This window comes from Mycolicibacterium wolinskyi (assembly GCF_002101965.1).
Taxonomy (GTDB): Bacteria; Actinomycetota; Actinomycetes; order Mycobacteriales; family Mycobacteriaceae; genus Mycobacterium; species Mycobacterium wolinskyi.
In genome coordinates this window covers 1-56,494 of the sequence record NZ_LQQA01000032.1, presented here as the reverse complement: position 1 = coordinate 56,494, position 56,494 = coordinate 1, and the positions used below count along the sequence as shown (strand labels likewise).

At 66.5% G+C, this 56,494-nt stretch carries 58 protein-coding genes (1 of these 58 cut by a window edge); 16 read left to right on the top strand and 42 right to left on the bottom strand.

Annotated elements, in window-relative coordinates:
- The 7 genes in view from AWC31_RS29390 to AWC31_RS29360 are tightly spaced (at most 7 nt apart) and all read right to left on the bottom strand, a layout consistent with a single transcriptional unit that may run on beyond the window.
- Positions 1-881 carry the 5' portion of an alpha/beta hydrolase gene (locus tag AWC31_RS29390; protein ID WP_085147962.1) on the bottom strand. It extends 55 nt beyond the left edge of the window, so 881 of the gene's 936 nt are visible here — the first part of the coding sequence; it begins with the start codon at positions 879-881; the stop codon falls past the left edge of the window.
- A complete protein-coding gene (locus AWC31_RS29385; RefSeq protein ID WP_085147959.1) occupies positions 871-2,403 on the bottom strand; it encodes a flavin-containing monooxygenase in 1,533 nt (510 codons plus the stop codon). Before AWC31_RS29385 ends, AWC31_RS29390 begins: the two co-directional genes overlap by 11 nt.
- Positions 2,385-3,116, bottom strand: a complete 732-nt coding sequence (locus AWC31_RS29380; RefSeq protein WP_085147956.1) for an SDR family NAD(P)-dependent oxidoreductase — start codon at positions 3,114-3,116, stop codon at positions 2,385-2,387. The genes AWC31_RS29385 and AWC31_RS29380 overlap by 19 nt, the downstream gene beginning before the upstream one ends.
- Positions 3,113-3,898 carry an HpcH/HpaI aldolase family protein gene (locus tag AWC31_RS29375; protein WP_085148318.1) on the bottom strand — a complete coding sequence of 262 codons (786 nt, stop codon included), beginning with the start codon at positions 3,896-3,898 and terminating at the stop codon, positions 3,113-3,115. Before AWC31_RS29375 ends, AWC31_RS29380 begins: the two co-directional genes overlap by 4 nt.
- Positions 3,895-4,863, bottom strand: coding sequence for a zinc-binding dehydrogenase (locus tag AWC31_RS29370; RefSeq protein WP_085147953.1), 969 nt, complete (start codon positions 4,861-4,863; stop codon positions 3,895-3,897). The genes AWC31_RS29375 and AWC31_RS29370 overlap by 4 nt, the downstream gene beginning before the upstream one ends.
- 1 nt (position 4,864) lies before the next feature.
- Entirely contained in the window at positions 4,865-6,094 is a 1,230-nt protein-coding gene (locus tag AWC31_RS29365; protein WP_085147949.1) for a cytochrome P450, read from the bottom strand.
- A 7-nt stretch (positions 6,095-6,101) separates the two neighbouring features.
- Positions 6,102-6,806, bottom strand: coding sequence for an NIPSNAP family protein (locus AWC31_RS29360; RefSeq protein WP_067852349.1), 705 nt, complete (start codon positions 6,804-6,806; stop codon positions 6,102-6,104).
- A 75-nt stretch (positions 6,807-6,881) separates the two neighbouring features.
- On the opposite strand from AWC31_RS29360, the gene AWC31_RS29355 reads away from it, so the two are divergent.
- Together AWC31_RS29355 and AWC31_RS29350 are read left to right on the top strand one after the other, a co-directional pair.
- Positions 6,882-7,745, top strand: coding sequence for an SMP-30/gluconolactonase/LRE family protein (locus AWC31_RS29355; protein ID WP_085147946.1), 864 nt, complete (start codon positions 6,882-6,884; stop codon positions 7,743-7,745).
- Between the two features lies 1 nt (position 7,746).
- Positions 7,747-8,553: a thioesterase family protein gene (locus tag AWC31_RS29350; RefSeq protein WP_085147943.1), complete on the top strand. Its 807-nt coding sequence runs from the start codon at positions 7,747-7,749 to the stop codon at positions 8,551-8,553.
- Between the two features lie 84 nt (positions 8,554-8,637).
- Here the strand turns inward: AWC31_RS29350 and AWC31_RS29345 are convergent, their stop codons facing one another.
- Positions 8,638-9,894 (bottom strand): cytochrome P450, encoded by a 1,257-nt coding sequence (locus AWC31_RS29345; RefSeq protein ID WP_085147940.1) that lies wholly within the window; start codon positions 9,892-9,894, stop codon positions 8,638-8,640.
- 86 nt (positions 9,895-9,980) lie between these two features.
- Between AWC31_RS29345 and AWC31_RS29340 the strand changes: the two genes are divergently transcribed.
- Positions 9,981-10,532, top strand: coding sequence for a TetR/AcrR family transcriptional regulator (locus AWC31_RS29340; RefSeq protein ID WP_067852341.1), 552 nt, complete (start codon positions 9,981-9,983; stop codon positions 10,530-10,532).
- Positions 10,529-12,727 carry a glycoside hydrolase family 3 C-terminal domain-containing protein gene (locus tag AWC31_RS29335; protein WP_234817036.1) on the top strand — a complete coding sequence of 733 codons (2,199 nt, stop codon included), beginning with the start codon at positions 10,529-10,531 and terminating at the stop codon, positions 12,725-12,727. Before AWC31_RS29340 ends, AWC31_RS29335 begins: the two co-directional genes overlap by 4 nt.
- Here AWC31_RS29335 and AWC31_RS29330 read toward each other — a convergent pair.
- On the bottom strand, positions 12,708-13,883 hold the full coding sequence (locus AWC31_RS29330; protein ID WP_085147937.1) for a CaiB/BaiF CoA transferase family protein: 1,176 nt from the start codon (positions 13,881-13,883) through the stop codon (positions 12,708-12,710). The genes AWC31_RS29335 and AWC31_RS29330 overlap by 20 nt on opposite strands.
- Before the next feature lie 55 nt (positions 13,884-13,938).
- Here AWC31_RS29330 and AWC31_RS29325 point away from each other — a divergent pair, with 55 nt between their 5' ends.
- The 4 genes from AWC31_RS29325 to AWC31_RS29310 all read left to right on the top strand — a co-directional run bounded on the left by AWC31_RS29325 (position 13,939) and on the right by AWC31_RS29310 (position 17,761).
- Positions 13,939-15,078, top strand: a complete 1,140-nt coding sequence (locus AWC31_RS29325) for a phosphotransferase (RefSeq protein ID WP_085147932.1) — start codon at positions 13,939-13,941, stop codon at positions 15,076-15,078.
- Positions 15,079-15,122: 44 nt separating this feature from the next.
- On the top strand, positions 15,123-15,674 hold the full coding sequence (locus AWC31_RS29320; protein ID WP_067852588.1) for a TetR/AcrR family transcriptional regulator: 552 nt from the start codon (positions 15,123-15,125) through the stop codon (positions 15,672-15,674).
- A 177-nt stretch (positions 15,675-15,851) separates the two neighbouring features.
- On the top strand, positions 15,852-17,336 hold the full coding sequence (locus AWC31_RS29315; RefSeq protein WP_085147929.1) for an aldehyde dehydrogenase family protein: 1,485 nt from the start codon (positions 15,852-15,854) through the stop codon (positions 17,334-17,336).
- Positions 17,336-17,761 carry a nuclear transport factor 2 family protein gene (locus AWC31_RS29310; RefSeq protein WP_085147926.1) on the top strand — a complete coding sequence of 142 codons (426 nt, stop codon included), beginning with the start codon at positions 17,336-17,338 and terminating at the stop codon, positions 17,759-17,761. The genes AWC31_RS29315 and AWC31_RS29310 overlap by 1 nt, the downstream gene beginning before the upstream one ends.
- A 1-nt stretch (position 17,762) precedes the next feature.
- Here the strand turns inward: AWC31_RS29310 and AWC31_RS29305 are convergent, their stop codons facing one another.
- From AWC31_RS29305 to AWC31_RS29280, 6 genes are all read right to left on the bottom strand, one after another.
- Entirely contained in the window at positions 17,763-18,761 is a 999-nt protein-coding gene (locus AWC31_RS29305) for a DUF4365 domain-containing protein (RefSeq protein ID WP_085147923.1), read from the bottom strand.
- 62 nt (positions 18,762-18,823) lie between these two features.
- Positions 18,824-19,921 (bottom strand): dual-specificity RNA methyltransferase RlmN, encoded by a 1,098-nt coding sequence (gene rlmN / locus AWC31_RS29300; protein ID WP_085148302.1) that lies wholly within the window; start codon positions 19,919-19,921, stop codon positions 18,824-18,826.
- Between the two features lie 39 nt (positions 19,922-19,960).
- A complete protein-coding gene (locus AWC31_RS29295) occupies positions 19,961-20,839 on the bottom strand; it encodes a phosphatidate cytidylyltransferase (RefSeq protein ID WP_085147920.1) in 879 nt (292 codons plus the stop codon).
- Positions 20,839-21,396 (bottom strand): ribosome recycling factor, encoded by a 558-nt coding sequence (gene frr / locus AWC31_RS29290; protein WP_085147917.1) that lies wholly within the window; start codon positions 21,394-21,396, stop codon positions 20,839-20,841. The genes AWC31_RS29295 and frr overlap by 1 nt, the downstream gene beginning before the upstream one ends.
- 14 nt (positions 21,397-21,410) lie before the next feature.
- Positions 21,411-22,157: a UMP kinase gene (pyrH, locus tag AWC31_RS29285; RefSeq protein WP_067852321.1), complete on the bottom strand. Its 747-nt coding sequence runs from the start codon at positions 22,155-22,157 to the stop codon at positions 21,411-21,413.
- Between the two features lie 127 nt (positions 22,158-22,284).
- The gene (locus AWC31_RS29280) at positions 22,285-22,965 is read right to left on the bottom strand and encodes a class I SAM-dependent methyltransferase (RefSeq protein ID WP_085147912.1); all 681 of its coding nucleotides are present in this window, start codon (positions 22,963-22,965) and stop codon (positions 22,285-22,287) included.
- Between the two features lie 36 nt (positions 22,966-23,001).
- Here AWC31_RS29280 and AWC31_RS29275 point away from each other — a divergent pair, with 36 nt between their 5' ends.
- The gene (locus AWC31_RS29275; RefSeq protein ID WP_085147908.1) at positions 23,002-23,430 is read left to right on the top strand and encodes a MarR family winged helix-turn-helix transcriptional regulator; all 429 of its coding nucleotides are present in this window, start codon (positions 23,002-23,004) and stop codon (positions 23,428-23,430) included.
- 63 nt (positions 23,431-23,493) lie between these two features.
- Here the strand turns inward: AWC31_RS29275 and AWC31_RS29270 are convergent, their stop codons facing one another.
- Entirely contained in the window at positions 23,494-24,828 is a 1,335-nt protein-coding gene (locus AWC31_RS29270) for an MFS transporter (protein WP_234817035.1), read from the bottom strand.
- Positions 24,829-25,094: 266 nt separating this feature from the next.
- Here AWC31_RS29270 and AWC31_RS29265 point away from each other — a divergent pair, with 266 nt between their 5' ends.
- The 6 genes from AWC31_RS29265 to AWC31_RS29240 are packed head-to-tail and all read left to right on the top strand — an operon-like array spanning position 25,095 to position 31,539.
- On the top strand, positions 25,095-25,988 hold the full coding sequence (locus tag AWC31_RS29265) for a DeoR/GlpR family DNA-binding transcription regulator (RefSeq protein ID WP_085147903.1): 894 nt from the start codon (positions 25,095-25,097) through the stop codon (positions 25,986-25,988).
- Positions 25,985-27,073, top strand: coding sequence for an alcohol dehydrogenase catalytic domain-containing protein (locus tag AWC31_RS29260; protein WP_234817034.1), 1,089 nt, complete (start codon positions 25,985-25,987; stop codon positions 27,071-27,073). Before AWC31_RS29265 ends, AWC31_RS29260 begins: the two co-directional genes overlap by 4 nt.
- Positions 27,074-27,114: 41 nt before the next feature.
- On the top strand, positions 27,115-27,957 hold the full coding sequence (locus tag AWC31_RS29255) for a class I fructose-bisphosphate aldolase (RefSeq protein ID WP_085147901.1): 843 nt from the start codon (positions 27,115-27,117) through the stop codon (positions 27,955-27,957).
- Between the two features lie 7 nt (positions 27,958-27,964).
- Entirely contained in the window at positions 27,965-29,458 is a 1,494-nt protein-coding gene (locus AWC31_RS29250; protein WP_085147899.1) for a xylulokinase, read from the top strand.
- Positions 29,455-30,408: a 2-hydroxyacid dehydrogenase gene (locus AWC31_RS29245; RefSeq protein WP_085147897.1), complete on the top strand. Its 954-nt coding sequence runs from the start codon at positions 29,455-29,457 to the stop codon at positions 30,406-30,408. Before AWC31_RS29250 ends, AWC31_RS29245 begins: the two co-directional genes overlap by 4 nt.
- 6 nt (positions 30,409-30,414) lie before the next feature.
- Positions 30,415-31,539, top strand: a complete 1,125-nt coding sequence (locus AWC31_RS29240; RefSeq protein ID WP_085147895.1) for a glycerate kinase — start codon at positions 30,415-30,417, stop codon at positions 31,537-31,539.
- A gap of 67 nt (positions 31,540-31,606) precedes the next feature.
- On the opposite strand, the gene AWC31_RS29235 is transcribed toward AWC31_RS29240, so the two are convergent.
- The 23 genes from AWC31_RS29235 to AWC31_RS29125 all read right to left on the bottom strand — a co-directional run bounded on the left by AWC31_RS29235 (position 31,607) and on the right by AWC31_RS29125 (position 55,099).
- On the bottom strand, positions 31,607-32,062 hold the full coding sequence (locus tag AWC31_RS29235; RefSeq protein WP_067852307.1) for a DUF350 domain-containing protein: 456 nt from the start codon (positions 32,060-32,062) through the stop codon (positions 31,607-31,609).
- Between the two features lie 44 nt (positions 32,063-32,106).
- On the bottom strand, positions 32,107-33,270 hold the full coding sequence (locus AWC31_RS29230) for a glutathionylspermidine synthase family protein (protein WP_085147893.1): 1,164 nt from the start codon (positions 33,268-33,270) through the stop codon (positions 32,107-32,109).
- Positions 33,271-33,819 (bottom strand): hypothetical protein, encoded by a 549-nt coding sequence (locus AWC31_RS29225; protein ID WP_110775330.1) that lies wholly within the window; start codon positions 33,817-33,819, stop codon positions 33,271-33,273.
- Between the two features lie 116 nt (positions 33,820-33,935).
- The gene (locus AWC31_RS29220) at positions 33,936-35,906 is read right to left on the bottom strand and encodes a primary-amine oxidase (protein WP_085147891.1); all 1,971 of its coding nucleotides are present in this window, start codon (positions 35,904-35,906) and stop codon (positions 33,936-33,938) included.
- Positions 35,903-37,450 carry an APC family permease gene (locus AWC31_RS29215; RefSeq protein ID WP_165766079.1) on the bottom strand — a complete coding sequence of 516 codons (1,548 nt, stop codon included), beginning with the start codon at positions 37,448-37,450 and terminating at the stop codon, positions 35,903-35,905. The genes AWC31_RS29220 and AWC31_RS29215 overlap by 4 nt, the downstream gene beginning before the upstream one ends.
- Before the next feature lie 24 nt (positions 37,451-37,474).
- A complete protein-coding gene (locus AWC31_RS29210) occupies positions 37,475-38,194 on the bottom strand; it encodes an ABC transporter ATP-binding protein (RefSeq protein ID WP_067852294.1) in 720 nt (239 codons plus the stop codon).
- 2 nt (positions 38,195-38,196) lie between these two features.
- Positions 38,197-38,763, bottom strand: coding sequence for an FtsX-like permease family protein (locus AWC31_RS29205; protein WP_085147889.1), 567 nt, complete (start codon positions 38,761-38,763; stop codon positions 38,197-38,199).
- A 2-nt stretch (positions 38,764-38,765) separates the two neighbouring features.
- Positions 38,766-39,950, bottom strand: coding sequence for an FtsX-like permease family protein (locus tag AWC31_RS29200; RefSeq protein WP_085147887.1), 1,185 nt, complete (start codon positions 39,948-39,950; stop codon positions 38,766-38,768).
- A 121-nt stretch (positions 39,951-40,071) separates the two neighbouring features.
- Complete coding sequence (locus tag AWC31_RS29195) at positions 40,072-41,523, bottom strand: amidase (RefSeq protein WP_085147885.1); 1,452 nt, start codon at positions 41,521-41,523, stop codon at positions 40,072-40,074.
- Entirely contained in the window at positions 41,520-42,395 is an 876-nt protein-coding gene (locus tag AWC31_RS29190; RefSeq protein WP_085147883.1) for an LLM class F420-dependent oxidoreductase, read from the bottom strand. The genes AWC31_RS29195 and AWC31_RS29190 overlap by 4 nt, the downstream gene beginning before the upstream one ends.
- 121 nt (positions 42,396-42,516) lie before the next feature.
- Positions 42,517-43,332, bottom strand: a complete 816-nt coding sequence (tsf, locus tag AWC31_RS29185) for a translation elongation factor Ts (protein WP_067852284.1) — start codon at positions 43,330-43,332, stop codon at positions 42,517-42,519.
- 20 nt (positions 43,333-43,352) lie between these two features.
- A complete protein-coding gene (gene rpsB, locus AWC31_RS29180) occupies positions 43,353-44,186 on the bottom strand; it encodes a 30S ribosomal protein S2 (RefSeq protein ID WP_067852282.1) in 834 nt (277 codons plus the stop codon).
- Positions 44,187-44,429: 243 nt separating this feature from the next.
- The gene (locus AWC31_RS29175; RefSeq protein ID WP_085147881.1) at positions 44,430-45,533 is read right to left on the bottom strand and encodes an alcohol dehydrogenase catalytic domain-containing protein; all 1,104 of its coding nucleotides are present in this window, start codon (positions 45,531-45,533) and stop codon (positions 44,430-44,432) included.
- Positions 45,534-45,540: 7 nt separating this feature from the next.
- Positions 45,541-46,395 (bottom strand): class I fructose-bisphosphate aldolase, encoded by an 855-nt coding sequence (locus AWC31_RS29170; RefSeq protein WP_085147879.1) that lies wholly within the window; start codon positions 46,393-46,395, stop codon positions 45,541-45,543.
- Entirely contained in the window at positions 46,392-46,925 is a 534-nt protein-coding gene (locus AWC31_RS29165; RefSeq protein ID WP_085147877.1) for a VOC family protein, read from the bottom strand. Before AWC31_RS29165 ends, AWC31_RS29170 begins: the two co-directional genes overlap by 4 nt.
- A gap of 11 nt (positions 46,926-46,936) precedes the next feature.
- On the bottom strand, positions 46,937-47,560 hold the full coding sequence (gene dhaL, locus AWC31_RS29160) for a dihydroxyacetone kinase subunit DhaL (protein ID WP_165766078.1): 624 nt from the start codon (positions 47,558-47,560) through the stop codon (positions 46,937-46,939).
- A gap of 35 nt (positions 47,561-47,595) precedes the next feature.
- Positions 47,596-48,591: a dihydroxyacetone kinase subunit DhaK gene (locus tag AWC31_RS29155; protein ID WP_165766077.1), complete on the bottom strand. Its 996-nt coding sequence runs from the start codon at positions 48,589-48,591 to the stop codon at positions 47,596-47,598.
- Between the two features lie 19 nt (positions 48,592-48,610).
- Positions 48,611-49,474 (bottom strand): substrate-binding domain-containing protein, encoded by an 864-nt coding sequence (locus AWC31_RS29150; RefSeq protein ID WP_165766076.1) that lies wholly within the window; start codon positions 49,472-49,474, stop codon positions 48,611-48,613.
- Between the two features lie 249 nt (positions 49,475-49,723).
- Positions 49,724-50,458, bottom strand: a complete 735-nt coding sequence (locus AWC31_RS29145) for an IclR family transcriptional regulator (RefSeq protein ID WP_085147868.1) — start codon at positions 50,456-50,458, stop codon at positions 49,724-49,726.
- On the bottom strand, positions 50,455-51,546 hold the full coding sequence (locus AWC31_RS29140) for a substrate-binding domain-containing protein (RefSeq protein ID WP_085147866.1): 1,092 nt from the start codon (positions 51,544-51,546) through the stop codon (positions 50,455-50,457). Before AWC31_RS29140 ends, AWC31_RS29145 begins: the two co-directional genes overlap by 4 nt.
- A gap of 41 nt (positions 51,547-51,587) precedes the next feature.
- On the bottom strand, positions 51,588-52,496 hold the full coding sequence (locus AWC31_RS29135) for an NAD-dependent epimerase/dehydratase family protein (protein WP_085147864.1): 909 nt from the start codon (positions 52,494-52,496) through the stop codon (positions 51,588-51,590).
- 6 nt (positions 52,497-52,502) lie between these two features.
- Positions 52,503-53,525, bottom strand: coding sequence for an ABC transporter permease (locus tag AWC31_RS29130; RefSeq protein WP_085147862.1), 1,023 nt, complete (start codon positions 53,523-53,525; stop codon positions 52,503-52,505).
- Entirely contained in the window at positions 53,522-55,099 is a 1,578-nt protein-coding gene (locus AWC31_RS29125) for a sugar ABC transporter ATP-binding protein (RefSeq protein WP_165766075.1), read from the bottom strand. The genes AWC31_RS29130 and AWC31_RS29125 overlap by 4 nt, the downstream gene beginning before the upstream one ends.
- Before the next feature lie 34 nt (positions 55,100-55,133).
- Here AWC31_RS29125 and AWC31_RS29120 point away from each other — a divergent pair, with 34 nt between their 5' ends.
- Complete coding sequence (locus AWC31_RS29120; protein WP_165766074.1) at positions 55,134-55,544, top strand: nuclear transport factor 2 family protein; 411 nt, start codon at positions 55,134-55,136, stop codon at positions 55,542-55,544.
- Positions 55,545-55,674: 130 nt separating this feature from the next.
- Here AWC31_RS29120 and AWC31_RS29115 read toward each other — a convergent pair whose 3' ends face one another.
- From AWC31_RS29115 to AWC31_RS38000, 3 genes are all read right to left on the bottom strand, one after another.
- Positions 55,675-55,962 (bottom strand): WXG100 family type VII secretion target, encoded by a 288-nt coding sequence (locus AWC31_RS29115; protein ID WP_067852580.1) that lies wholly within the window; start codon positions 55,960-55,962, stop codon positions 55,675-55,677.
- Between the two features lie 29 nt (positions 55,963-55,991).
- Positions 55,992-56,285, bottom strand: a complete 294-nt coding sequence (gene esxG / locus AWC31_RS29110; RefSeq protein ID WP_085147856.1) for a type VII secretion system protein EsxG — start codon at positions 56,283-56,285, stop codon at positions 55,992-55,994.
- A 55-nt stretch (positions 56,286-56,340) separates the two neighbouring features.
- On the bottom strand, positions 56,341-56,494 hold a 154-nt coding region (locus AWC31_RS38000), incomplete at its 5' end, for a PPW family C-terminal domain-containing PPE protein (protein WP_234817046.1).

Sequence of the window (56,494 nt, the reverse complement as noted above, 5' to 3'; positions counted from 1 at the left end):
AGTTCCCAATCCGGCAGCAGCGAATCGAATCCGTGGCAGGTCCCGGGAAAGACGTGCAGTTCGGTCGGCACGCCCGCCGCGAGCAGCCGTCGCGCGTAGTCGAGTGCCTCATCGCGCAGCGGATCCAGTTCGGCGCACGTGATGCAGGCCGGTGCGAGACCGGCGAGGTCCGCGGCGAGGGCGGGCACCGCCGCGGGCACGGGCTCCCGACGACCGAGATAGTGATCCCACATCAGGACGGTCGCCGGTCCGTCCATACCGGGTGTGTCGCCGAACTCGTGCTTCGAGGCGGTCGGCCGGTTGTCGAGGACGGGCTGATGCAGCAGCTGGTAGACGATCGGCGGAACGGACCCGGCAGCGGCCTGCTGTGAAAGCGCCGCGGCCAGCGCCCCGCCCGCGCTGCTGCCTGCCACGGCGATTCGGCCCGCGTCGATGTCGAGTTCGCCGGCGAGCGCAACCACCCAGTTGAGCACCATGGCCGCGTCGTCGAGCGCAGCGGGATACGGATGCTCCGGCGCCAACCGGTAGTCCATCGAGATCACCGTGCAGCGGGCGCGTCTGGCCAGCTCCACACATTGGATCTGGTCGATGTCGAGATTGCCGAGCACGAACGCACCGGAGTGGCAGTAGACGACGGCCGGCGATGGCGACGGGCCGCCCCGGTAGACGCGCACCGGGACACTGCGACGCCCCAGCGTCACGCGGCCGCCGGCGATGTCGACGCCGGGAGTGTCCAGAGCTTGTGCGCCGTCGCGGCGCCGCTGGTCGATCGACGTCCGCACGACACCAAGTGCGTTGGCCGACAGGTCGGTACGAGCGTCGGCGAAGCCACGCAGTGCCGGGTCGAGCCGATCCAGCCACGCCTTGCGCTCAGCCGTCATCGGCCGTGGCCACGGTAGGCGCGAGCCGCACCGGCTGCTGGGCCGCGGGCTCGAATTGGTAGTCGGCGGCGCGGAATCGGCGCGTCATCGTCCAGAACGCTCGGGCGCTGCGCGGCCACTGAGTGACCACTCGCCCGTTCGGCGCCCGGAAGTAGCTGCTGCACCTGGTGAGCCACACCGTGCCCTGCATCCATTCGTCAATGTCGGCCAGGTACCGCGCGGTCGTGTCGGCTCGCACCGCCACGTATCGCTTTCGCCTGCGCCGCAGGTACTTCAGCGCGCGAACGACGTATCGGGCCTGCGCTTCGAGGATGAAGATGACGCTGTTGGAGCCGACGTTCGTGTTCGGCCCGTAGAGCATGAAGAAGTTCGGGAAGCCTGGCACGGCCATGCCGAGGTAGGCGTACGCACCGTCGCGCCAGGTGTCGCGCAGCGTCACACCGGCCTCCCCCACCACTTCGATCTGGCCGAGGTAGTCGGCCGCGGCATAGCCGGTCGCGCACACCACGACGTCGACGTCGAGTTCCTGGCCGTCCTCGGTCACCAGGGTCCGGGCCCGCAGCGCGCTCGCCGGGCTGGACACCACCTCCACGTTCGGCCGGGTCAGGGTAGGGATGAAGTCCGACGAGAACACGAGCCGTTTGCAGCCCAGTGGATGGTCCGGCGTGAGTTTCTCCCGCAACGCCTCGTCGGCGACGGCTGATTCGAGCATTTTGAGGGCGATGCCGCGGAACTCGTGGGTCTTGTCGCTGCCGTTCTCGATCACCGAGATGTTGGCCTCGCTGCGCAGCCACAGCCGCGTGCGGTAGATCTTCTTCGCGAACGGCACGTGCGCGAACAGCCAGCGTTCCCGATCGGTGTACGGGCGATCGGGTTTCGGCAGGATCCAGGTCGGCGATCGCTGCACCGAGTAGACCTTCTCGGCGACCTTCGCCAGTTCGGGCACCACCTGCGACGCGGTCGAGCCGGTCCCGAGTACTGCGACCCGCCGCCCCTCGATCTCCACGGAGTGGTCCCAGCGTGCCGAGTGCATCACCGTGCCGGTGAAGGGTTCTTCCTCAACGAGATTCGGCAGGACGGGCCGGGTGAACAGCCCGACCGCCGACACCACGACATCGAACCGGTGCTCATCGCCCGACGCGGTGGTGAGCCGCCAGGTATTGTCGTCCGGTTCCCAGCGTGCGCTCACCACCTCGGTGCGCAGTGCGAGGTGCGGCGCCAACTCGTAGCGCTGTGCGCAACGCTCGAAGTACTCGAGGATCTCCGGCTGCCCCGACCACAGCCGTGACCACTCGGCGTTCAGATCGAACGAATACGAGTACAGATGCGATTTCACATCGCATGCCAGCCCGGGATAGGTGTTGATCCGCCAGGTTCCGCCAACCCCGTCCTCGCGGTCGAAAATCGTGAAGTCGCCAAAACCGGCCTTCTTCAAGAAGATTCCCAGTGCCAGTCCGCCCGGCCCGGCGCCGATGATCCCCACCGAGAGTGAATTGGCCATCCTCATCCGATCTGCAGACATTGGCCGCCGTCGACCACGAGCTCGGACCCGGTGATGAACGACGCGTGTTCGGACACCAGGAACGCGACGGCGTCGGCGATCTCGGCCGGTTTACCCAGCCGCCCGGCCACTGATCGCTCCGCCAGCCTGGTTTGCGTGGTCTCGTCGAGCATCGGCGTCTCGACGGGGCCCGGAAACACCGCGTTGACCCGGATGCCGTCCGGGCCGAGTTCTGCCGCGGCCACCTGGGTGAGCCCGCGCAGCGCCCACTTCGACGAGCCGTAGGCCACGTGACCGGGGAACGGCCGGATGGCTCCGGTGCTGCACGTGTTGACGACGGCAGCGTTCTCGGCGCGGCGGAGGTGTTCGAGCGCGGCGCGAATCCCGAGAAACGGGCCGAGACAGTTGATCCGCCAACTGCCCTCGAATCCTTGCGGTGTCTCGTCGGGTATCGACGCCCGGTGCAGCACGCCGGCATTGTTGACTAGCGTGCTCAGCGCACCGAACCGTTGCACTGTGGCCTCGACAGCTCGCTGCCACTGCTCGGCGGATGCGACGTCGAGACCGATCGCCGCGACCTTGTCGCCGAAACCCGCTGTTGCCGTGCTCAGCTCGTCGACGAGGACATCGGTGGCCGCCACCTGAAAGCCATCGGCGACCAGCCGGCTCACGATCGCGGCGCCTTGTCCGCGGGCCGCACCCGTGACCAGGGCCACGCGGTCGGTTTCGGTCACTGATATCCCCCTTGCGCTGATTCGTCGTGCGTGTGCCCGGCCGCCTCGTCGAGGTGCTCGGCCGCGCCGCGGCGCAGCGCCTGCGATTCCGAGGCCAGCGTGACCATCTGAAAACCCAGATCCGCCATGGCTCTTCCGAGCCTCCCGCTACCGGCATGGATTCCGCTCACGATTCCGGCGGCCGCGGCCGCGCTGCGGATCGTGACCATTGCAGCGCGGACGTCGGGATGGGTCCAGGCATCGGCGACCCGGTGGCCCAGCGAGATCGCCAGATCGGCCGGGCCGACGTAGACGCCGGACAGTCCGGGTACCGCGCAGATCCGGTCGACCTCCGAAACGCCTTGCGCGGTTTCGATCATCGCAAATACGCTCGCCCTGCTCTCCAGCGCCGCGGTGTCGTGCCCGAGGCTCGCGCGCAGGGGCCCGAAGCTGCGGACCCCGTCGGGTGCGTAGCGGGTCGCGGCGACGGCGGCGGCAGCCTGCTCGGGCGTTTCCACCATCGCGATGATCACCGCGTCCGCCCCCGCATCCAGTACCCGCCCGATGGGTGCCGGGTCCGGCGACGGGAGGCGCACCGCGGTGGCGATCGGAACGTGTTCGAGGCGCCGCAGCAGCAATGCGACGTCCGCATCGTCGAGATAGCCGTGCTGCACGTCGAATCCGACGTAGTGATAACCGGCCTTGGCGAACTCCTCGGGTCCGATGATCGTGGGGCCGACGACCCAGCCGCCCCAGATCGTCGCGTTCGCCGCGAGCGCATCCTGCAGTCTGCTGACGCTCATGCGGTGATCGCGATCTTGACGCGGCCCGGGACCGGGCGGCATGCCAGCTCGAACGCCGACTGCACCTCGTCGATGCCGAAGGTGTGGGTGACATAGTTCGGCAGCAGGTCGGGATGCTGCCTGGCGAATTCGTCGGCGCGCGCCAGCACCCGGCGCCGGTCCAGTGTCACACCGGATTTCAGGGTGAGGTTGTTGCGCAGCATGGTTCGCATACTGATCGGGTAGCTGTCGTCGTCGGGAACGCCGAAGTAGAACACCGTGCCGCCGAACGCCGCGGCGGTCAGGGCATGGTTGAGCGTCGCGACCTGGTGGCCGACGGCTTCGATCACGACGTTCGGCCGGTCGGCGCCATCGAGGTGGCCGACCCAACGATCGCTCGTCGCGCGGACCACGGTGTCGACCCCGAATCGCGCGGCGATCGCCGACCGGTCCACCGGATCCACCCCGGTGACGCGTCTCGCACCGAAAGCCTTTGCCGCATAACTGAACAGCAGGCCGATCGACCCCTGACCGATCACCGCGACATGACGGCCGGTGAGGTCGCCCAGCTGCTCCATCGCGTAGAGCACGCACGCCAGGGGTTGCAGCGCCACCGCCAGTTGTGGCGTGAGCGCCGGATCGTAGGACGCCAGGCCGCTTCCGTCGGCGACTACGTGTTCCATCAGGCCGTCGAAACCCGAGGCCCAGCCCACCACCCGGTCACCCTTGCGGTGGTCGGGGTGGCGGCTCGCGAGCACCTCGCCGACGATCTCGTGAATCGGGAATCCGTTCATCTCGGCAGCACTGCGACCGGTGTCCCCTGGCAATTTTCCTTGCGTACCACGGAAACCGGGCAGATCACTGCCGCACACCCCGGCCGCCAGGAACTGCAGGAGCACCTGTCCGTCGCTCAGCGATTCCGGCGCGGGCTTGTCGGCCTCGGTGCGCTCGAACGTGTACGGCGCGACGAGCCGATAGCACCACATCTCACACCTCCACGGGGATGTTGTTCCAGCCCCACTGGAAGCTCGACGGCGGACGCGATGCCGCCTGCTCGTCGATGTGGTAATCCCGCACGCGTTTCAGCCACTCCTGGATCATGATCGTGATCTCGAGCCGGGCCACGTGCACGCCGAGGCAGAAGTGCTGGCCACGGCCGAACGACAAGAGCCGCTCGATCGGCCGGTTCCAGATGAACGCGTCGGGGTTGTCGTACTCCCGCTCGTCGCGGGCCGCCGAAGCCAGCAGCGTGATGACACGTTGCCCCGGTTTGAGGGTCGTGTCGTGAATAGTGTAGGGCCGCCGCACCGTTCGAGCGAACCACTGCGCCGGGGCACTGTGCCGGATGATCTCCTCGCGGGCGATCGGCACGTTCCCGGCGAGGTCGGCGCGGACCGCCGCCAATTGGTCGGGGTGCCTGCGCAGCTGCCACAGTCCGGTCGCGGTGATCTTCGGCACCGTTTCGGTTCCGCCGATGAACACGCCGAGCATCTGGACGGCGGCCTCCATGTCGCCGAGGGCAGAGCCGTCGGGCAGCCGGAAGTCGATCAGGCTGTCAGCGATCGGCACGCTGCCGTCGGGCCCTTCGGCGCGCCGTCTTTCGACGATCGGCGTGAGGTAGGACAGGTATCCGGGCCTGGCGTTGCCGACCTCGACGCCCTCCCCTGGCTGGGCAAGACTCCCGGCGTTCACGGTGGCCAGCACCTCCGGAGCGAGTTCAGCTGGCAGACCGACGAATTCGCACACCATCGCGGCCGCCACGATTCCGGCGTAGTCCTGGGTGAGGTCGAAGCGCCCGCGTGGCAGCAGCTCGTCGAGGCGCTCGTTGGCCAGGGTGCGGATCCGGTCCGCGAGCTTCGGCACCGCCCGTGGCCGGAACTGCGCCGAGGTGCAGCGCCGGACGTTCTCGTAGATGGGCGAATCAAAGTTGGCGTGGAAAGGCATGGAGTGCAACGGCGGATCGGGCACCGGCCCGTCGTTGTGGTGGCTCAGAACGGTGGCGGCCGGCAACGTTCCCTCGGACGCGACGAAGGTCCCGTCGGTGATGCCGAGTACCTCCCAGATGTCGTCGAATCGCGACAGCGCATAGGTGTCCCACTTGTCGATGTAGTACACCGGGTGCTCGTCACGCAGGATCCGGTAGTACGGCAGCGGATCGGCCATCACGTCGGGGTCGAACGGATCATACGTGAAGCCCTGGAGCACAGGTCGATTCATCACGCGCCTACTTCAACGGAGACGGCGGCAGGGCCGCCAGGATCGAATCCTCCCAGCCGTCCCGCAGGGCCGGGGCGACACTCATCCATGTCACGATCTCGGCGGGCGGGCTGTCCTTCCAGGACGGGTAGTGGTTTTCGAAGCAATCCCAGTCGCCGTCCAGCGCCCAGTAGTGGATGACCTCGTTGAACCGGAACGTGGTGATGAACGAGCCGAGCCAACGCTTGCCGGTCCGTTCCGACCACGGCACGTACAGCCGTTCCAGTTCGCGGATGTAGTCGTCCTGCCTGCCGGGTTTGGTCTGCATGATCTCCTGGATCACCAGGCCCGCGCCGAACCCCTCCTGCCGCAGCTCGGCCAGTGTCCTGTTGTACTTGCCCGCGTACATGATCCGGCCCTCGCCACGGGCACCGATCTCCGACAGATACGTCGCCCATTGCGTCGCCGGCTTCTCGTGGCTGCCACCGGCGGCCTGCGCCTTGCCGATCCGGGCATAGTCGGCGAACGCGTCGATCTCCCAGATGATCGTCACCTGCGGCCAGTGTCCGTTGTAGGGCGTCGTCTCCCAGATCGCGAACAACCGGGCCCCGAGGTCTTCCATCATAGGCTGGTAGACGTCGCTGAAAGCCTGTGTGAACTGGTCCGCGCGGCCCACCCCCAGGTCGATCGTCTCGTGCAGATATAGCAGCGTGTGGCCGTAGAACTTCTTCATCACGCCGCTCCGGTGGTTGACAGTGACACCTCGTGAGCGTGACACTTGAGGCGTGTTTTGTAAAGGTGCGCTGTCATGACGGTCGGAGCCGAACTCGTGTCGACAACCGAACTCGCCAACGGGTTCTGTTTCGGCGAGGGCCCACGCTGGTTCGAGGGCCTGTTGTGGTTCTCCGACATGCTGGGTGAAGCCGTGCACACCGTGACGCTGTCCGGTTCCATGACGACTCTGCCGTTACCCGGACATTCGCCGTCCGGCTTGGGTTTTCGACCCGACGGCACGCTGCTGATCGTGTCGACGCAGCGTCGCCAGATCTTGCGCTACGACGGCGACACCGTCGAACTGCTCGCCGATCTCAGCGACCTGGTCCCAGCGGCGCTCGGCGACATGGTGATCGACGATCATGGCCGGGCGTACGTCGGTTCACAGGCCCGCAGCGGCGGGGTGATCGTGCGGATCGACCCGGATGACACCGTCCACGTCGTCGCCGAGCACCTCGACTTCCCCAACGGCATGGCGATCACGCCCGACGGCTCCACCCTGATCGTCGCGGAGTCGACCGCACGGCGGTTGACCGCGTTCGCCATCGACGCGGACGGCGGTTTGACCGAGCGCCGCGTGTTCGCCGATGGTCTCGACGGTCCGCCCGACGGCATCGCCGTCGACGCCGATGGCGGCGTCTGGACGGCGCTGACCTTGGCACACCGGTTCCAGCGCATCGTCGACGGTGGAACCGTCACCGATCGCGTCGACGCTCACGGCCGCACCGCGATCGCATGCGCGCTCGGTGGCCCGGAAGGCCGAATGCTGTTCATGGTCACGACCACCGACGCCTACCCGGAACGGCTGGTCGGCACGAAGTTGTCGCGGGTCGACGCCGCGATGGTCGACGTACCCGCACCGGGCGACCACTCGAGTTCCGGCGATCACCACCACTGACATGTCGGATTCCTATTACGAGCTGATCGACGACGCCGATCCGCGTGGCCAGCGATTCCGGGCCACGGACATGGTGCGCGGCACGTGGTCGGCGGCCATCCAACACGCCGCACCGGTGTCGGCGCTCCTCGTCCGCGCTCTGGAAACCTGCGCGCTACGCGCGGACACCCGACTGTCCCGCGTCGCGATCGATCTCCTGGGCGGTGTGCCGTCAGAGGGCGACCTGTGGGTTCGCGCCACGGTGGAACGTCCCGGAAAGCAGATCGAGTTGCTGACCGCCGAGATGCTGGCCCCGGGTCCCGACGGCACACCGCGGCCGGTCGCGCGGGCAAGCGGGTGGCGCATGCGCACACTCGACACCGCTGCGCTGCAGCACGCTGCCGCGCCGCCCCTACCCCCGCTGCACGAAGCCCGCAGCCGCGACATGGCCAAGAACTGGGAACCCAACTACGTGCACAGCCTGGACTGGCGGTGGCTGACCGTACCGCAGGCGCCCGGCCCGGGTGAGTCGTGGCTCAAGCCGACCGTCGATCTGGTCAAGGGCGAGGCCATGACGCCGTTGCAGCGGTTGTTCGCCGTCGCCGACGACGCGAACGGCATCGGCTCGAAGATCGACATCCGCAAGTGGACGTTCCTCAACACCGACCTGGTGGTGCACATCCACCGGATCCCCGACGGCGAGTGGATCGGCATCCGCGCCGACACCAACTACGGACCGGACGGTATCGGCACCACCGTGGGAACACTGTTCGATCAGGCGGGTGCGGTGGGCGCCATCCAGCAGTCGGTCCTGGTGCGCCCCCGCTGATCTACTCCCGCGAGCAGACGCGAAGGTGCCCTCTTTCAAGGGTTTTCGGGTACCTACGTGTCTGTTCGCGCACGGAAGACGGGGCTACCGCACGTGGGCGGGCACGCGTTTGACGCCGTGGACGAAGCTGCTGTAGAGCATTTCCGGCTCGCCGAACTCGATGGTCTTCAGCCGGGTCAGCAACTCGCGGAACAGGTTTCGCAACTCGCTCTTGGCAAGTTGGTTGCCAAGGCAGAAATGTGGCCCGCCGCCGCCGAATCCGATCTGCGGATTGGGCGACCGGCTCAGATCGAAGCGCTGCGGATTCTCGAAGACCGTCTCGTCGCGATTGGCCGAGCAGTAGAACAGGCCGACCTTGTCCCCCGCGCTGATCTTCTGCCCGGCCAGTTCGACATCTTGCGTCGCGAACCGCGCGAACTGGATCACCGGCGTCGCCCACCGGACGAACTCCTCGGTCGCCAAGCCGATCCGGCCGTCGAAATCCGCCATGAGCCAATCCCGTTGGTCCGGATTGGCGGCGAGCGCCATCATCGCGTGCGTCGTGGTCTGCTTGGTGGTGTCGTTGCCCGCGGATGCGAGCAGGATGAGAAAGGCCCCGATCTCCTCGTCGGTGAGCCGGTGGCCGTCGACTTCGGCGTTGACGATGCTGGTCATCAGGTCGTCACCGGGATTGGCCCGGCGGAATTTGGCCAACTCCACACCGGTGTTGGCGATCAGCATGATCTCGTTGATCGTGTCCATGGCGCGTTCTTCGATGCTCGAGTACTCGTCGTCGCTCATGCTGAACAACTTCTCGGCGGCCTTCGCGAGCGCGGGCTGATCGGCGGCGGGAACCCCGAGCATCTCCGAGATGGTCAGCATCGGCAGCCGCGCCGAACAGGCTTCCACGAAGTCGATGTCGCCTGCACCGATCAGGTCGTCGACCACCGCGACGGCGTTGGCGTGGATCTGTTCCTCGATGCGGCGGACGTTGCGCGGGGTGAACGCCGAACTGATCAGGCGGCGGTACGTGGTGTGCTCGGGCGGATCCATCATCAAGAAGAACGTCGCGAACTTCTGCACCTCGGCGGGCATCGGGTCGAGTGCAACGCCCTGAGCCGACGTGAAGATCTCCGGATGCTGGCTGGCGAACTGGATGTCGGCACGGCGGGTGAGCGCCCAGAAACCCGGCTCCTCGACGTCGAACAGCGTCGACAGCGGCTGATGCCAGCTCAGACCTTCGCCGGCCCGCAACTGCGCGAACGTCTCGTCGCGCTTGGCGAACGGCTGGCTCCAGAAGTCGTGCGACGTGATGTCGAATGGGCTGTATTCGCGTGCCTGCGGCGAGCTGGCAACTGTCACGTGGATTCCCTCCTGCGGGGCGTGCGACTACGGCGGCACGCCAGATTTAGCGTGACAGTTCTCTATTCTTTTGTAAAGCTGTGAGGATGCCTGACGTGTCGTCCGCCGATGACGAGAACACCACGCGCGAGCGCATCCTGGTCGCGACCGCCGAGGTGCTCGGCAGCAACGGGATGACGAAACTCAGCCTGTCCGAGGTGGCTTCGCAGGCCGGGGTGTCGCGGCCGACCCTCTACCGTTGGTTCGCCTCCAAACAGGATCTGCTCGACGCGTTCGTCGTATGGGAACGCTCGTACTTCGAGCAGGCGGTGGCGAAAGCCTCGGCAGGCCTGCCCGCCGCCGAACGTCTCGACGCAGCGCTGCGCATCACCGCCGAGTATCAGCGGTCCTATCCCGGGCTGCGCATGGTCGACATCGAACCGGAGCAAGTGATCAGACGGCTGGCGCAGATCATCCCCCTCATGCGCGAGCGGCTGGAGCGGTTGTCGTCGGGACCGGATGCTTCGTTGGCCGCTGCCACCGCGGTACGCGTGGCGATATCGCACTACCTGGTCCGCGGCGATGACGACGAGGACTTCCTGGCCCAGCTGCGACATGCCGCCCGGGTGAGGAACCGAAGCTACCCTCGGGAAGGGTGAACGAACCCCGAACCGACATCACCGAGCTCAGCCTGGAGCAACGGGCCGCCCTGGGCAGCGGTGCGAGCTTCTGGACCACCAAGGCGATCGGCGAGATCCCCGCGATTGTGCTCACCGACGGACCGCACGGCGTACGTCGGCAATCCGGCAATGCGACAGATCATTTGGGTATCGGCGGCAGCAAGCCGGCCACGTGTTTTCCGCCCGCGGCCGGGCTCGGCCAGACCTGGGACCCCGAACTGGTGGAACGCATCGGCACGGCGCTCGGCGACGAGTGCCTGTCGCTGGACGTGCATGTGTTGCTCGGCCCGGGCGTCAACATCAAACGTGACCCGCGGTGTGGCCGGAACTTCGAGTACTACTCGGAGGATCCGCTGCTGTCCGGTGTGCTCGGGGCGGCCTGGGTGCGCGGGGTGCAGAGCCGAGGCGTCGGCGCCTCGGTGAAACATTTCGCGGCCAACAACGCCGAGCACGACCGGATGCGGGCGAGCTCCGACGTCGATGACCGGACCTCGCGCGAGATCTATCTGCGGGCCTTCGAACACGTGGTGCGCGAGGCGCAGCCGTGGACGGTGATGTGCTCGTACAACCGCATCAACGGCGTCTATGCCGCCGAGAACGCGTGGCTGCTCACGAAAGTGCTGCGCGACGAGTGGGGGTTCGACGGCGTCGTCGTCAGCGACTGGGGCGCGGTGCGCGACCGGGTCGCGGCGGTCGCCGCGGGACTGGATCTGGAGATGCCGTCGACCGGCGGTGTCACCGACGCCGATGTGGTGGCCGCGGCGACCGCGGGCACGCTCGACGATGCCGCGGTGACGCGCGCCGCCGAGCGGGTCGCGCGCCTGGCCGTCCGCGCAAGCGAAAACGCGGTGACCACTGGATCATTCGACGGTGACGCGCACCATCACCTGGCCCGCGAGGCGGCCCGGCGGGCCGTCGTGTTACTAAAGAACGACGGCGATCTGCTCCCGTTGGCACCGTCGACGCTGGCTGTCATCGGCACCTTCGCGCAGCACCCCCGGTATCAGGGTGGGGGCAGTTCGCACGTGAACCCGACCCGGGTGGACGTCCCCCTGGACGAGATACGCGCGCTCGCAGGCGATTACGGTGTCACCTATACCGCCGACGCGTCTGCGGCCGCCGCGGCCGCGGCAGCCGCAGACACCGCGGTCGTGTTCCTCGGGTTGACCGCCGAGGAGGAATCCGAGGGATACGACCGCGAGCACATCGACCTGCCTGCCGATCAGATCGAGTTGCTCCGCGCCGTCGTCGAGGTGCAGCCGCGCACCGTCGTGGTGCTCGCGCACGGCGGCGTCGTACGTCTGGGCCCCGTCGCCGAGCTGGCTCCGGCGATCCTCGACGGCGCGCTGCTCGGCCAGGCCGGTGGCGGCGCGATCGCCGACGTGCTGTTCGGCGTGGTCAACCCGTCGGGGCGGCTTGCCGAGACGGTGCCGCTACGCCTGGAGGACACCCCGGCGTATCTGAACTTCCCGTCCGAGAACGGCCACACCGTGTACGGCGAGCGGATCTTCGTCGGTTACCGCTGGTTCGACGCCCGCGACCTGGAGGTGACCTATCCGTTCGGCCACGGCCTGTCCTACACCCGGTTCGACTACTCGGATCTGGAGGTGTCCGACGACCTGACGGTGCTGTTGCGCGTGACGAACACCGGCTCGCGGGCGGGCCGGGAAGTGGTTCAGGTCTATGCCTCGTTGCCGGGATCCCGGGTGAGCAGGCCACCCCGTTGGCTGGTCGGTTTCACCGGCGTCACGTTATCGCCCGGCGAACAGCGTTCCGTCGAAATCCCGGTCAGCAGAACAGCTCTCACGTATTGGGACGTCAACACCGAGGGCTGGGTTCTCGAAGGCGGTGACTACACCGTGTCGGTGGGCGCCTCGAGCCGGGATCTGCGCCTGCACGCCACCACGACACTGCCCGGCGACGAGATCCGCGTGCCGTTCACCCCCGAATCGACCCTCGGCGAGATCCTGGCCGACCCGGTCGCGGCGCCGATCGCCCTCGAAGCCTTGAGCGAAGCCGCCCCGGCGGGCACCGACACGACGGCCCTTGGCACCGATCTATTGCGAATGCTGGCCTCGATCCCGATCGAGCGGATGATCGGGTTCTCCGGCGGCCGGGTCACGCGCGATCGACTCGACGAGCTGCTGACCGCCATCAACTCCCGCCGCCCTTGACACCGCGCAGCTCGGCGAGGATCTCGTCGGTGTGCTCGCCGAGCGCCGGAGCGGCGCGGCGCGGCTCGGCGGGTGTCGCGGAGAAATCGGCCGGGGTCGCCACCATCGGCATGCTCGAATCCGCGTCGGGCACATACACGATGCCTCCGGCCGCGTGGAACTGTTCGTCTGCCACGACGTCGTCGAGGCTGTTGACGGGTGACCAGAAGAAGTCGGGCTCGGCATCGAACAGCTCGGCCCACTGCGCGAGTGAACGTGTGGCGAACAGCTCGTCCAGCTCGGCGATCAGTTCGCGGGAGTTGGCGAATCGGTCACGCGCCGTGGCGAATCGCGCATCGGTGAGCCACTCGGTGCGCCCGACCACCCGGCACAGCGCGGGCCAGTGCCGGTCGCCTTGCAGGCCGACGATCCAGAACCGCTTGCCGTCCCCGGCGGCGTAGTTGTTCATGCACGGGTTGGCCATCGTCTCGCGCCGGCCGATCGCGATCTGCTGACCGGTCATCAACAACGTGTTCAGATCGAAGCTCACGGTGTAGGCACCCTGACGGTAGAGCGATGTGCTCACCAATTGCCCGGTACCGGTGCGGGTTCGGGCCAGCAAGGCAGCGCAGACCGCGGCGGCCAACGTCATTCCGGCGGCGTGGTCCCCCATGCCGCCGCGTTGGAACGGCGGCGTGTCATCGGGCCGGGTCAGCAGGTCGGCCAGTCCGGCGCGGGCCCAGAATGCCGCGACGTCGTAGGCGGCGCGGTCGGCGTCGGGTCCGGACAGGCCGTATCCGGTGATCAACCCGTAGACCAGACGCGGGTTGCGCGCGGCGACCGTCGCGAAGTCCAGGCCGAGCCGGCTCAGCGCGGCGGGCCGCACGTTGGTCAGGAAAACGTCTGCACCACTGAGCAATTCGGCCATGGTGGCGCGGCCCTCGGCGGTGGTCAGGTCGACGACGATGCTGCGCTTGGCGCGGTTGTCCATCTCGAAGGGCGGATTGACGTCAGTGTCCAGGCCGAGCATGCGGCCGAAGGTCCGCGCAGGATCACCGGCCGGCGGTTCGACTTTGATGACGTCGGCGCCCCAGTCGGCGAGTATTCCGCCGGCCGCGGGGGCAGCCACCCAGACGCCGAGTTCGACGACCCGGAACCCCTCCATCGGACCTGCCATCGACGCCCTTTCCCATTCACATTTACAATTACTGCACAATTTGTAAACTTGGCGGATGTTCACGACAGCTCGTCGCGTCACCCCCGCCCTCGGCCTGGCCGCACACCTCGGCCACGGCGTGCAACGTATCGCAACAGACGCGACCGTCGGCCGCATGCGCGGCATTCCGTGCCGGGTTGCCGACCTGGACGCCGGCCACCTGTCGCGGCTCATCGGACGCACCGTGCGCTCGGTCGCGGTGATCGACGGCGACGCGGGTACCTCGTCGCGGGCCCGGCTCGCGCTCGTCGGCGACGACGTCCCGGAATCGGTGTTCGTCAAGATGCCCGCCGAGACGGCGGCGACGCGGCTCATGGGCGAACTCGGCCGCCTCGGGCAGACCGAGGTCAGGTTCTACGAGCAACTGGCCCCAGGCCTGCCCGGGGTGCCACGGTCCTACGGCTCGGCATTCGATCCGCTGACCGGCCGGTTCGTGCTCGTGCTCGAGGACCTCGCACTGCAAAAGTGCGAGTTCCCCGACACGCTGCACCCGCTCGACAAGGACCGGGCCGGCCTCACGGTCGAACTTCTCGCGCGGCTGCACGCGGCGTTCTGGGGCCGTCTGCCGGAACGCGCAGGCAGCGGTCGGCTCGGCTGGCTGTACTCGGCGTCGGGCGATCACACGTCGCTGTTGACCGGGTCGCTGCTCAAGATGTCGACGCGGCGCCTCGCCGAACGCACCGACATACCGGTGGCCGGCGGCCGGTTCATCGACGAGAACTATCGCGCCGCGGCGCAACTGCTGGATCGACCCCCGCACACCGTGATGCACGGCGATGCACACCCCGGCAACCTGTACTTCCGCGGCGGCGCGGTCGGCCTGCTGGACTGGCAGGCGGTGCGGCGCGGCCACCCCGGCCGAGAGCTCGCGTATACCCTGATCACCAGCATGACCACGACCGACCGACAGTCCGCCGAGCGAGATCTTCTCGACACCTACCGGAGCGCGCTTGCCGCGGCAGGCGGACCCGAGCTCAACCGCGACGAGCTCTGGGAGCGCTACCGCATGGGCGCGCTGTACGCCTACACCGCGCCGGTGATCACCGCGGGCATGGGCGGTATGCAGGCCGAGGGCATCGCCCTGGAAGGCGCTCGACGTGGGGTTGCGGCGTTGGAGGACCTCGAGACTGTGGCATTGCTCAAGAAGTTGCTGTGATGGCCCTACCATTTTGGGGGAACCACAACCATTGAGGCTTGGACGTGAATGAACCTTTGCCCGCGCAGCGGGATGTGCCCAACGAAGACACCTCGACGCGCCACCGGATCCTGGTGGCGACGGCCGAGGTACTCGCGCGCAGCGGTCAGACCAAGCTGAGCCTGTCCGAGGTCGCGCTGCAGGCCGGGGTGTCGCGGCCGACGCTGTACCGCTGGTTCGCCGACAAGCAGGAACTGCTCGACGCATTCGGACGCTATGAGCGCGAGATGTTCGACAACGGCATCGGCCGCGCGACCGTCGGTTTGCGGGGCACCGAAAAGCTCGACGCCGCACTGCGGTTCATCGTGCAGTACCAACAGTCCTATTCGGGCGTCCGATTGGTCGACATCGAACCCGAGGTCGTGATCGCCCAGTTGACCCACGTCATCCCCATCATGCGGGCCCGGCTGCTCAAACTGCTGTCGGGACCCAACGCCGCGGTCAAGGCCGCCACCGCCATCCGCGTCGCGGTATCGCACTACATCGTGCGCAGCGACGACGGCGACCAATTCCTGGCCCAATTGCGCCACGCCGTCGGTATCAAACAGCCCGACTGATCCACGCCACCGCTCCCGGCAGCCCGCCATTGTCACGCAGGAGTGGCAGTCGGCGCCGACAGTCACACTGGCGTGACATTGGCGGCCAAGGACCGCGCTTGGGCGGCATTGAGCGACTGCTCAACAAGTTCCGCCAAGGGGATGACACTGGCGCGCAATTTTGTAAAGCTAGTCGCCATGACCCAGGTGCAGAGCGACAGCGGCGTGCTGGCCGGCGACGAACGCATGCTCATCGACGGTGAACTCCAATACACCGGCAGCGGTGCGAAATTCGACGTGATCCACCCGGCCACCGAAGAGGTTGCCGGCCAGGCCACCGACGGTACGGTGGCCGATGTCGAGAAGGCCGTCGGCGCCGCGCGGCGGGCGTTCGACGAAACCGACTGGAGCCGTGACATCGACTTCCGCCACCACTGCCTGATGCAGCTGCACGAGGCCCTGGAAGCCGACAAGGAACGGCTGCGCCGGATCCTGGTGACCGAGGTCGGCTGTCCCGTCACGGTGACCGGCAGCCAGATCGAGGATCCGATCGGCGAGGTCAAGCACTGGGCCGAGCATGGCAAGAACTTCGAGTACGTCGTCGACACCGGAGTGCACCAGACTCAGCTGGGACCGGCACGGCGCAAGATCGCCTATGAGCCGGTCGGCGTGGTCGGTGCCATCACACCGTGGAACGTGCCGTTCTACCTCAACATCGCCGAGACCGTTCCCGCGTTGATGGCAGGCAACACCGTCGTGCTCAAGCCGGCCCAGCTGACGCCGTGGTCGGGTACCGAGCTGGGGCGCATCGTCGCCGAGCACACCGACATCCCGGCGGGTGTGTTCAACGTCGTGGTCTCGAACGCCAACGAGGTCGGTGCCGCGCTGTCCGCCGATCCGCGGGTCGACATGATCACGTTCACCGGGTCCACCGCGACCGGGCGCGCGATCCTGGCCGCCGGTGCGCCGACGGTCAAGAAGACGCTGCTGGAGCTCGGCGGCAAGTCCGCCCACATCGTGCTCGACGACGCCGATTTCACCTCCGCGCTGCCGATCGCGGCGATGATGGCCTGCGTGATGAGCGGGCAGTCCTGCATCCTGCCCAGCCGTATCCTGCTCCCCCGCAGCCGCTACGACGAAGGCATCGAGATTCTCAAGGGCGCCATGGAGAACTTCCCGGTCGGCGACCCGTGGACGCCCGGCATCATGCAGGGGCCGCAGATCAGCGCAACGCAGCGGGAGAAAGTGCTGGGGCTCATCGCATCCGGTATCGACTCGGGGGCCCGGCTCGTCACCGGCGGCGGGGTGCCCGAGAGCCTGCCCACCGGCTATTACGTCGCGCCCACCCTGTTGGCCGACGTCGATCCCGACGCTCGCGTCGCGCAGGAGGAGATTTTCGGTCCGGTGCTGACGGTGACTCCGTACGACACCGACGACGACGCCGTTGCCATCGCCAACAACTCGATCTACGGCCTGTCCGGCGAGGTCTCCTCCACCGACCTCGACCGGGCGTTCGCGATCGCGCGACGGATCCGCACCGGAAACGTCACGATCAACAGCCGCAGCCATTTCGGGATCAACAGCCCGTTCGGCGGCACCAAGCAGAGCGGCCTCGGCAGGCGCAACGGCGAGGAAGGGTTCAAGGAGTACTTCGAGTCCAAGACCATCGGGATGCCCGACTAGTGGACGCGCAGCGGCTTGCCGACGAGTTGGCGATCTCGGCCCTGCTGACCCGCTACGCCCGCGGGGTCGACTCAAAAGACTGGGACACCTACCGGTCCGTGTTCACCGAGGACGCCCACATCGACTACACCTCGGCGGGTGCCATCGCAGGCAGCCGCGACGAGGTGGCCGACTGGCTGGCCGCCGGTTTCGCGGCGATCCCGTGGACGATGCACTACATCACCAACATCGACACGCAGATCGACGGCGACACCGCGACCGTGCGGGCGATGTTCTACAACCCCATGCAGTTGCCGGGCATGTCAGAGATGAGTGCATGCGGCGGCTACTACCACCACGAACTGGTGCGCACCGCCGACGGCTGGCGCAGCCGCAGTCTCCGCGAAGAGAACCTGTGGTTCACCAACGCGCCGGCGCGGGCCTAGCTCATCGAGCGCCGCGGTGCTCAGCCGTCGGGGCACCATAGGCCGCGCGCATCCGGCGGCGCCGATCCAACTCTCGAATCACGAAGAACAGCGCCAAGATCAGCATGCCCTTGCCGGCGAGCTCGGCACCCAACGTCGAGATCACCCGGGCCGCCCTCGGCGACAACTCCACCTGGGACAGCACGCAGTAAACCATGAGCGGCACGCCGCCCAGACAACGCAGCAGCACGGCCGACCGCCCGGCGATCTGCTCGAAATATGCTGCCCCCAAAGCCAATGTCGCGAACGCGGCCACGACCGCAGTCCACGTCCAGGTGTTCGTGATCGACACATGCCGGACCGCGAAAAGGTGGACCAACGCGAGGGTGAGCGCACCGCTCATCACGATGGCTGCCAGTGCGGCGAATATGGCCGCCTTACCGACCGAACCGTGATTGCGCTCCACCCATTTCGCGATGAACGAGAACGCCTTGTTGGGCATTCCTCCGACAACCGACGGCTCACCGGGGCCGTGGCGTGCCCTCACCAACCGCGCGATCACCCGCCGGGTGGGGTCGACCGGATGGATGAAGCCACGGACTTCGGCGATCATCGCGGCGACGTTCTGCCGCGTCAGCACCTGATCCTCGCCCACCGGCACCGCCCGCGAGTCCGGCGTCTCCTGGAGGTGCCCGGTGACGTTGCACCAGTACAGCATCCGCATCTCGGGGTCGTAGACGACACCGATGACGGGAACGTTGGTGGTTCGCCAGATCTCGGCGTGCTTTCCGACCGGGATCGCGTACCCGAACGATCTGCGATACGTACTCCCCGACTTCACTTGAACGGCGATGTGGGCCCCGGTCGGACGGCCGTCCCCTACCAATTGGACGTACAGATCCAGGCCGTGGTCCTTTGTGCCGTCCACTTGATGAACAATGTGCCCTGCCGCCTCGAGCAGGGCGACAACGGCGTTCACCCCCGCACGCTCGACACCGAGATTGGCCCTTCGCCGAACCATCGCTCCCCCTCCGCACGTTGCGCACAACGATACGAACGAAGACCGACAAGCGGTGTGAAGCCTCAGCCCTCGGCTGCCAATTGACCGCAGGCCGCGGCGATCTCGCGGCCACGGGTATCGCGCACCGTGCACGACACGCCCCGCTCGCGTACCCGCTTGACGAACTCGCGCTCGACGGGCTTGGGGCTCGCATCCCATTCGCTGCCCGGTGTCGGGTTCAGCGGGATGAGGTTGACGTGTACGAGCGGCCCCAGTGCGGCGTGCAGCTTCTTGCCGAGAAGGTCTGCGCGCCAAGGCTGGTCGTTGACATCGCGGATCAACGCGTACTCGACGGACACGCGGCGACCGGTGACGTCGGCGTAATACCGGGCGGCATCGAGGACTTCGTGGACCGGCCATCTGTTGTTGACCGGGACGAGGGTGTCGCGCAGCTCGTCGTCGGGCGTGTGCAGTGACACCGCGAGGGTGACGCCGAGGCGCTCGTCGGCCAGCTTGCGGATGGCGGGCGCCAGACCGACGGTCGACACCGTCACCGACCGGGCGCTGATCCCGAAGCCGTTGGGCGACGGTGCGGTGATTCTGCGGACGGCGGCGAGCACGCGGTTGTAGTTGGCCAGCGGCTCGCCCATGCCCATGAAGACGATATTCGACAGGCGGCCGTCGTGTTCGTTGCGCATCGCGGCCGACGCGGCGCGGACCTGTTCGAGGATCTCGGCGGTCGACAGGTTGCGCTTGAGCCCGCCCTGGCCCGTCGCGCAGAACGGGCAGGCCATGCCGCAGCCGGCCTGGGACGAGATGCACACCGTGTTGCGCTGCGGGTACCGCATGAGCACGGATTCGAACGTCGTCCCGTCAACCGCACGCCACAGCGTCTTGCGCGTCTCACCGGCATCGCACTGGATTTCGCGGGCCGGCGAGATCAGCGACGGAAACAGCGCTTCGGCCACCTGGTCGCGCACCGCGGCGGGCAGGTCGGTCATCTGCTGTGGGTCGGCTATCAGCCTGCCGTAGTACTGATTGGCGAGCTGCTTGGCCCGAAACGCCGGTAGCCCGAGCTCAGTGACCGCTGCCGCGCGCCCGGCTTCGTCGAGGTCGGCAAGGTGCCGCGGCGGCATGGCGCGGCGCGGGGCATCGAAGATCAAAGGCAGGGATCCGGGCATGATGAAACACCAGTATCTCACCCGGCGCGCGGTGCTCGCTCATGCCAGCAGCGACAGCACGATCCACGTGGCGACGGCCGAGGGCAGCACCGAGTCGATGCGGTCCATGATGCCGCCGTGACCGGGTAGCAGCGTGCCCATGTCTTTGATCCCGAGATCGCGCTTGACCTGGGATTCGACCAGATCGCCGAGGGTTCCGGTGATCACCAGCATGATCCCGAGCGGGATGCCGACCCACGCCGGTTTGTCGAGCAGGAACTGCACGGCCAGAACCGACACGACGATGCCGAGCACGAGCGAGCCGCACAGCCCTTCCCACGATTTCTTGGGGCTGATCGCGGGCACCATCGGATGCTTGCCGAACAGCACCCCGGCCGTGTAGCCGCCGACGTCGGAGGCCACCACGCCGAGCATGAGACAGAACACGCGGCCGGCACCGTCGTCGGGGTAGATCAGCAGTGCGCCGAACGCGCCGAACAGCGGTATCCACGCCGCGAGGAACACCGTGACCGAGACATCGCGCAGGTAGTTCGCCGGGGCGGCCGACAATCCGCCGCTCAGCAGCCGCCAGATGAGACACAGCACCACGGTGCCGCCGAAGGCGCCCAACGCGCCTGCCGCCCCGAATGGCCAGGTCAGCCACACGATGGCTTGGCCGCCGAGCAGCAGCGGCACCACCGGGATGGAAAATCCGCCGTCGCGCAACCGGCGGACGACCTCGTGCGTGGCGACCGCCATGGCGACGGCGACCACCGCGACCCAGACGTGCGGTGCGAACAGCAGTATGGCGATGATGGAGCCGCCGAGCGCCACCCCGACGGCGATGGCCGCCGGCAGGTTGCGACCGGCGCGGGACTGCTTCTTCGGCGGTTCTCCGACCGGTGTGCTTGCCACGGATCCTGCTTGCTGATCGGTCACTAGACCTCCAGCAGCTCGCCTTCTTTGTGCTTGACCAGTTCGTCGATCTGATTGGTGTAGGTGTGGGTCGACTTGTCGAGTTCCTTCTCGGCCCGGCCCACCTCGTCCTCGCCGGCCTCGCCGTCCTTCTTGATGCGGCTGAGTTCTTCCATCGCCTTGCGGCGGATGTTGCGAACCGACACCTTGGCGTCCTCGCCCTTGGACTTGGCCTGCTTGACCAGGTCGCGACGACGTTCTTCGGTCAACTGCGGGATGGCCACTCGGATGATGTTGCCGTCGTTGGTCGGGTTGACGCCGAGGTCGGAGTTGCGGATCGCGTCCTCGATGTTCCGCAGCTGAGAAGCCTCGTACGGCTTGATGACGACCATGCGCGCCTCGGGCACGTTGATGCTCGCGAGCTGCGTGATCGGCGTCATTGCGCCGTAGTAGTCGATGTTGATGCGGGAGAACATGCCGGGGTTGGCCCGGCCGGTACGAATCGACGCCAAGTCGTCGCGGGCCACGGTCACGGCCTTTTCCATCTTCTCCTCGGCGTCGAAGAGAGTCTCGTCGATCACTGTTCTTTCTCCCGTCAGGTGGTGACCAGTGTTCCGATCTTCTCACCCGCCACCGCACGAGCGATATTGCCGTCGGTCAGGAGATTGAACACCAGGATCGGCATGCCGTTGTCCATGCAGAGACTGAACGCCGTCGCGTCGGCCACCTTGAGTCCGCGATCGATGACCTCGCGATGGGTGATCGCGGTCAGCAGCTCGGCATTGGGGTCCTCGCGCGGGTCGGCGGTGAACACGCCGTCGACCGCCTTGGCCATCAGCACGACCTCGGCGCCGATCTCCAAGGCACGCTGGGCAGCCGTGGTGTCGGTGGAGAAGTACGGCAGACCCATGCCTGCGCCGAAGATGACGACGCGGCCCTTTTCCAGGTGGCGTACCGCCCGCAGCGGTATGTACGGCTCGGCGACCTGACCCATCGTGATGGCCGTCTGCACGCGGGTGTCGATGCCTTCCTTCTGCAGAAAGTCCTGCAGGGCAAGGCTGTTCATGACGGTACCGAGCATGCCCATGTAATCGGACCGGGTGCGCTCCATGCCGCGCTGTTGCAGCTGGGCACCGCGGAAGAAGTTGCCGCCGCCGATGACAACCGCGATCTGAGCGCCGCTGCGGACGACTTCGGCGATCTGGCGCGCGACCAGGGCGACGACGTCGGGGTCGAGCCCGACCTGTCCGCCGCCGAACATTTCCCCGCCGAGTTTCAGCAGCACCCGCGAATAGAGCGGTCGAATAGGTGCTGCCTGGCCGGCGACATTCGGATCCGCCATCGCTCTCCTCGGCACTCCTCGCATTAGAGAGCCATCCCGGCGATTGCCCAGGACGGCAACTCCATCCTGCCCTATGTCGGGGCTTTCGCGTTGCCGGGGGGAGCCGAGTGTCGCCGGCCGGCCGGGACTAACCGAGGTGGGCCTGCAGCAACCAGGCGGCGACCGACTTGCGGCCGTTGCCCTCGTCGCGGATGTCGGCACCCGCGAAATCGCCGAAGTTCACGAATTCCGGTGGCACGTTGGCGTGGATGCGGGCCGGGCGGATGTCGTCGATCACCCAGTACTTGCCAACGATGTCGCGTAGTTCGTCGTCGCTGACCGGATTGGCCGGCCCGGTGTCGCCCATGGTGGCCTTGTCGAATACGAGGACGAAGTACGACGCGCCGGGCGCAGCCGCGCGCACGATCGACTGCTGGTAGCCCTCGCGGAGTTCGACGGGCATGGAGTGGAAGAGCGTGCTGTCGACGATCGTGCCGAAGCGGCCGTCGTATCCGGTGAACGAACTGATGTCGGCGACGTCGAAGCTGGCGTTGGTCAAACCCCGCTTGGCGGCCTCGGCACGGGCGAGTTCGATCGCGGTCGGCGACTGGTCGAGCCCGACCGTCGTGAAGCCGCGCTCGGCCAGGTACAGCGCGGTGGCGGCTTCGCCGCAGCCGGCGTCGAGCACGTCGCCGTGGAACTTGCCCGCTTCGATGAGCGCGGCGATCTCGGGCTGCGGCTCGCCGATGCTCCAGGGCGGCCGGACGCCGGCGAACTCGGAAGCTTCACCGCGGTATGCAGATTCGAAGATGTCCTGTGGTGTGGTCATGTCACCGGTATATCAACCTGGTTGATATGTGTCAATATGCTTGATATGAGTGCCTTTCTTGAGGAGCAGCCTCTCGGCTACCTGATGTATCGCGTGGTCGCGGTACTGCAACCCAAAGTCGCCGCGCAGCTGCAGCCGCTGGGGTTGACGTTGCCCGAATTTGTTTGCCTGCGGATCCTGTCGATGGCACCCGGGCAGTCCAACGCCGAGCTCGCGCGCCACACCAACGTCTCCCCGCAGGCCATGAACAACGTTTTGCGCGGATTGCAGGACAAGGGCGCGGTGCGGCGGCCGGACGCCGTCACGTCCGGCCGCGCCCTGCCCGCCGAGCTGACGCCGCAAGGGGCCGCACTGCTCAAGCGCGCCGAGGCCGCGGTGCTCGCCGCCGAAGCAGATGTTCTCGCCAGCCTCACCGTCGACCAGCGGCGGGAACTCAAGCGCCTGCTGGCGCACGCCGTGGACTGAGCGCCGAACGCCACGAATCCCCCGATTCCCTTGGGAATCGGGGGATTTCGCGTCAGCCACCCTCTAGCGGATAGGCTCCACCCGCTTGATCAGCAGCCCGAAGCACAGCGCCCCGGCCACCACGACGACGCCGGTGAGCACCAACGGGAACTCGAACGAACCGGTCGCGCCGTACAGTGCGCCGATCACGATCGGGCTGAGGGCGCTTCCGATGTTGGAGAAGAAGTTCTGCGTAGCACCCAAGCTGGCAACCGTGCTGGAGTCGACGACGTCCGCGGGCAGGCACCAGATCGTGACGATCGTGAACGCCGAAGCCGCATACGAGATCGACATCAGCGTCAGCGCCTGCCAGGCCTGCGGCGCGACGGCAGCGAGGGCGATCACCGAGCACACCAGCATGCCGCCGACGAGGCAGGTCTTTCGGACGCGGTTCAGAGACCAGCCACGCGCCAGCAGGTAATCGCCCACGAATCCGCCGATCCAGCTGCCGAGGATGGCCGCGAGCGGCGGGATCATCCCGAAGACACCGAGTTTGAGCAGATCGAACCCGCGCTCCTCCACCAGGTACGACGGGAACCAGGTCAGGAAGAACGTGATCATGAAGTTGAGGCAGAAGAAGCCGAGCATCATGCCCCACACCGTGCGGCGGCGGAAGAGTTCGACCAGCCGCATGGGCTTGGCGGTGGGATCCAGGTTCGTCGCGGCCTGCTCCTTGTGGCTTTCGTGAATGATCGCGAGTTCGGCTTCGTTGACCGCCGACATGACCTCAGGACGCCGGTACCACGCCCACCAGCCGATCGCCCAGAGCACGCCGAGCGCACCGGCGAACAGGAACGCCGCGCGCCAGCCCCACAGGCCGATGATCAGGGCGATCAGCGGTGTCGCAGCGGCACTGCCGATACGGGCACCGCTGTCGTAGACCGAAGTGGCGCGGCTGCGCAGCCGCAGCGGGAACCAGTGCGACACCGTCTTGGCGGCCGCCGGGTAGGCGCCGGCCTCACCCACACCGAGGCCCAACCGCAGCCCCAGCAATGCGCCGAAGCTGTTCACCACGCCAGTCGCGCCGGTGAACAGCGACCAGACCAGCACCGAGGCGCCGAACATCACGCGTTCGCCGAACCGGTCGATCAGCCGGCCCGCCGGAATCTGCATGAGCGCATAGCTCCACGAGAACGCGCTGAGAATGAGGCCTTTCTCGGTCGGTGTGAGGTGGAAGTCCTCGGTCATGAACGGCAGGCTCACCGACACCGCGGATCGGTCGATGTAGTTGATCGCGAGACCGACCGCACAGAAGACCGCGACGGCCCATCGGATCCGGGTCGCTCGACTGCTACCGCCTGGCGCCGGGTCGGGTTCTCTGCCGGGTTTACCGTGCGTCATTGCCGGTGTGCTGGTCATTGTCGTCGAGCCTCCAGGATCAGAACTTCGTGATTGTTTCGCTCATCTGCAGTGAGGGGAAGCTGCGCCGCGGGTGCGCTGTGGTGCGCGACACAATCACATTGTCAGATCGCCATGATTGAACCAATCATCTCAATTGTCAATAGGCGTTACGCGTGGAGCTTGTACGCAGTTTTCGCGCACACAACAAATTTCCGCGCTGCTTATGTGCGCGATTCGCACATTTAACGTTGACTTGCGCACATCGCGCATGTAGCGTCTGCCTCGTGACACAGCCCACAGATCCGGACGCCGAGCCGTTCGACGGCGGCGATGACGGCATCGTCCGCCGACGCGATGTACGTGGCGCGAAGCGTCGTGAGCAGATCCTGAATCTGCTGCAGACCGTCGAGTCGGGTTCACTGAGCGTCGAGGAGATCGCCGAACGATTCGGCGTCTCGTTCGCGACCGTGCGCCGTGATCTGAGCCGGCTACACCAGGACCGCCATATCACCCGCACCTACGGCGGCGTGGCGTTGACGGTGCCCACCGAGCTGTCGATCCACCAGCGCCACCTGGAGTTCACCCGGGAGAAGGACGCGATCGGGCGGCTCGCCGCCGAGTCCGTCGCGGACGGCGCAGTCGTGATCGTCGACGCAGGCACCACCACCGAGTTCGTGGCCAGGTACCTCGACGCCGAGGACCTCACGGTGTTCACCAACGGCATCGGCGCGATCAACATCCTGATGCGCAAGGAAGACGTCTCGGTGGTCGTGCTCGGTGGCCGGCTGCGCCGGGTCAACGAGACCATCAGCGGGGCCGAAGCCGAGCACATGTTGCGCGCGGTCGTCGCCGACTATGCGTTCATCGGCGCCGACGCGGTGCACCCCCGGTACGGCGTCGCCTCGCGCACGCTCGAACAGAGCCGGCTCAAAACGCTGATGATGCAACGGGCCAGACAGACGATCGTGGTCGCCGATCACCGCAAGCTCGGCACCGACCAGTTCAGCTACTGGTCGGAACTCCCGGCGCAGTGGCGGTTCATCACCGACGACGGCGCCGAATCCGAAGCCCCCGCAACCGCCCTCGACGAACTGCGCCGGATCGGCGCACACATCGAACTCGCGCATCCGCTGCGCGCCCTGACCGACACCGCCGACGAGAGAGGCACCCAGTCGTGACGACCGCCACGTCGCAATCACGTGACATCGCAAGCACTTCCGAGTCCCAGACCTTCCGCCAGGCGGTTCTGTACCAACCCAACGACATGCGCATCGAGCATTCGCCGATGCCGTTGCTGCAGCCCGGCGACGTCCTGCTGCGCGTCGACGCGGCCCTGTTGTGCGGCACCGACGTCCGGATCTTCGAGGGCCGCAAACAGAAGAACGTCACCTTCCCGTCGGTGCTGGGCCACGAATTCGCCGGCACCGTCGTCGACGCCAACGGACCGCTGCCCGACGGGGTCGGGATGGGTGACCAGGTCGCGGTCTATCCGCTCGTCACGTGTGGTTCGTGCACGGCATGCCGCCGCGGTCACGAGAACATCTGCCGCAATCGCCGGGCGTTCGGATACCAGCTGACGGGTGGATTGTCCCAGTACGTCCACGTGCCGGCCGTCGCGCGACAGAATCTCGTGCCGGTGCCCGGTGTTCCGGCCACGCAGGCCGCCATCATCGAACCGGTGGCCTGCGCCTACAACGGCCAGCAGCTCGCCGGGATGTCGAAGGCCCAGACGGCGCTGATCGTCGGCTGCGGGCCCCTCGGCCTCATTCACGCGGGCCTCGCGAAGAGTTTCGGCGTGGAGAAGGTCGCCGCAGTGGACCCGATCGCCGGACGCCGGGAGATGGCCACCCGGTTCGGTGCCGACCTGGTGCTGGAGCCGGGGCCCGACACCGCCGCCGCGCTGGACGACTTCACCGACGGCGGCATCGACGTACTCGTCATGGCCATCGGCCGAATCGACGCGCTGACACCGTATTTGGGCAGCCTGGCGCCGGGTGCCCGGGTGTCGGTGTTCGCCGGATTCGGCGCCGACGCCGACCTCGCGGTGTCGGCCAACGATGTGCACTACAACGAATGGACCATCGTCGGCGCGTCGTCGTGCCGGCTGGACGGGTTTCACGCCGTCGCGCCGATGGTCGCCTCGGGGCAACTCCCCGTTGCCGAACTGATCGGCACGCAGCTGCCCCTGGACCGCGCCGTCGAGGCGATCGCGCTGGCCGGTTCCGGTGCCGACATGCGCGTCGGCGTCGATCCCTGGGCCTGAGCACCGGCCCACCCCACGCCCCACACAAGGAGAACCGAAGTATGACAACGACATTCACACCCGCATTCGACATCAACCGATCCGGCACGACGCCCGCGCTCGGCCGCGAGTTGCGGCTGCGCCGGCTCTTCGCGGCCGACGGTCGCACCGTGACGGTCGCGCTCGACCAGGCCGTGCCGCGCGGTGTGGCTCCGCGGCTGGCCAACATCGGGCCGACCTTCGACAGCATCGCCGACGGTGAGCCCGACGCGGTCACCATCACCAAGGGGCTTGCGGGCCCGCTGTTCGGCGGACGCGCCACACCTATGCCCTGGATACTCAAGGCGTCGATGTTCTCCGTGGAGTTCCATCCCACCTACGACGCCACCATCGGAACCGTCCACGACGCGATCCGGCTCGGTGCGGACGCGGTGGCCGTCGGGATCTCGGCCGGATCGTCGAATCAGGTTGCGATGTTCGAGATGCTCACCAAGGTTGTCGAGGAGGCGCACACCTGGGGACTCCCGGTGGTGTGCCACGCCTACCCGTCCGGCGAATTGTGGGGCGACCGTAAAGGTTCCACCGAATCGGTGCTGTACGCCTCCCGGGCCGCCGCCGAACTCGGCACCGACATCGTCAAGACCTGGTACACCGGTTCGACCGCCGAGTTCGCCAAGGTCGTCGAGGGCACGCCCGCGATCGTCGTCGCGGCGGGCGGCGCGCCGGCTCCCAGCCCGCTCGATGTGCTCAAGCAGGCCGCCTCGGTCGTCGAGGCCGGTGGTCATGGCATGACCGCGGGCCGCAACATCTGGCAGGCCGCGGATCCGGCGAAGATGGTCAATGCGCTCAAGGCCGTCATCCACGGCGGCGACTCGCCCGAGGTCGCCGCCAAGCTGCTGGACTGACGTTCCCGTGGCCTACCTGGGAATCGATGTCGGCACCTCGGCCACCAAGGCCGTCGTAATCGACTCGGATGGAACGGTTCTCGCCCGGTCCCGGGTGCCGCACCCGTCAGCGCGCGGGTGCGGCCCCGGCCGGGCGGATCCGGCGGCGTGGCGCAGCAGCGTCATCGCCACCGTCAGGACCGTCGTGGAGACTCTCGGGACGAACGCCCCTGCGGTCACCGGCGTGGGTCTGGACACCCACTGCCCCACCGCATTACTGCTCGACGCGTCCGGGCGGCCGCTGACCGCCGGTGTCACGTGGGACCATCCGGGGTTGGCCGGCCCCACCGCGGATCTGATCAACGCGCTCAGCCCGGACGAAATACGGCTCGTGGGCAATCATCTGATGCCTGCGACCGCGATGGGCGCGGCATACCGCTTGCTGCAGTCCATCGAACCCGAAGCACTCAGCGCGGCAACCACATTCGGCCTCGCCGGAACGTGGCTGGGCCAATGGTTGACCGGGCAGCGGGCCATCGACCCCACGCAGGCCTCCTACACCGCGCTGATGTCGAGCACAGACGGCAGCTGCCGCTGGTTGACCGACGTCCTGGCCCGCTTCGGCGTGCCGCTACACCAGCTGCCGCCGATTCGGCCGTCGTTGAGCGTGCTGGGCCTGCTCACCCGCGACGCGGCGGAAATCCTCGGGCTCCCCCACGGCATTCCGGTGCTCGTGGGCTCGGGCGACACTCCCGCCGCCTCGTACGCTCTGGGCGCCGCACCGGGCGGGCGTCCGCTGTTCATCATGGGCACCACCCATGTGGTGTCGAACGCGCTGGCCGAGCCCGACCCGAGGGCGTTGGCCTTGCAACGCTCCGACGTCCGGACCGGGCAATGGCTCATCAACGGGGTGATCAACGGCGGCGACGCGCTGGCCGACGGCGCCTCGAGGCTACGATTCGGCACGGGCGACGCGGCGGTCGCCCGCCTCGTCACGGCCGCGTTCGAAGCCGGCCCGGCCGACCCGGGCAGTCCGGTGTTCATCCCGCACACGCGGCCGGAGCGCGGCCCACTGTGGTTCGACGAACCGCGAACGGCGCTCGTGGGCCTCGGTGCGCAAACGCCTGCGCCCGTGGCGGCCCGGGGCGTGGTCGAAGGCGTACTGTTCGCCGACCGCATGATCATCGAGTCGTGCGTCGGCGCCGACCAGCGCACCCTCTACGTCAGCGGCGCGTTCGGTGACGAGCCCGCGCTGCCGCAGCTGCTCGCCGACGTCCTGGACCGCGACATCCTCGTGGTCGACGAAAGTCACCTGCCCGCGCTCGGAGCGGCCGCCATGTGCGGCGAGGTCCTCGACGGTCGGGTCATGACGCCCCCGCAAACCCGTCGCGTATCGCCGCGCGCCGAATGGCGCGAGGCCGTGGCCGAACGGTGGGACCGCTATCGCGACGTATGGTGCACAGTCACAGGTGTCGCACCGCTCGACACCCTCGACGAGGCAAAGACAAGGAATCTCTGTTGACGATCTACGTGTCGAGACTGCTCACCGATCGCGCCATGGCCCATCTCGATTCACTTGGCGTGCCGGTGCGCGTCGGCGGCGAAGAACCGCCGAGCCGGGCCGACCTCGAGGCCGGGATCGCGGGCGCCACCGCGGCCGTCGTCACGCTGACCGAACGGATCGATGCCGCGCTGCTCGCCACGGCAGGTGACCAGCTCAAGGTCGTGGCCAACGTCGCCGTCGGTTACGACAACATCGACGTACCCGCCGCAACGGCGGCCGGCGTCACGGTCACCAACACGCCAGGGGTGCTCGACCGGGCCACCGCCGACCACACGTTCGCGCTGATCTTGGCCGCGACGCGCCGCGTGGTCGACGGCGACCGATTCCTGCGGTCCCGCCAGGAGTGGGTATGGGGGCCGCGCATGCTCGTGGGGCTCGACGTCAGCGCCGGTGCCACCCTCGGCATCCTGGGCTACGGCCGGATCGGCAAGGCCGTCGCGAAGCGCGCACAGGCCTTCGACATGACGGTGCTGGCCACCGCACGCAGCCGACAGCCCGGCACCGAGGAGGACGGTGTCCGGTTCGTCGACACCGACACGCTGCTCGCCGAAAGTGACGTGCTGAGTGTGCTCACCCCGCTGACGCCGCAGACCCGCCATCTGATCGACGCGGACGCTCTGGCGAAGATGAAACCGACCGCCTACCTGATCAACACCGCGCGTGGCGGCGTGGTCGACGAATCGGCTCTGATGGCGGCTCTGCACGGAAACCGGCTCCGCGGTGCCGCGCTCGACGTCTTCGAAAACGAACCCGACGTCGACCCGGCGCTGCTCGACACGCCGAACCTCGTGCTCACTCCACACATCGCCAGTGCGGGCGAGGCGACACGGGACGCGATGGGTATCCTCGCAGTCGACAATGCCGCCGCGGTTCTCGCCGGGAAACCGGCGCTTACCCCTGTTCGATAGCACCGGATGAAAATCGTTCTCGCCCCGGACTCCTTCAAGGAGTCGATGACCGCGTCGCAAGCGGTTTCCGCCATGCGCGAAGGAGTTCTGTCGGTACTGCCCGATGCCGAGTGCGTCGGAGTGCCGATGGCCGACGGCGGTGAAGGCACGGCCGATGCCGTGGTCGACGCCCTTGCCGGCGAGCACATCACGGTCGAGGTGTCCGATCCGCTGGGCCGGCCGGTGCAGGCGAAGTACGGCTATATACCCGACCGAAAGCTCGCCGTCGTCGAGATGGCCACGGCCTCGGGCCTGGAGCTCGTGGCACCGGCTGAGCGGGATGTGTTGCGGGCCAGTACTTTCGGCGTCGGCCAGCTGATCGCGAACGCATTGGACCACGGCGCCGCCGAACTGCTGATCGGGTTGGGCGGGTCGGCCACCAACGACGGCGGTGCGGGCATGCTCGCCGCGCTCGGCGCTGTGCTCGCCGATGCGGACGGCGCACCGTTGCCGCCCGGTGGCGCCGCGCTCGCCCGGCTGGATCGCATCGACCTCACCGGACTCGACGCCCGGCTCGCCGACGTCCGGATCAGAATCGCGTCGGACGTCACTGCCCCGCTGCTCGGAACAGGCGGTGCCAGCGCGGTTTTCGGACCGCAGAAGGGCGCAACACCCGCCGACGTCGAGGTTCTCGAGGCGGCACTGACGCGGTTTTCCGAAGTGACCGAGACGACCCTTGGGCGTGCTCGGCCCGAAACCCCCGGCGCAGGCGCCGCGGGCGGCCTCGGCTTCGCGCTGCTGGAATACCTTGACGCCGAATGCGATCCCGGTGTGCAGGTGATCGCCGAAACCGTGGGTCTGGAGAAATCCGTCGCAGGCGCGGACTGGGTGTTCACCGGCGAAGGCAGCGTCGACGCGCAGACCATGCTCGGCAAGACCCCGTTCGGAGTGGCCGAGGTCGCCTGCCGCGCCGGTGCCCGGGTGGTGATCTTCGCGGGCCGAGTCGGCGACGATGCCGGTGTGCTGCTGGACAACGGTGTGGACCGGCTTGTCGCGATCACCGTGCCGGGTACGCCCCTCGAACAGGCACTGCGCGAGGGGCCGGCGTCGCTGACCCGCGCCGCCGCCGAGGTGTGCCGCGCGATCGCCTGACTCCGCGAGCAGACGCTCGGGTACCCCGTGCGCATGAAAATTGGGTACCCCCGCGTCTGCTCGTCGGCTAGAGGATCGCCGCCGCGACGATCAGCCCGAAGGCGAGGTAGGCGGCCGTGATCACCAGCACCTCGGGCGTGAACGTCTCCTGCGCGAGCACCCGTCCCATGTCGATGCCCTTGATCGCGCCGATCAGCCGTACCGAAAACGCTTGCGCCGCAATGCCCAAGAGCCCGAACACGAGCGTCATGATGAGGCCCTGTATCAGATCACCCGATGACGCGTAGATCGCGAGGACGATGATGATCGCCATCGACAGCACACCCGAGGCGGCGACCGCCGCGGCGTTGGGGCGGCCGGCCTGGACCAGTACCCGCAGCGGTCCCGGCGTGGTCCAGTCGATCACGTAGAACCCGAGAACCATCAGGGCGATGCCGACGATGGTGTACAGCACGATCGCCGAGACACCGTGGCCGAGGATCGACCAGTAGTCGGAACTGAGCGCGACGGTGGTGGTGGTCACAGGTTGATCCTTCCGAGGGAACAGTGGGAGGTCACAGTGGGAGGTCACAGTGGAATACGGTGTGGCACAAAGGCGGCGCCGTTGTCGGTGACGAGGCCCGAGGTCTCGCGGATCCCGAGGCCGGCCGATTCGTCGCCGACGATCCAGGCCCCGAGGGCCGGGCGCATGTCGTCGAACTGCGGCAGCGGGTCCAGCAGCTGGTACACGTACCCCTCTTCGCCGTACACGCCGCCGGTCTCGGTTTCGTATCCCGCACCGACGATGGTGATGTTGGCGCCTTCGCGTCCGAGCTTCGGCTTGCGCACGTATTCGGTCAGTTCATGCGGATCGTCGACGTAGGCGGGCAAGAGATTGGGATGGCCCGGGTACATCTCCCACAGGATCGCCAGGATCGCCTTGTTGCTCAGCAGGGTCTTCCACAACGGTTCGACCCACATGGTCGTCGGAAGCTGCTCGACGGCATGGCGGCCGAAGTCGTCGTCGAGCATCCATTCCCAGGGGTAGAGCTTGAAGACCGACGCCATCGGCGCTTCCTCGAGATCGACGAACCGGTTGAGGTCCTCGTCGAACCCGATGTCCTCGATCGCCAGCCCCACCGTGTGCAGGCCTGCCTCGGCCGCGCACTCCTGAAGGTAGGCCACCGTCACGTTGTCCTCGCCGGTCATCTCGGCTCCCGACCAGGTGAAGTGGGTTTCGGAGCCCGGAAGGCGATCGCGGATCTCGGCCCACCGCGCCACCAGGCGTTCATGCAGCGAGTTCCACTGATCGTCGTCGGGAAACACATCGGTTTTCCAGTGCCACTGCAGAATCGCGGCTTCGAGCAGCGTGGTGGGCGTATCGGCGTTGTATTCGAGCAGAACCGGCGGCCTGCGGCCGTCGTAGCGCAGGTCGAACCGCCCGTACAGATGAGGATCGCTTCGCCGCCAAGACTTTTCGATGTGCTGCCAACTCCATTCGGGGAGCCCGAAGTCACGGTAGCGCTCGGTCAGGACGACCTGCTCGACGGCTTCCAGACACATCGAGTGCAGCACCTCGACCGACGCCTCGATCGACAGCACCTCGTCCATGTCGAATACGTAGTGCACCGATTCATCCCAGTAGGGCCGGTCGGCGCCGCTGGCGTCTCGCGCCGGCGTGCCGTAACACATGCCCTGGTCGGCGACGATCTGTTCCCAGCCGGCTCGCGGGGAACTGCGCTGGCGCCGCACTCAGCTACCCGAGCTTCCGTAGCTCGACGACGACCCGAAGCCGCCCCGGGAGATCGAGGAGCCGGACTTCGTCTTCGCCGTGGTGCCCTTGGGGAGCTCCAGCGTTCCCCCGCGCGCGGTGGTCCCCACACCGCCGTTGGTGCCGCCGTAGTAGTAGCGGTACGGCGAGCCGGCGTAGATGAACGTGCCGCCCGAACTGCTGTACCCGCTGGAGCAGTACTCGTCCGGCACCACCTCGTTGGTGCCGTCCTTCACGCACGCGGCGTCGACTTCCTCCTTGTGCAACAGGTGATAGCCGAGGGCCACGGCCCCGACGACCCCGACCACGGCGACCGAACCCATCAGGATCTTGCCGTTCCTGGCGGACCGCTCGCGCGCCTTCTGCTCCTGCAGCTCGGCGAATCGGGCCGCGGCCTCACGGGCCTTCTGGGCCTTGTCCCGCTGCCGGGCCTCGGCGACGGTCGGCTGCCGTGGCCTGGTCTTACCCGGCTCCTGCCAGCGAATCGAGCCGCGCTGGTCACCCGTCTCGTTGTCCGGCCCAGAAGTCATTCACACCCCCACCACAGCGCCACCCGCCTGCCGCAGACGAGCATAAGCCCCCGCCGACGCGACGACAGCACCAATGTGCCGGTTTGCCCGGGACGGCGGGGTAGCCGCCGTGGCGCTCAGTGGTGGTGGCAGGCCGCCGGCGGGGACGGCGGTAGATCCAGCGCCGGGTTGCCGTCGAAGAAGCCGACCGGCTTGAGCTTGAACCCCGTGTAGTGACACGGCATCACCGGCCAGTCCTCCGGGCACACGACGTGGTGGGCGCCGACGGTGTACCAGAGGACGACGTCGGTGTTCTCGAGCGGGGCGTCGTCGGCCACGTACTCGGGCAGCCCTTGCGCCTCGGCGCACTGGTACATGTAGTCCCCCGCCGCGTAGAGCTCCTTCGGGTCGTACTTGGTCACCCAGAGGTTGTGCTGGACGAACCGGGCCCGGTCGTAGATGACCGATCCCTCCTGCACCATCACCGGCACGATGTCCTTGGGCATCAACTTGTAGGCGACCGGCGCCCCGAACTCGTTGAGCTTCGACGGGTTGACGACTTTCCAGTACCGGCCCGTCGCGTGGTCCCAGTCCCGCGCCCCCTCGGATTCCGACGCCACCAAGGTGTCCTGCGTGATCCAGGCATTGTGGTGCGGATTGAGCGCCGGGTCGGGCTCGGGAATCGAATCCACCTCGTACACGCTGTTTCCCGGCCCGTCGACACTCATGTCCATCCGGAAGTTGAAGAAGTGCTGGTGGTTCGGGCCGTACATGCCCGGCGCGACCATCTTCCCCCACCGCGGGGACTCACCGTCGGCGATGGCACCGGTGGTCAGGACGCCGGTGAGTTTGACCTCCATCTCGATGGACGCGTCGTTGTAGAGGTACCAGAAGAACCCGTACTCGTAGTTCCCGACGGTGCAGATCATCGAGATGACCAGGCGCCGGGACCGCCGGACCTCGACCTCGCCGGTCCGGAAATCGGTGTGTTTCCACGAGATTCCGAAGTCTTCTTCGTGCATGCAGATCGCGTTCGGGATCGTGACCGCGTTGCCGCTCGAATCGTTGACCGTGCCGTCGAAGTAGTAGATCTCGCCGAGACAGTCACAGCCGAGGGTCAGCGGATTGGCCGAGAAGCCCATGCCGACCTCGCCCATGTCGAAGACGTTCTTGTTCCAGTGTGTCGGTGACGAGTCACCGTACGGCACCACCATTTCCGACAGCGCCGCGCGGTACATGATGGGCCGCACCGTGCCGCGGTCGTCATAGGTGAGCTCGTGCAGGACCAGGCCCTCGCGAGGGTTGAATCCGACGCGCAGTGACCACTTCTGCCACTTGACGTTCCACCCGTCGACGGTGAAGCTCGGCCCGTCGGGCTGGGTGATGTCGATGGTCTTGACGTCGGAGCGGAACTCCGTGAACGCGGGCCGGTTGTCGGGGTCGAACATGAACTTCTCGGCATAGTTGCCGCCTTTCGGCGGCAGCGCCACGACACCGTGATCCTCGACGTCGACGACGGTCATCGTGTCCAGGTCGAACGTGACGATCAGGCCCTCGACCGGACGCGCATACCCGTTCTCCGACGGGGCGGTTCGCATGAACGTCAACGGGCGGCAAATGAGCGCCGAGTTGTCGTAATGATCCTGCGGACCGTAATACCCGGCGGGCCAGGGGTCGATCATCGCGAGACTGAAATCGGTGACCCCGCGCTTGCGCATGGCCGCCTGCCACCGCGGATCCTCACGAACTTTCTCCTCGACGCCGGTCATGTGCTCGACGAGATAGGACGGGAACCGCCCGGGAACCGGTGTCCACGAATCGATCACCCGGGCGTCGAGGTCGACGATGGCTTCGTAGATCAGCTTGGCGTCGTACATCGTGACGAACGCGCGGCGCGGGATGTCGTCGGCGCCCTCGAACGTCAGCGTTGCGGTCTTGGCCGGCTCGGCCAGCTGGATCATGACGAACTTCAATGTCGGTGTCGCATAGTCGGATCCGGTGATGACCGCGGCCGCCGCCTCGATCTCGGCGCCGCTCAGCGGATCGAGCGGGTACCGGGTGGCATCCCCGGTGGACTCGGCAGGCAGCACCGTGCTGTCCATGGTCATTTGGTCACGTCCTCCGCTTCGGTCTTGTTGAGGTCGAATACCGCGAGATGGGCGAGCGCATCCTCCTGCGACATCTTGTGCGCCGAACGGCGTCCGAAGATGTAGACGACGAGCCCGAGCGCGAACATGCCGAGGCTGATGCCGCCGACCCACGTCATCCACGTGCCCGACGGCACGTCGAGCCAGGGTGTGACGAACGAGTAGTAGATACCGCCGATGGTGCCCAGCGTGCCGACGACGACGGTGATCCACACCCCGACCGTGCCGCCCGGAATCCGCCAGAATTGCTCGTTGGCATAGCGATCCGCGTACTTCTTGCGCGCGACGATCACCGGGATCAGGAAGAAGAATCCGGACAGCAACCACACCGTGGACAGTCCGCCCTGCAGGTAGATCGTGACGTTGGCCATGCTGCTCTGCGAGTACAGTCCCACCAGGATCAGCGACGAGATCACGCCCTGGATCAGGATGGCGGTGACCGGGTTGCGGGTGCGCGGGTTCAGGTGGGTGAAGATGCGCGGCAGGTGACGTTCGAGTCCCGACACGAAGATCAACCGGGAGTAGGCGACCTGGTAGGTCATCAGCGCGACGACGATGATGAATGCCAGCACGATCGCGCAGATCTCCATCAGGCCGGGGAAGCCCGCGACGTCCAGCATGCCGATGACGCCGGTGACCGGGTCGATCTGGTCGCCCGGCAGCGCCATCATGGTGCCGAGCGTGGTCAGCAGATAGATCGCGACCAGCGCGGCCGAACCCCACAGGATCATCCGCGGACCGCTCTTGCGCACCGAGAGGAACTCGGCGCCCATGTTGTACGGCGTCTCGACGCCGAGCAGGTACAGCAGCACCGTGCCGTACAGGAAGCCGGCAACCGCGAAGTTCGGAATCGTCGCCTCGGCCCAGCTGAACGGTGTGGCCGAGCCGTTGTTGACGGCGAACAGCAGGCCGGAGATGAAGATCGTCAGCGAGAGGATGCCGTACACGACGAAGACGACGTTCATGATCTTCTGGTTCGCGGCGAGTTTCGCGAGCGCCAGCCCGATCACGGTCCAGAGAATCACCAGCTGCAGGATGATGCTCGTCGTGAGGCCGAGTTCGGCATGAAATGCCAACAGCAGGAACTGCAGCACCACCGCGGGCGACGACGCGGCGTTGAGGATCACCGGCACCCACGACAGGTAACCGCCGATGAAACCCCAGGTTTCGCCCATCGTCCGGGTCGCCCAGATGTAGACACCACCCTGGCCCGGCCAGAGATTGCCGAGTTCGACCACGGCCATACCCGCCGGAATCAGGAAGGTGAGGATGCCCAGCACCCACATCGGGATAGCCGTCCAGCCACCGCCTGCCATCACCGAGGATCCGGTGACCCAGCAGATGATGAACACGTAGGCCGCCGTCAGGCCGAACGTGCTCATGACCTTCGGCAGGATCTGCTCGGGCACGAGCTCGGTGGTCATGAGTTTGTCACGCTCGGCCGAACCGGTCATCCCGTTGGTGTCAGGACCCGACGGCGACGCGGCCTCTAATTCTTGGGTCATCGCTAATCTCCCAAAGCCTTTGAGTCAATTGATGATTTGTCCGTCTCGCATCCGGACGACACGGCTCGCTTCGTCGGCCACCGTGGGGTCGTGGGTGCTCGCGACGACCGTGACGCCCATCGTCGAGCACAGGTCGCGCAGCATGCGCACCACCGTCTCCCCCGTGCGGTGGTCGAGATTGGCCGTCGGCTCGTCGGCGAGGACGAGGGTCGGGCTGCTGATCAGCGACCGTGCGATCGCCGTCCGCTGTTGTTCCCCGCCCGACATTTTCGTCGGCTGGTGATGCACTCGGTGACTCAGCCCCACCATCTCCAGCAATTCGATTGCCCGTTTACGCAACGACTTACGGTCATAGGGTTCGAACATCAGCGGGAGTTCGACGTTCTCGACCGCCGACAGGAACGGGATCAGGTTGTAGCTCTGGAAGATGAACCCGATGGTGTCGTGCCGCAGCGCGGCGAACTGGCTCTCGGTCAGTTGCGCGGTGTCACGACCGCCGATCTTCACCGTGCCCTTGGTGGGCCGGTCCAGCCCACCCATGATGTTGAGCAGCGTGGACTTGCCGCTTCCGCTCGGCCCCATCAGACACACGAATTCGCCTGGCATGACCTGTAGTTCGGTCGCGACGAGCGCCTTGACGACCTCGTCGCCGAGCTTGTGTAGTTTCCAGACATCACTGATCTCGATGACCGGTTTCTTGACGTCGGCTGCCGCCGTCGTCGGGGCGTCGTCCAGTGCAGTCATTGTCAGCCTCCCGTGGTCAGGGATCGGATGGGTGGACGCGATGCGGCGTTCCACGTGGGGACGATGCTGGTGGCGACGGCGGCGACGATGCTCACGCCGACGGCGAGCAATGCGCCGAGCCCCAGTCCGACGTACGAAACACCCGTCGGTGCGAAACCGGCCAGTGCCGCCACGATTCCGGTGCCCGCAGCCAGCGCAGCGCCGAGCAGCGCACCCAGGATTGCCGCGACAGCAGGTTCGACGAGAAGCGCCGCCACCACGGGGCCGCGCGGGATGCCGTTGGCGCCGAGCACCCCCAGTTCGCGGGTGCGGTGCGCGACCGTTCTGGTGGTGGCGACCGCCACCTCGACGACGCCGACGAGCAGGACGGTCACCGCGATCAGGATCACGGCTCGATTGATGTCATCGGCGTGGCCCAAAGCCGCCGACTGCGAACGGATTCCCGACATCATCCCGAACACCAGCACCACCAGGAACGCTCCGGTGGCGGTCGTGAGCACCGGCAACACCATTTCGCGGATCCGCCGGCGCGCGGACAGCACACCGTAGGACAGGCCCTTGCTGATCATCGTCACCTCGCCCCGAGGAGGTCGACCGGACGCTGCTGCAGCAACCGGTGCACCGGTACCAGGGCCCCGACTATGGCCATCGCCGGCAGAAATGCCGCCACCATGGCCGCGGCCTGGGCCCAGGCGGTCGGTGTCGCGATACCCGGAATCACCAGCGCCACCGCAACACCCGCGCCGACGACACCGACCACATAGGCGACCACGAACACCATCGCCGACTCGACCAGGAAGAAGTAGAGCACCTCGTCGGCCAGGCCGATGCTGCTCATGATGCCGAACTCGCGTTTGCGTTCGGCCACCGCGGCGAGGAACGACGACACCGCGATGACGAAGCCGAGCACGAGCCCGACGGTCGAGATCAGACCGAGGGTCGAGCTCGTGACCTTGCCTGAGAACAGCGCCGAAAACTTCTGCTCGAACGTCAGCGGACCGGATCCGCCCACGGTGTCGTAGATCAGGCCGGAGCCGCCGGCCTCGGGCAGGACCGATGGGTCGGCGGTGGATGGCAGACCGACGGCCGCACCGAAAGTCTTGGCCAGCTCACGACTGTGTTCTTCACCGGCAGGCGCGTAGACCCTCCACCACCCGTGGTCACCCACCAGGGATCGCGCCAGCGCCGAGGACACGGTCATCGACTGACCGGTGCCTGCGACGTTCACCGTGAGTGACCGGCCGCCGAGATCTATCACGTCGCCGGTTGCGACGCCCAGCCGGTCCGCCAGCCCGGTACCCAAATTCGCTTGCCCGGAGGGTGTTTCATCGGTGCCGCGCAGCGCCACGCTGGTGTCGCCGACCATCGCGACACCGGACCGGGTCTGCACCGCACGCCATCCGTCGGGCACCGTGATCGCCGGTGCCGGGCCGTCGGCCACGAGCGCCTGAACATCGCTGTCGTAGTGCACACCGGCCGCGGGCACGGCCCACAGCTGCGCACCGCCGAGGACATCGGTGACCGAATCGGCGCCGGTGATGGCGAAGCTCGACGAGATGGTCCGGACGACCGTCACACACGCGATCGCCAGGGCGATGCCGAGTACCGACAGCACGAACCGTTCCGGCCGGCGGCGAATGTTCGCCAGCGCGAACCGGATCAGACACCCGAAGGTGTTGCCGGTCGTCGTTGCGATCTCCGGCGATCGGCGGGCCGAAGTAGCCGTTTCCACAATGAGCGATGCTGCGAGCCACATGTTTCGCCCGCAGCAGTTCACGGTGTCGCGTGGGTTAACAGGGCCCGGCCGGCGTTACGACGTCATGTCGCCGCGACGACGAAATCCGTCGCCATCCTCGTCAGAGACGCGCAATATCCGCTTAGTTGACCGCTTTTCGGGCGCGTTTACGCCGAGGCGCCACCACCGAATCCTGGATCCGACGCCACGGCTGCGCTTCCTCCAGTTCGTAGGCGAGCTCCAGTAGCCGCGCCTCGCGGCCCACCGTCGTCGACAACATCATTCCGACCGGGAGCCCAGTTGCCGTCTGCGCCAACGGCAGTGAGATGGCGGGGTCACCGGTGGCGTTCTGCAGCGGCGTGAACGCCACCCAGTCGATGAGCCGCTCGATGATCTGTTCGTAGTCCGCGGTCGGATCGAGCCGGCCGATCGGCAACGTCGGTTCGGCGAGCGTCGGCATGAGAACCGCGTCATAACTGTTGGACAGCCGCTCGGTGATGCGCCGGGTCCGGGCCAGCCTGGTGATCGCCACCGGCAGGCGGTAGAGATTGCGGCCGGCGAAACGCTCGAGCCCGAGGGTCAGGTTGTCGAGGCGGCCGCGGTCGAAGCTCGGACCGAATGTGCGAGTTCCGCCGCGCACCAAGGCATATGCGAGAAACGCCCAGTAGAGCAGGAAGTCGTCTTTGAAACTGGCCGGGACCGGGTTGCCGATTGGCATGATCCGATGGCCGAGCTCTTCGAGCAGCGCCGCGGTCTTGAGGGTGAGCTCACGCATCTCCGGGCTGGCCTCCCGGGCGATCGACTGTGTGCACACCGCGATACGCAGCCGCTGCTTGCCGGGCCGGCTGACATCTCCGATCGGTGGCAGCTTGGGATTGCGGTACACGCGCTCCATCTCGCGGTAGAGCGCGGCGGTGTCGCGGACGGAGCGGGTCACCACTCCGTCGGACACGATGCGCAGCGGCATCCGTCGGAGATTCGCGTCCTGCGGGAGCCGGCCACGCGACGGTTTGAGCCCCACGAGACCGTTGCAGGCCGCCGGGATCCGAATTGACCCACCGCCATCGTTCGCATGCGCGATCGGCACCACGCCGGCCGCGACGAACGCGCCAGAACCCGACGACGATGCGCCCGCGGTGTAGTCGGGGTTCCACGGATTGCGCACCGGCCCGAGCCGGGGATGCTCACACGAGGCGCTGAAGCCGAATTCCGACAGCCGGGTCTTGCCGAGCGGCACCAGGCCGGTGGCGAGATAGGCCCGGGCGAAATCGCCGTGGGCGGGTTCGGGCCGCGGCTCCCAGGCATCGGTACCCGACATGGTCGGCATACCCTCGACCGCGACGTTGTCTTTGACGAACGTCGGTACGCCGTCGAAAAAGCCGCCGTACGGGCTGGGCGCCGCGCCCCGCGCATGGGCCCGGTCGAAGGCTTCGAACGCCAGCCCGTTCAGGGTGGGGTTGACGGCCTCGACCCGCGTCACGGCCGCTTCGATGAGGTCGGCGGCCGATACCCGGCTGGCGCGCAGTTCCTCGACCAGGCCGACCGCGTCATGATCGCCCAGAGCATCGTCGCCGAAGGCGCTGATTACACTCATGCGCCGACGGTACCAAGTGGTACCGCTGCCGCCACCCTCTCCAATGCGGCGAGATGAGCGTCGACGGTGTCCAGACCCGCGCCCATGGTGTTGACCGAGACGTGCGATGCGCCCGCCGCGGCCCAGGCCGACAACTCGCGTGCGGCCCGCTCGGCATCACCGCTCCAGGTCACCCGGCCCTCCATTCCGATGGATGCCGGGTCGCGGCCGGCAGCCAGGGCCGCCCGCTCGACATGTGCCCGGGCTTCGTCGAGCTTGGTGCCCGGCGCCACCATCGGGAACCAGCCGTCGCCCAGCCGGCCCGCGCGCTCAAGCGCACGCTCGGTGGCGGCACCGAACCACACCGGGATCGGTCGCTGGACCGGCAGCGGCGCCAGCCCGGCCCCGGTGACCCGGTGGTATCGGCCGTCGAAGGTCACTGTCGGCTCGGTCCACAGCCGCCGCATCAGCTCGACCTGCTCCTCCGAACGCTTGCCGCGGTTACCGAACGCTTCGCCGAGCGCCTCGTATTCGACTGCGTTCCAACCCAACCCGACACCGAGGCGCAGTCGTCCACCGGTGAGCAGATCGACTTCGGCGGCCTGCTTGGCCACCAGCACGGTCTGCCGCTGGGGCAGGATGATCACCCCGGTCACCAGTTCCAGTGTGGTCACCGCGGCGAGATAGCCGAACATCACGAACGGCTCGTGGAACGTCGTGCGGATGTCGTAGGGCCCGGCCCAGCCCTGGTGCACGGCCGGGTCAGCCCCGACGACGTGGTCGTAGGCCAGGATGTGGGCGTATCCCAGCTCTTCGACCCGCTGTCCGTAGGCCCGTACGGCACCCGGGTCTCCGCCGAGTTCGGTCTGGGGAAAGACGACTCCTATGCGCATGGCATCTCCAACAACCGTTCCCGGCGATCCCATCCAAAGGCAAAACCCCGCGTCTCCGGGATCGCCGGATCTGACGCGGGGTTTTACGTTGAGCGGTTGGTGCGCCGCTCAGGTCTTCTCGCTAGGCCTGGCCGACCTCGAACCGGACGAACCGGGTCACGGTCACGCCTGCCTCGTCGAGCAGTGCCTTGACGGTCTTCTTGCTGTCGGACACCGACGGCTGATCGAGCAGCACGACGTCCTTGTAGAAGCCGGTCACGCGACCCTCGACGATCTTGGGCAGTGCCTGCTCGGGCTTGCCCTCTTCCTTCGCGGTCTCCTCGGCGATGCGACGCTCGTTGGCGACGATGTCCTCCGGCACGTCCTCACGGGTGAGGTACTTGGCCTTCAGCGCGGCGATCTGCAGCGCGACCGCGTGCGCGGCCTCCTGCGAATCACCGGTGTACTCGACGAGCACGCCGACGGCAGGCGGCAGGTCAGCGGCCCGCTTGTGCAGGTAGGTCTCGACCTGACCGTCGAAGTAGGCAACGCGCCGCAGCTCGAGCTTCTCGCCGATCTTGGCCGACAGGTCCGCGATGGCCTGCTCGACGGTGGTGTCACCGGCCTTGGCGGCCTTCAGCGCGTCCACATCGGCGGCCTTCGAGGCTGCCGCGGCGGCCACGACCTGGTCGGCCAGTGCCTGGAACTCGGCGTTCTTGGCGACGAAGTCGGTCTCGGAGTTGAGCTCGATCAACGCGCCGTCCTTGGCCGCGACCAGACCCTCGGCGGTCGCGCGCTCAGCGCGCTTGCCGACGTCCTTGGCGCCCTTGATGCGCAGCAGCTCGACGGCCTTGTCAAAGTCGCCGTCAGCCTCGACCAGCGCGTTCTTCGAGTCGAGCATGCCGGCGCCGGTCAGCTCCCGAAGTCGCTTGACGTCGGCAGCGGTGTAGTTAGCCATGTAAGCCTTCCCCTGAAAAATTACGAAGCGTCAGTGGATGATTCGGTGGAGGTCGCACCACCGGCCGGGCTGTCGGCAGCACCGGCGGTCGCACCGGCCAGCAGCTCCTGCTCCCACTCGGCGAGCGGCTCGGCGCCCTCCTCGGGCTTCTCGCCGCTGCCCTGGCCGGCCCGGGCCTGCAGACCCTCGGCCACCGCGGAGGCGATCACCTTGGTGAGCAGGGCCGCCGAACGGATGGCGTCGTCATTGCCCGGGATCGGGTAGTCGACGACGTCGGGATCGCAGTTGGTGTCCAGGATCGCGATGACCGGGATACCCAGCTTGCGGGCCTCGCCGACGGCGATGTGCTCCTTGTTGGTGTCGACGACCCAGATGGCCGAAGGCACCTTCTGCATGTCGCGAATACCGCCGAGGCTGCGCTCAAGCTTGTTCTTCTCACGCGTGAGCATGAGGATTTCCTTCTTGGTGCGGCCCTCGAAGCCACCGGTCTGCTCCATCGCCTCGAGCTCCTTGAGGCGCTGCAGACGCTTGTGCACGGTGGAGAAGTTGGTGAGCATGCCGCCCAACCAGCGCTGGTTCACGTAGGGCATGCCGACGCGGGTCGCCTCGTCGGCGATGGATTCCTGCGCCTGCTTCTTGGTGCCGACGAACAGAACGCTGCCGCCGTGGGCGACGGTTTCCTTGACGAACTCGTACGCCTTGTCGATGTAGGTCAGCGTCTGCTGCAGGTCGATGATGTAGATGCCGTTGCGGTCGGTGAAGATGAACCGCTTCATCTTGGGGTTCCAGCGACGGGTCTGGTGCCCGAAGTGGGTGCCGCTGTCGAGCAGCTGCTTCATGGTTACAACAGCCATGAGTCCATGGTTCCTTTATGTCGGTTGTCGCCCGGCGTCGGGTGATGCCGGGCCCTGGTGCCTACTGGTTGCCGGACCCGACTGGGAACTCCCAGGTCAGGACCGCCGGCATCCGGGTACGACCCCGATAAGGCGGCCGTGGCGCAGACACGCGAAGTCAGCCCGCTCGGGCGAGCTGCGGATTGAAGTTTACACGCTGAACAGGGGTGCTTTTACCACGCAGCAGGTGCAGCTCGGCGACGGCTAAGCCATCCGGACGATCTGGCGGATCGCCCGACCGTCGGCGAGATCATCCATGGCCGCGTTGATCTGACCGAGCTCTATTTCGGCTGTGACGAGCCGCTCGATGGGCAGAAGGCCGTCCCGCCAGAGCCGGACGAAAACCGGGATGTCGCGATCGGGCACCGCCGAACCGAGGTAGCTGCCGACGATGGTTCGCGCCTCTGCGGTGATCAGCAGCGGTGATACCGCCGCCATTGCTGACGGTGCGGGCAGTCCGACGGTGATTGTCCGTCCGCCCGCTGTCGTCAAGGCGAGGGCGGTCTCGAAGGCACGCGGGTGACCGGCGGCTTCGATCACGACCGGCGCTCGTATGCCGCGTTCCGTGGCCCGCTGTGGGGTGAGCACCTCCGTCGCGCCGAGGTCGCGGGCCAGTGCGAGCTTCGTCTCGACGTTGTCAACCGCGATAACGTCGTGGCCCAGGGCCAACGCCGTCATCACGGCCGCCATTCCCACGCCGCCGAGACCGACAACAGCGATGGGCTCACCGGCCCGCGCGTTGCCGTCGTTGAGTACCGCACCGCCGCCGGTGAGCACGGCACAACCCAGCAGCGCCCCGACGGAAGGCGGGATATCTGGATCGATCGGAACGACAGATCGCCGGTCCACCACTGCGTGGGTCGCGAATGCCGACACCCCGAGATGGTGGTGCACCAGACCGCCATTACGCGCCAGGCGAGTTCCTCCGTTCATCAGTTCACCGGAGGCGTTGGCGCCGCTCCCCCGGCCACACGGGATCCGGCCGCCGCTACGGCAGCCCTCACATTGACCGCACCGCGGCAGGAATGTCATCACCACGCGTTGACCCGGATGGATATCGGCAACGCCGTCCCCCACCGCCTCGACCAGGCCGGTGCCTTCGTGCCCCAAGAGCATCGGCAAGGGGCGGGCCCGGTTGCCGTCGACGACCGAAAGGTCCGAGTGACACACGCCGGCCGCGTCGATGGCGACGCGGATCTCGCCGGCGCGCGGCTCCGACAGATCGAGTTCGGTGATGGCAAGCGGCGCACTGGCCCGGTAAGGCCGGTCCGCCCGGCTATGGTCCAAGACGGCACCAACGATCCTCATACAGCCCTCATGCGGCGCTGTGCCGGTGCAGGAGTTCGGCGGCCGTGGGTGCATCGACATCGTCGTGGACCACGGCCATCAAGGCGGCGACCATAGCGGCGGGATTCGGATGTTGAAAGATGTTCCTCCCGTACACAATTCCGATAGCACCCTGCCGCATGATCGCTACGGTTCGCTCGAGAATCTCGGTGTCCGGGGCGCGTCCACCACCGCGAACGAGTACTGGAACCCCAGAGGCTGCGGTGATCACCCGGTGAAACTCGGCAGGCACGCTGCACGGATCAGCCTTGATGACATCAGCGCCCAGTTCCGCTGCCTGTCGAACCAGAGCGGTGATCCGGTCGAGATCTCCATCGACCTGATAGCCGCCTGCAGTCTCATTCGGAGCCATCACCAGCGGTTCCACCATCAGTGGCATACCGACACGCTCACATTCCTCCCGCAGCGCGCCGACATTGCGCACGCACTGGCTGTGGAGTTCGGGCTGATCCGGAAGTAGCAACAAGTTCGCCACCACGCACGCCGCGTCGATGCGTAGCGCCGTCGTGACGGCCCCCGGCAGCAACTCGCAGGACGGTGAGCGCGGCACGGCAGCGCCATAGACATTGGACACATCGGTGCGCAACACCAGCCTCGGGTCCGCTGAACTGCGCCGCCCGGCCAGGAGGCGAGCCATCCCCGGGGTAAGTTGGATCGCGTCCGGACCGGCGGCGCGCAAGGTCTCCAATGCCGCCCGCATGTCGCTGATCCCGCCCAGCAATGCAGGCTCGTTGACCGCACCATGATCAATCGCGACATCGAGCAGTCGTCCGTCCTCGCCCAGTAGCCTTTGCAGACGAGGAAGCAAGTCTGCGTTGCTCATTCGGCCGGGTACGTCGAGTACGAGCCTTCGGGCAGTTGCAATCGCGGGCAGTTGCCCAGCTCGAAGATGAAGTCGAGCTTGGGTTCGGTGTCCATGTAGTAGTGCACGTCTACGTCGAACCAGCCCGTCTGCAGCACGCCGATCCCCTTGGCGGCGTAGTCGTCGATCACCGCGTCCAGATCACGTTCGGAGATCTTCTCCTTGATGTGATGCAGGCCCTCCCCGCGACGTTGCAGAAACTCCTCGTAGATCGTGGGCCCGTACACCGGCTGGATCAGTTCGAAATCGATGTCTCCCACCGTGGCAATGGCTATGAGGAACTTGAACGGAACGGTCACCGGTTGAGCACCAACCTTGAGGTCTCGCACCGAATCCTCGGTGAACGTGAGAACCGTCCACGGGCCGATCCCCAAGTTTTCCACCCAGGCTTTCATGCTTCTCTCCAGATCGCGTGTAACTAGCGCGATCTGGAATATCTTGCGATCCGCGTTGCGTCGCCGCAGTTCGTCGGCAGTCAGGGATGCGGTCATCGTTGTGCCTTTCAGTGTGTCGAGGTTTGCATGTGGTGTCGAGCGAGCCAGTCGGCCATCTCGCGAAAAATGAGCGCAACCGAGATTGCGCCGGGGTCGGGGAAGCCAAGCGAACGCAAACCGAGGGCCGCAGACTTTCCATGCCTCGCTGTCATGGTTCGGGTCGCCTCCGCGCCCGCCTCCGCCGCCAGAGCGGCTTCCTTGAGCGCCTGCGCCACTGGAGTTTCCGCGGATTGCTTACGCAATGCCTCGACAACCGGGATGACGGCATCCAGCATGGTTTTGTCGCCCGGCTGCGCTCCGCCGCGACGCTGAATCTCTGCGACACCGGCGTCGAGATGGTCTGCCAAAGCCGCCGTCGTCAACGGTCCCGCAAAGGATGAGGTTCTGGCGCTTCGAAACAGCGTTCCGAACACGACGCCGGAGGCCCCGCCCATGGATTCGATCAGGGTTGTGCCTACCCCGACGAGAATCTCGTGCGGGCTGGCGCTCGCCGGACAGCGCCGGAGATGGTCGCGGGCCGCCCGGAATCCGCGCGCCATACCCTGGCCATGGTCTCCATCACCGATTTCGCGGTCTGCGCGTGCCAACAGTTCCTCGCTGAGGATCATCCGCTCGCACACCGCCGTCAGCATGCCGATGACGTCGGTTGTCTCGATCGCTGGAGCGCTCATGTCGACACTCCTGCGAATGTCGCGTGGGCCTCGCGGTGATACAACTGCGCGAGGTCCTCGTCCAGCTCGAAGAGGGTGATCGAAAACCCGTGCATCTCTTGGCTTGTCGCGTACTCACCGATGTGGGTATCGGCGATATCGATTGACTCTTCGGCGAGCCGGTGCAACAGTCGACGGCTCACAATCAGCAACTCGGCGCGAGTCGTGGCCCCCAGACCATTCACCAGAACTGCGACAGAGTGGTCGCGATTCAGCGGGCGGTCGGCGAAGAGCAACTCGAGCATCTTGTCAGCTGTCGCGTCCGCGCCAAGGAAGTCACCTGCCCACACCCCTTTTTCACCGTGCATGCCCATGCCGATCTCGAGGCGGCCCGCTGCCACGACGAGGGTCGGTTCGCTCGAGCCCGGAATCGTGCCACCGGCCCCTGCGACTCCGATGCTGCGGGTGTGATCGACGGCTCGCTGCGCGATCGAGGCGACTGCGTCGAGATCGTCTCCCCGCGCCGCAGCGGCTGCAGCGATCCGAGTGGCGAAATACCCTCCGGCGATACCGCGACGGTCATTGCGACGTTCCAACGGCGCGGAAGCGACGTCATCAGTGATCCGGACGGTACGCGTCGCAATTCCATCGGCTTCGAGTTCTTCGGCAGCCAGGTCGAAATTGAGTCTGTCCCCCGCGTAATTGCCGTACATGAACAACACTCCGTGGCCTCGGTGCGCCGCAGCGGCCACCGTGACAATCGACATCGGATTGGGCGCGGCAAATACGTCACCCTGGCAGACCGCGTCTGCCAGACCATCTCCGACGTATTCCAGCCACACCGGTTCATGGCCGCTCCCTCCGCCGACGAGCACAACGACCCGTTCGGTGAGGTCTCGGCGAATCAGACCGAGAGTTCCTGGAACACGGGTTATTCGAGCAGTGTGGGCAGCCGCGTAGCCTTCGAGAGTCTCAGCCGCGACGTCACTGGGTTTGTTGATGAACTTTCGCATGAGCATGTCTCGTTTCTGATCACTGGCGTGCGGCCAGGTACTCCCTGACGGCGTCGACGTCGTGGCGGTTGAATTCGGGCGACGGCGTGTAGTGCAGATATTCACCGGTGTCTTTGCCGTCGCGGGTTGCAGTCGCAACGGCGATCACCTCGTCGGCCCATGCGGCGGCATCCTGGCCGGTGGTGTGTTCGACGATGGCGGGTTCGGCAAGCAACAACTGCGCGACAGTCGGATTGATGCCGATACCGAAAACTGCAACCTCGCCCTGAAGCCCGCGCGCTTCCACAGCTTTGGCAGCTGCCACGATGCCGTCCTCGTTCTCCGCGATCAACACGTCGATATCCGGATGTGCGGCGAGCATTGCGGTGGCAACGGGCGTCGCGGCGTCCACCACGTACCCTTCCTGGGCAGTGACCGTCTGCACGTCCAGTGCGGCAAGTGCCTCATCCAGACCAGCGCGTCGGTCCTTACACACGTCGTACGTCTCGCAGGTCAGGTAGGCAATCTTCGCGGGCCCCGGCCGATCGCCCAAATAGTGCGCCACCGCACGTCCGGTGCTCGTGCCGAGTCCCTTCTGGTCGTTGGTGACGAACGCTTCGGTGAGTTGTTCATCGAGCGGTGCTGCGAGGCACGTGTTGTAACAGACCACCGGCACGCCGGCATTGTCGAGCCTGCGGATCGCGGCCGCCGACCCGGTCGCGCTCGCCACGCTGGTCACGACCAGATCCACACCCTTGGTGGCGAAACCGCTGAGTACCTGGTTTTCCTTGGTCACGTCGTTGTTGATATCGGCGATGTCGAACGAAATCCCGTTCTCCTGGCCGATTTCGTTGAGCCGGTCGACAAACTCCGAGAAGGTTCCGGTGGGAAACAACGTCGTCACGCCGACGGTGTACGTACCGTCTGGTGCACCATCTCCACTGCCGGCTTGGCACCCACAGGCGACCGCCGCCGCTGCCGCCACAGCGGCCATCCGAGCGAATCTCATTGATTTACATGCCTTTCGATGCGAGAGCACCGCTTGCGACGCGTTTCCACGCTCTGCGGTGTTCGATTCTTCGTTCTAGTGAACGAGATATAGAACACCATAAAGGCGCTGAGTGACCACCGTCAACCCTTCACCGAGTGGTGATTAAGCGCGGGATGCGAGTTCGTGCGCGAGTCGGCCGATCGCGGCCGCGTCGGTCGCGTGCCTCGCGCTTCCTTGAGCTCGGACGACACCGACTGCGGCGAGCGGACGGCCGTCAACCACGACCACAGCCGCGGTGCCGGCGAGCGTCATCTCCTCGACACCTTCGTTAGAAGCCCATCCGCGTGTACGACATGCTTTGCGGGCCAACAGCAGTCGGTCGGCGTCAAAAATCAGCCCGCTGGGTGATGCGGCCGGTTCGTTCTGGTACAGCCGGTCGACCACAACGTCCGGCAGGTCGGTCAACAGGGCGATCCCCGTTGCCGTAGACCACGCGGGCAAGCGCATGCCGGGCGTGAGGGTGAGCGGCAGTGGCCTATCCCCCTCACGCACGGCGACGTGCGCGATGTCGCCACCCACGAGCACCGCAAGCACGACCGCGGCGCCGTCCAATTCGCTGATGCGCGCGCACGCTGGCCGGAACTCCTCGATCAATCTGGTGCCCCCGACGAAACCTCTGGCGATCTCGGCAATTCGCACACCAAGCCGTACCGTCCCCTGCTCGTCACGAGTCACCGCCCTCTCCAGGAGCAACGTCGACACCAGATCGGAAACAGAACTCTTCGCAGTACCGAGCCGCCGAGCAAGCTCAGGAACCGAAACCCCGTGCGGGTTGGCCGCAAGCTCGGCCAACACCCGAGCGGCGCGATGGACGGCAGGTGAACCAGGGCTCGTCATGTGGCGTCCCACGGGACATAGTCATCGACATCCGGCGTGATGAGCCGCGGCGCCAGCAGCCGAAGGCGAGAGGTGAGGGCAAGCCCCGAGATCACATCGGCAGCCACCGACAGTCCGACGCGGGCCATCTCGGCCGGGTCCTGCGCCGCGGTCGCGATCAGGCCGGCATCTCGATCCAAAAGGGCTGCGGCACGCTGTGATCCGTCGACGCTGACGATCGGAATTCGCAGACCTGCCTCTTGGACCGCACTCAGCACGCCGAGGGAAGTGGGGTCGTTGATGCCGAAAAAGCCGTCGATCGGACCGGATTCAGCGAGAATGCGACGGGCCACGGTACGTCCCGAGGCTTCCGAGTGGTCACCGCGTCGGCGACTGACGATCACGATGTCAGGGTAGTCACGCAATGCCGACACGAATCCGGCGACGCGGTCGGCGGTAGCCGTCACGAACGTACCGTCGACGATCGCGACCCGGCCCCGTCCTCCGATGGATGTGGCGAGATATCGACCGACCATCGCGCCGGCCGCGACGTTGTCGGTTGTCACCGTCGCGTCAGCGCCCTCGGCGCCTACGTTGAGCGCGACTACCGGCACCCCTGAATCCCTGCTGCGGGCAACCGCCGCGCCGACGCCGACGGAGTCCACGCTGTCGAGCAACAACGCCTGTACACCGTCGGCCACCAGACCGTCGATCTGCTCGGCCTGACGCCCCAGATCCTGTTCCGCATCGCGGATCTCGACGTCGATCGCCTGGGCCGACGCGACCGCCTTGATCGCGGCGACCTCGGCGACGAAAAATGGGTTGTCGAGGTTTTGCACACAGACACCGACACGGGTCATCCGCACCGGCTGCCGCCCGTAGGCCGCTGCCAACTCGATGACGGCCAGCCCGAGGCCATAGTTGCCATCTGACATCGTGAGCAACCGTTGGTCGACCAGGGCCTGACATATCCCGAGCAGGCTGCTCTTCGGGAGCACGACCCGTCGAGATAGTTCGGACAGCGTGGCCGGACCACGCACAGCGATTTCCGACAACACTTGAAATGCCCGGCCGACAGCCGGCACGCGCGGCGATGCGCCCGGCTCCATGCCCACGCCGTCAGGATACGAGCCGAGCAGGCCCCATCCGGTTAGGGACGCACATTCTCACGTATCCAGCTGGTGACAGAGCCGTGCTTGGGTCGCCAACCAAGTTGGTCCCGGGGCGCTCGGCCCCGCACCCGGCTGTTGGAGCCTAATGCGTAGACCGCGGGCTCAAAGCCCCACTCGGTGATCGCCTCAGCCACCGACATCGCGCTCGGCTGCGGCAACCGCAAGGCCGCTGCGATCGCCTCCGTGATGGCCCGGAAACTCGCCTCACCGTTCTCTACGAAGAAGAAGGAACCGGGGGCTGCCTTGTCCAGCGCCAGCAGGTACAGATCGCACGCATCGCTGAGTGAGACGTTGGACCACACGTTCAGACCTCGCCCGACGTGCCGCACCACACCGCTTCTCCGGGCTGTCTCGACAAGCCGAGGTATCTGTACGCTGTCTCGCCGCACACCCTCGCCGGTCCCGTACACCATCGAGTTACATAACACGACCGAACGGATGTTGCGCTCCCGCGCTGCCAGCACTCGGCGATCGATGGCGACTCTCGCTTGCTTGTCTTCGGCAGGCACCCAACCGCTGTCGCCGACGACATCTGCCTCGGTGTAGACGGCCTGCTGCGGCTCACCTCCGGATGCCTCGCCGACGATGCTCGATCCGCTGGTGTGCAGGAACGGTTTACCGCTGCCATCGAGAGCATCGAGGAGAACGTCGACGGCGTCAGCGTGGTCGCTGTCGGCGGCGTTGATGACAGCATCGGCGGCGCGTGCTTCCGCTGCGAGGATCTCTGCGTCGTCGAGGTGGCCGAGCACGGGCTCGATACCGGCGGCAACAAGGGCCTCGACATGGTCGGCGGACCTGATGAGCCCACGCACTTGGTGTGTTGACGCCAAGCGGACGGCAAGCGTGCCACCAATGAATCCGGTTGCGCCGGTGATGAATATCCGCATGATGCTCTATCTCCCGACTCGTGGACGCATGCCGCTGACTAGCACGGCGAGGAGGACGATCAGTCCGTTGGCCACGTACTGGGCATAGCTGTTGACTCCGAGCAACACCATGCCGTTGTTGAGGACGCCGATGAAGACGACACCGATCAGTGTGCCGACCATCGAGCCGCGGCCCCCGTAGAGGTTGGCGCCACCGACGATAACCGCCGTGATAACCGCGAACTCGACCCCGCGACCGATCGTCGGGTTACCGGCACCCAGCTGCGAAGTTTGCAGAACCGCCGAGATCGCGGCGAGCACGCCGGTGAGACCGAACAGCATGGTGCGGATGCGGGCAACCGGAATCCCCGACAGCCGCGCAGCCTCTGGGTTTCCGCCGATCGCGTAAACGGCTCGACCGAACGCGGTTCGGTTGGCGATCAACCAGAACACAGCGAAGGTGAGGACCATGACCAGCGCCGGAATCGGGATCCCGAGAAGCGTACCGTTGCCCCACTCCGCGAAGCCCGCGTCGATGATCGGCAGTGGGACAGCGTTGGTCAAGATCAACGCCGCGCCGCTGAGCGCCGAGAACAACGCCAGCGTCACGATGAATGACGGCACATTCAGCCAGGCCCGGGTCGCACCGGCTGCGGCGCCGATCGCTGCGCCGGTGAGGCAAACCGCCGGTGCGGCCAGCCAAAGCGGCAACGCCTGCTGTACCGCGAGCACACCGAAAAGCGCCGAGCCGAAGGCGATTGCAGAGCCAACGCTGATGTCGATCTCACCGGCGACAATCACCAATGTCATGCCGAACGCGATGATCCCGGTGAATGACAGTTGGCGGGCGACATCGAGAAGGTTCGCGGAGGTGAGGAAGTTCGGTGCCGTCGCGGACAGCACGACAACCAGCACGCTGAGAACACCGAGCAACCCGAGATGTTGCCCACCGCAATGCCGCACCGTCGTCAGGATCGCCTTCCTGCGAGACGGCGAGTTGGAATCGCTTCCTGTCGGTGGGACAACCGGACCACTGAACACCGCTGTCATTGTTTGCCTCCCATTGCGAGTGCCAACACTTCCGATGGCGTGGCCGCGTCGGTCGCGCGTTCCGCCACGACCCGGCCTGCGCCGAGGACAACGATGCGGTCGCAGACGTGAAACAGTTCCTCGGTCTCGGACGAGACGACGATGGTGCTCACGCCATCCGCTGCCAACTCACGGATCACTTGGTATATCTGCTCTTTGGCTTCGATGTCGATGCCCCGCGTTGGTTCGTCGAGCAGCAACAACCGCACCCCCGCGTTGAGCCACTTGCCGAGAATCACCTTCTGTTGATTGCCACCCGAGAGCGTTCCGACCGCAGAGCGCAGTGAGGGCGCTTTCACCGCCAGGCGCGCGCTGCTCGATACCGCGAGTTTCTTTTCAGCTCTGCGCGACAGCAATCCTCGGCGCGACAGCCGCTCCAGCACCGCCAGTACCAGGTTGGCACCGACCGACATGCCCAAGACAACACCATCACGTTTCCGATCCTCGGGTGTGAAGCCGATGCCGGTGTTTATGGCCTCCTTTGGCGACCTAGGTGCGTAACTGCGCCCCTCGAGGACCATCCGGCCGGCATCGGTGGGGTCAAGGCCGAACAGGCAGCGCAGGATTTCGGTACGGCCTGAGCCCAATAGGCCTGCGATACCGAGGACTTCGCCGCGGTGCAGAACGAAGTCCACGCCATTGACGCGATCCCCGGAGCACAAACCTTCGACGGCAAGGACGACGTCATTCGACAGTTTCCCTGATGCCGTACGGGGCGAATGCGTTGCACCGCCGGTCATCATGCGGACAATGTCGTCAGTTCCCGCATCATCGATCGGCCGCGTCTCGACGAGCCTGCCGTCACGGACCACCGTCACCGAATCCGCAACGAGTGGGATCTCGTCCATTCGATGCGAAACGTAGATCACCGATATGCCTGAATCCGTCAGACGCCGAATGAGTTTGATCAGCACGTCGACTTCTGCAGCCGGCAACGAGCTGGTGGGCTCGTCCAGAATCAGCACCCGGCTACCCAACGAGACGGCGCGGGCTATCTCCACGCTCTGCTGCGCCGCAATGCTCAACGACTTGATCCTGGCTCGCGGGTCGATCGCAAGATCCAGCGCGGCCAAGTGTTCGCAGGCTTGGGCGACGATCGCCGACGGCGATATGAATGGACCGACCGCGCCTGCCGCGCGCCAACGGCCGAGCAGGAGGTTGTCGGCGACAGTGAGCTCGGGCACGAGGCTGAGTTCCTGGTGCACGGTGGCGATGCCCAATTCACGCGCACGCCGCGGCGAAGTGATGACGGCGGGCTCACCGTTGAGATGAATTGCGCCCTCGTCAGGGCGTTCGGCGCCCGAAAGGATTCTGACGAGAGTCGACTTGCCTGCCCCGTTCTTGCCGAGGAGCGCCCGTACTTCGCCTGGCTCCAACGACAAGTCGAACCCGTCCAGTGCACGCACACCCGGGTAGCGCTTGGATACGCCGCGGACTTCCAGGCGAGAACTCATGGCATCTCCGTTCATTATTTCGCTCACTAGAACGAAATCATGAACGAACGCTAGAGTGAGTCGTCCATCGATGTCAAGCACTGCCGACACCGGCCCCATTGCCAAGGAGGCACCAGTGAGTAACCCGTCAAACGAGCATGTGATTCGGCAGTTCGTCGCGGCGATCGAATCAGGCGACACCGCTACCCTGGCGGCGATTCTCGCGCCCGATGCGACGTGGCACCTGCACGGCAGGCTGCCGGTCGCTGGGCATTATGTAGGTCGGCAGGCGATACTCAATGACTTTCTGCGCCAAGGGCTAGGGCTGTACCGCGCCGGATCGCTCAAGCTCGACTTGACCCGAATCGTCTCCGACGGCGATGTGGTCGCGATCGAATGGCATGCCGTCGGAACGAGTGTCGACGGCCGGGCCTACGACAACGAGTACGCGTTCTTCTTCACCGTCGAGCACTCGAGGATCACGTCGATTCGTGAGTACTGCGACACGCTGCACGTTTGCGACGCACTCTATGCGGCACACGGCTAGGCAGACCGGATTCCCGACCGTGTGAGCCAGCGCCGTCGTGCGGCTCGGACCGCATCACGCAGCGCGCCCGCCCCGCCCTGGTCAGTGCTGCACCAGGACGGGGCGGGCGCGTGCGGACGAAGTCAGGGCATCAGCCCCACTTGGCGCCTTCGGCTTGGTCGCGGGCGTTCATCGAGATGGTGTTGGTCTCATGGGTGGCCGCCATCGACCGGTAGGCACGCACCAGCTCCTCCATGGCCTGGTTCCACTGCGCCTGCCACGCCTGATAGGTCATCCCGGTATCACCCTGCCAAGCACTACCCAACGCCGCCTGCTCGGCAGCGATATCGGCACCCACCGCATGCAACGCACCCGAATAGGTGTTCATCTCGGCAGCATGCGCCAGCATCGCCGGGTAGTTGTACATGATCTGAGACATGAAAACTCCTATATCCGTTCGAGATCCGGTCAGATAGCGGTGTAAGTGCTGGCCGCGGCGGCATCCTGGGCCACATACGTACCGGCCGCATCACCCAAGTTCAGCTGAGCGATATCCAGCAACGCGTTGACCTTGGCCGACACCTCGACAAACCGCGCATGAGCAGCCTGAAACGCCGCCGACGCCTCACCCATGTGAAACGCCTGCGACGACATCGCCGCCTGCTCAGCCTGCGCGATCGTGCTGCGCATCAACGCAGCCTTGGCCCCGAACGCCGCCTCAGAGGCAACCAACTGGGGAATGTGAGCGTCCAACATGCTCATGGATGTTCCTTTCAGATCGATAACCGGTACACGTTCAGCGAGATGTGGTCTGGGTTCAGCGGCGCGGACCGCCTTCCGGCCCCTCTGGGGTGTCGTCGGGGTTCCACGTGCCCGGCAGCATCGGGCTGACCGGCCGATCGTCGAATCTGTCGCCCGACAACGTCGTCACCCCCGCCGCAGCCGCATCCGACCGCGCCGCCGTACCACTG

Excerpts from the sequence above, each read along its gene's own strand:
- AWC31_RS29200 (WP_085147887.1), bottom strand. The coding sequence starts at position 39,950 with ATGTGGCTCGCAGCATCGCTCATTGTGGAAACGGCTACTTCGGCCCGC.
- AWC31_RS29350 (WP_085147943.1), top strand. The coding sequence starts at position 7,747 with ATGTCGGATTCCTATTACGAGCTGATCGACGACGCCGATCCGCGTGGC.
- AWC31_RS29370 (WP_085147953.1), bottom strand. The coding sequence starts at position 4,863 with ATGTGGTGCTATCGGCTCGTCGCGCCGTACACGTTCGAGCGCACCGAG.
- AWC31_RS29140 (WP_085147866.1), bottom strand. The coding sequence starts at position 51,546 with ATGGAGCCGGGCGCATCGCCGCGCGTGCCGGCTGTCGGCCGGGCATTT.
- AWC31_RS29305 (WP_085147923.1), bottom strand. The coding sequence starts at position 18,761 with ATGGTTCGGCGAAGGGCCAATCTCGGTGTCGAGCGTGCGGGGGTGAAC.
- AWC31_RS29225 (WP_110775330.1), bottom strand. The coding sequence starts at position 33,819 with ATGACTTCTGGGCCGGACAACGAGACGGGTGACCAGCGCGGCTCGATT.
- AWC31_RS29365 (WP_085147949.1), bottom strand. The coding sequence starts at position 6,094 with ATGAATCGACCTGTGCTCCAGGGCTTCACGTATGATCCGTTCGACCCC.
- AWC31_RS29325 (WP_085147932.1), top strand. The coding sequence starts at position 13,939 with ATGTTCACGACAGCTCGTCGCGTCACCCCCGCCCTCGGCCTGGCCGCA.
- AWC31_RS29175 (WP_085147881.1), bottom strand. The coding sequence starts at position 45,533 with ATGAGGATCGTTGGTGCCGTCTTGGACCATAGCCGGGCGGACCGGCCT.
- AWC31_RS29255 (WP_085147901.1), top strand. The coding sequence starts at position 27,115 with ATGACAACGACATTCACACCCGCATTCGACATCAACCGATCCGGCACG.
- AWC31_RS29215 (WP_165766079.1), bottom strand. The coding sequence starts at position 37,450 with ATGACCCAAGAATTAGAGGCCGCGTCGCCGTCGGGTCCTGACACCAAC.
- AWC31_RS29220 (WP_085147891.1), bottom strand. The coding sequence starts at position 35,906 with ATGACCATGGACAGCACGGTGCTGCCTGCCGAGTCCACCGGGGATGCC.
- rlmN (WP_085148302.1), bottom strand. The coding sequence starts at position 19,921 with ATGCCCGGATCCCTGCCTTTGATCTTCGATGCCCCGCGCCGCGCCATG.
- dhaL (WP_165766078.1), bottom strand. The coding sequence starts at position 47,560 with ATGCTGACGGCGGTGTGCGAGCGGATGATCCTCAGCGAGGAACTGTTG.
- AWC31_RS29270 (WP_234817035.1), bottom strand. The coding sequence starts at position 24,828 with ATGACCAGCACACCGGCAATGACGCACGGTAAACCCGGCAGAGAACCC.
- AWC31_RS29195 (WP_085147885.1), bottom strand. The coding sequence starts at position 41,523 with ATGAGTGTAATCAGCGCCTTCGGCGACGATGCTCTGGGCGATCATGAC.
- AWC31_RS29355 (WP_085147946.1), top strand. The coding sequence starts at position 6,882 with ATGACGGTCGGAGCCGAACTCGTGTCGACAACCGAACTCGCCAACGGG.
- AWC31_RS29360 (WP_067852349.1), bottom strand. The coding sequence starts at position 6,806 with ATGAAGAAGTTCTACGGCCACACGCTGCTATATCTGCACGAGACGATC.
- AWC31_RS29240 (WP_085147895.1), top strand. The coding sequence starts at position 30,415 with ATGAAAATCGTTCTCGCCCCGGACTCCTTCAAGGAGTCGATGACCGCG.
- AWC31_RS29315 (WP_085147929.1), top strand. The coding sequence starts at position 15,852 with ATGACCCAGGTGCAGAGCGACAGCGGCGTGCTGGCCGGCGACGAACGC.
- AWC31_RS29190 (WP_085147883.1), bottom strand. The coding sequence starts at position 42,395 with ATGCGCATAGGAGTCGTCTTTCCCCAGACCGAACTCGGCGGAGACCCG.
- AWC31_RS29135 (WP_085147864.1), bottom strand. The coding sequence starts at position 52,496 with ATGCGGATATTCATCACCGGCGCAACCGGATTCATTGGTGGCACGCTT.
- AWC31_RS29385 (WP_085147959.1), bottom strand. The coding sequence starts at position 2,403 with ATGTCTGCAGATCGGATGAGGATGGCCAATTCACTCTCGGTGGGGATC.
- esxG (WP_085147856.1), bottom strand. The coding sequence starts at position 56,285 with ATGAGCATGTTGGACGCTCACATTCCCCAGTTGGTTGCCTCTGAGGCG.
- AWC31_RS29115 (WP_067852580.1), bottom strand. The coding sequence starts at position 55,962 with ATGTCTCAGATCATGTACAACTACCCGGCGATGCTGGCGCATGCTGCC.
- AWC31_RS29330 (WP_085147937.1), bottom strand. The coding sequence starts at position 13,883 with ATGGCAGGTCCGATGGAGGGGTTCCGGGTCGTCGAACTCGGCGTCTGG.
- rpsB (WP_067852282.1), bottom strand. The coding sequence starts at position 44,186 with ATGGCTGTTGTAACCATGAAGCAGCTGCTCGACAGCGGCACCCACTTC.
- AWC31_RS29145 (WP_085147868.1), bottom strand. The coding sequence starts at position 50,458 with ATGACGAGCCCTGGTTCACCTGCCGTCCATCGCGCCGCTCGGGTGTTG.
- AWC31_RS29205 (WP_085147889.1), bottom strand. The coding sequence starts at position 38,763 with ATGATCAGCAAGGGCCTGTCCTACGGTGTGCTGTCCGCGCGCCGGCGG.
- tsf (WP_067852284.1), bottom strand. The coding sequence starts at position 43,332 with ATGGCTAACTACACCGCTGCCGACGTCAAGCGACTTCGGGAGCTGACC.
- AWC31_RS29210 (WP_067852294.1), bottom strand. The coding sequence starts at position 38,194 with ATGACTGCACTGGACGACGCCCCGACGACGGCGGCAGCCGACGTCAAG.
- AWC31_RS29375 (WP_085148318.1), bottom strand. The coding sequence starts at position 3,898 with ATGAGCGTCAGCAGACTGCAGGATGCGCTCGCGGCGAACGCGACGATC.
- AWC31_RS29165 (WP_085147877.1), bottom strand. The coding sequence starts at position 46,925 with ATGACCGCATCCCTGACTGCCGACGAACTGCGGCGACGCAACGCGGAT.
- AWC31_RS29340 (WP_067852341.1), top strand. The coding sequence starts at position 9,981 with ATGCCTGACGTGTCGTCCGCCGATGACGAGAACACCACGCGCGAGCGC.
- pyrH (WP_067852321.1), bottom strand. The coding sequence starts at position 22,157 with ATGGCGGATCCGAATGTCGCCGGCCAGGCAGCACCTATTCGACCGCTC.
- AWC31_RS29170 (WP_085147879.1), bottom strand. The coding sequence starts at position 46,395 with ATGAGCAACGCAGACTTGCTTCCTCGTCTGCAAAGGCTACTGGGCGAG.
- AWC31_RS29275 (WP_085147908.1), top strand. The coding sequence starts at position 23,002 with ATGCTTGATATGAGTGCCTTTCTTGAGGAGCAGCCTCTCGGCTACCTG.
- AWC31_RS29280 (WP_085147912.1), bottom strand. The coding sequence starts at position 22,965 with ATGACCACACCACAGGACATCTTCGAATCTGCATACCGCGGTGAAGCT.
- AWC31_RS29155 (WP_165766077.1), bottom strand. The coding sequence starts at position 48,591 with ATGCGAAAGTTCATCAACAAACCCAGTGACGTCGCGGCTGAGACTCTC.
- AWC31_RS29130 (WP_085147862.1), bottom strand. The coding sequence starts at position 53,525 with ATGACAGCGGTGTTCAGTGGTCCGGTTGTCCCACCGACAGGAAGCGAT.